Origin of the sequence: Pararhizobium sp. (assembly GCF_965279435.1) — a bacterium.
Lineage (GTDB): Bacteria > Pseudomonadota > Alphaproteobacteria > Rhizobiales > Rhizobiaceae > Pararhizobium.
This window is the reverse complement of record NZ_CBDIHY010000002.1, coordinates 366794-423683: the sequence shown is the minus strand read 5'-3', so window position 1 is coordinate 423683 and position 56890 is coordinate 366794. Positions and strand designations below refer to the sequence as shown.

Here is a 56890-nt window from a genome sequence, read left to right as displayed (position 1 = left end):
GCGGCAATGTCCGGTGTCTCGCGTTCGATGCTGTCAGAAATAGAACGTGGCAATGCCAATCCGACCTATGGAACGCTTTGGCACCTGACACGGGCGCTGAACATCGATCTCAACAGTCTGATTAGCGGCGCCAGCGAAGAGCGCGGCGGCGGGTCCATTATCGATCTGCAACCCGGAAACCTGACGCCGACCATTCGCAGTGCTGACGGGAGCTGCACACTGCAGATCCTGTCGCCCGCCAATATGGTTTCGCTGATCGAATGGTATCTCCTGAGCTTTGAAGCGGAAGGGGAACTCGCCAGCGATCCGCATGGGGCAGGCACCATCGAGCATCTGCACTGCACCACAGGCGAGATCGTCGTGCGCAGTGCCGGCAGCACAATGATTGTGCGGGCGGGCGAAACGGCGCGCTACGCCGCCGACGTGCCCCATTCCCTGAAGAGCGTCGGCCCTGTCGGGGCCGGAGCATTTCTTGTGGTTGCATCCGGCGACGTCGGGCTGGGGCCGCAGCGGACATCGATACGTCCAAAATGATGATCGGCTTTCAGCCGGTTCGATAGATTAAGCAGAAAAGGAAGTTGTCATGCGGGTAGGTATTGTTGGTGCGGGTTCGATCGCCTTTGGAACGGCTGTTCTTGTCGAGCAGCAGGGGCATAAAGTGACGCTGTGGTCACCATCGGGCGAACGCACCAAGGCCTTGGCCACGGGCGAGGCGCTGATTGCCAATGGGGCAATCCAAGGCACGTTCCACCCGGCCGTTGCGGTCAGTGCTGCCGAACTCGTTGCCGGTGCAGAAGCATTGGTCATCGCGCTTCCGGCCTACGGCCACAAGACTGTTCTCGACGCAATCGCGCCATATGTCACGTCAGAGCAGACTGTCATCTTCAGTTCGCATGCCTCGTTTGGCGCGCTTTATCTGTCACGCCTGCTCGCCGAACGCGGTGTTGTCGCGACGATTGTTGCCTGGGGGACTACGGCAGTGTCCGGACGGCAGCTGAGCCCGACATCGGTCAATGTGAACACGGTGCGCAAACAGGTGGATCTTGCAACCGTGCCCACCTCGCGCAGCGCTGCCGGTCTGGCTGTCTGCAAAGACCTGTTTGGCGATCGTTTCCTGGATCGTGGTAGCCTGATGGCGATCGCACTGTCCAACCTCAATCCGCAGAACCACATGGGCATCGCGCTCGGCAATATGACCCGCATGGAGCGGGGCGAAAGCTGGAGCCAGGGGCAGAACGTCACGCCGAACGTCGGGCGTCTTCTGGAAGATCTGGACCAGGAACGCATCGCCATCGCCACCAAGCTCGGCCTTGAGGTGCGTAACATCTTCCAGCATTTCCACCTCTCGTTCCACGTGCCGGTCAACTCGATCTCCCAGATGAACCAGGAGATGCACGACGCCGGCAATGGCGGCAGCGGTCCGACCACGGCTGACAGCCGTTACGTGACGGAAGATGTGCCGTTCGGTCTGGTGATGACGGCAAAGATCGGGCGTCTCGCTGGCTATCCTGCAGAGCTGCATGAAGCCGGTGTGCGGATCTTTTCGGCCATGTATGGCCGCGACTTTACCGCCGAGAACGATCTTCTCACCGCTCTGGAACTGGACGCAATGTCGTTGGAAAAGCTCAAGGGCCTCTGCCATAACGGATTTGCCGCCGCCGCTGCATAACCACGATCAACTATTCCCGGCCTTCGCTTCCTCCGGCAAACTGCCGCGGGTAAGCGCAAGGCCGGAAGAGGGGCAAGCGGGGGGCAACAGGCCCTCCTCATCGTTCCGCGACTGATTTTTCCCAAAGCTGTTGCGCAAAATGCGTCATCGGCTCAAACGAGGTTGCATTTGCTATGAGCAACGCATTTTTGTCCCACCTTTCCACCGAGCTTTCGGGTTTGAAATCCGCCGGGCTTTACAAGTCGGAGCGGGTGATTGTGTCGAAGCAGGCTGGCGAGATCGAGGTTGCGTCGGGTGCGAAGGTGTTGAACTTCTGCGCCAACAATTATCTCGGCCTTGCCGACAATGCCGAATTGATCGAGGCCGGCAAACGGGCGCTCGATCGTTATGGTTATGGCATGGCCTCGGTGCGTTTCATCTGCGGCACGCAAGAGGAGCACAAGCAGCTCGAGGCGCGGATTTCGTCGTTTCTCGGGCTGGAAGACACGATCCTCTATTCTTCCTGCTTCGATGCCAATGGCGGCCTGTTCGAGACGCTGTTGAACGAGGAAGACGCGATCATCTCCGATGCGCTCAACCACGCCTCGATCATCGACGGCGTACGCCTCTCCAAGGCCAAGCGCTTCCGTTATGCCAACAACGACATGGCGGCGCTGGAGGAGGAACTGAAGAAGGCTGAGGGTTCGCGCTTCAAGCTGATCGCCACCGACGGCGTCTTCTCGATGGACGGTATCATCGCCAATCTGCAAGGGGTCTGCGATCTCGCCGATAAATACGGTGCCATGGTGATGGTCGATGACAGCCATGCCGTCGGGTTCGTCGGTAAACATGGCCGCGGCTCGGCCGAGTATTGCGGCGTCGAGGGCCGGGTGGATATCATCACCGGCACGCTTGGCAAGGCGCTGGGCGGCGCGTCGGGCGGCTACACGTCGGCAAAACGAGAAGTGGTCGAGTGGCTGCGCCAGCGCTCGCGGCCCTATCTGTTCTCCAACACGCTGGCCCCGGTGATCGCGGCTGCGTCGCTAAAGGTGTTCGACCTGATCGACAATGGCGACGTGCTGCGTTCGCGGCTTGAGGCCAACGCGACGCTGTTTCGTACCGAAATGAGCAAGCTCGGCTTTACGCTGGCCGGTGAAGGTCATCCGATCATCCCGGTGATGCTCGGCGATGCCTCGCTGGCGCAGGCGTTTGCGGCAAGGATGCTGGAAAAAGGCGTCTATGTGGTCGGCTTTTCCTTCCCCGTGGTGCCCAAGGGCCAGGCCCGCATCCGCACCCAGATGTCGGCCGCCCACAGCGAGGCGGATGTCCGCCGGGCGATTGCGGTGTTTGAAGAGGTCGGCAAAGAGCTGGGTGTGATTTGAACGGCCGATAAGGACCCCTCACCAAGCGCGTCCAGCGATCGGCCTTGCCTCTCGCGGACTTGCTATCCTCTCCCGCAAGGGGAGAGGGAGGGTGCCACGATTACCGTCCCTTCCATGAGGCAAGGCGGTGCTGCAGGTTTACCTCTCCCCTTGCGGGAGAGGATACGAAGGCCGCGAGAGGCAAAGCCGATCGCTTGGCCGAAGTTGGTGAGGGGGAACCGCAGCTGCGGCAAACCAATGAGGACATAAGACATGACAAACATGATGAAGGCGCTCGTCAAATCCAAAGCTGAAATCGGCCTGTGGATGGAGCATGTGCCGGTGCCGGAGCCCGGCCCCAATGACGTGCTGATCAAGGTGAAGAAATCCGCCATCTGCGGCACCGACGTGCACATCTGGAACTGGGACCAGTGGGCGCAAAAGACCATTCCGGTGCCGATGGTGGTCGGCCACGAGTTTGTTGGCGTCATTGCGCAGGTCGGCTCGGCCGTCACCCGGTATCATGTCGGCGAACGGGTGTCGGGCGAGGGCCATATCGTTTGCGGAAAATGCCGCAACTGCCGGGCGGGCCGGGGGCATCTGTGCCGCAACACGCTCGGCGTCGGCGTGCATCGTCCGGGCTCGTTTGCCGAATATGTCTGCATTCCGGAATACAATGTTGTCTCTATCCCCGACGAGGTTCCGGACGAGGTCGCCGCCATCTTCGATCCGTTCGGCAATGCCGTGCACACAGCCCTCTCCTTCGATGTCGTCGGCGAGGATGTGCTGGTCACCGGCGCCGGCCCGATCGGCATCATGGGGGCGATGGTTGCCAAACGCTCCGGTGCCAGAAAAGTTGTCATCACCGATATCAATCCGGTGCGGTTGGCCTTGGCCGAGAAGATGGGCATCGATTATGTCGTCGATGCGTCGAAGGAAAACCTCGCCGATGTGATGAAGCGCATCGGCATGACCGAGGGGTTTGATGTCGGGCTGGAAATGTCGGGGGCTGCTCCTGCCTTCCGCGACATGATCGACAAGATGAACAATGGCGGCAAGATCGCCATTCTCGGCATCGCACCGACCGGCTTTGAGATCGACTGGAACAAGGTGGTCTTCAAGATGCTCAACCTCAAGGGCATCTATGGCCGCGAGATGTTCGAGACCTGGTACAAGATGATCGCCTTTGTGCAAGGCGGCCTCGACCTCTCCCCGATCATCACCCACCGCATCGGCATCGACGACTTCCGCGACGGCTTCGAGGCCATGCGCTCCGGCAATTCCGGAAAAGTCGTCTTGGACTGGTAGGACGGGTGAGGGCGTGCAGGCAGGGCTAACTTAAAACCAACGAGCGGCGGGGAGATCGGAATGTCAGTTCAATCTGGTGAGAAACCCTCCCCGTCGGGGCAGGTTGAATGATGAGTGCTGTACCGCCTGCAGAGTTAGGGGAAAACTGGAACCGCCGGATGGTGACCTTGGCGCTCCCGATCATTCTGGCCAATCTGGCCCAGCCGATCTTGTCTCTGGTCGATACGATGGTGGCGGGGCATCTCCCGGGCTCCTCCTATCTCGGCGGCGTCGCACTCGCCGGCGTGCTGTTCAATTTCCTGTTCTGGAGTTTCAGCTTCCTGCGGATGGCAACGACAGGTCTGGTCTCTCAGGCCTGGGGTGCCAACGATAGCGCGCTGATGCGCCTGCACCTGCTCAGAGCGCTGCTGATTGCCGCTGCCGGCGGGGCGATCATCATCATCCTGCAAAAGCCGATTATCGAACTTGGTTTGGGATTTCTCGGCGGTAGCGAAGCGGTCTATGAAAGTGCCTCGGCTTATGCGTTCGCCCGCATCTGGTCAGCGCCTGCTACTCTTGGAAATTTCGTCCTGCTCGGTTACCTCCTGGGCCGCCAGCGGGTGATGATTTCACTCGCCGTGCAGGTTGCCCTGAACGTCATCAATCTTGTTGCAACGCTGACCTTGGTCTTCGTTTTCGACTGGGGTGTCGCCGGCATCGGCGCTGGCACCGCGCTGGCGGAATGGATTGCCTTGATCGCCGGCCTTATTATCGTCAAGCCTTTTGGCGCACGTCCGGCACTGGCTATACGTGACCTGTTGGACAGGCTGGCGTTCCAGCGGTTGATCGCAGTCAACCGCGATATCTTTCTGCGCAGCCTGTTTCTGTTGATCTGCTTCGGCTGGTTTGCCCGCAGCGGGGCTGCAGAAGGCGACGCAATTCTGGCCGCCAACGCCATTCTGCTCAATCTCCATGGCATCACCTCCTACGGGCTCGACGGATTTGCCCATGCCACCGAAACCCTGGTCGGTTCCGTCATCGGCGCGCGTCGCAAAGAGGCGCTTGCCCGCGTGATCAAAGCCGCCTTCCTATGGTCTGGATTGGTCGCACTGCTGTTTTCGCTTTGTTATGCGTTTGCCGGTCCGTCGATCATCGCACTTCTGACCAACCAGGAAGATGTCCGTATCGTCGCGGTCGCGTTCCTTCCCTATCTGATCGTGCTGCCGCTCGTCTCGGTGACCAGCTACATGCTCGATGGGGTCTTCATCGGGGCGATGCGCACGCGCGAATTGCGCAACAGCATGTTCATCTCGACGGTCATCTTCCTCGTATCCGCCTATGTGTTGCAGCGGTTCTTTGGCAATCATGGACTGTGGATGGCGATGATGGTGCTGATGTTTGCCCGAGCTGCAACCTTGGGCCTCAGCCTGAAGCGTAAAGGCTTTATCGACGCTTAGCAGCAGCGAGAGAAGTCGCCTCCATATTGTATACTATTTTAATTCAGTATCGGGCTTAACACCTAGTTTTGGCTTTTCGCGCTACATAGCCTTGGGTTTTCTGAGGCGTAAGTGCGCCGAAGCGTGACGAAATATCGCGACAGAATGCCATCGCACCCGCTGCAATGCGGCGAGTTTACTGAAGTCTCGGTGAAATCCCTTTCCGGCGTACGGAAATCCCGGCATTTCTTGTATTCGATTTTGTTGCCAAATGATTTTCAATATTGTACACAATATTTGCGATCGGGAGGATCGCCGATTATGAAATTCTGCTGGAGGGCGGAAGTCTTCATTGATTGACAGCAGCAAGGAAACCATCAGGGAGGGGACTATGAAACAAGGATTTCTGACGATCTGCGCCGCGGCCACGGCACTTCTGGCGGCCAGCGTCGCGCAGGCGGGAACGCTCGATACCGTAAAGGCCCGTGGCAAGCTGGTATGCGGTGTATCGCTCGCCACACCAGGATTTGCCGCACCGGACGACAAGGGCCGGATGCAGGGCTTTGATGCCGACGTCTGCCGCTCGGTGGCTGCCGCGGTGTTTGGCGATGGCGACAAGATCGAGTTTGTTCCGACCAATATCAATACCCGCTTCCAGGCTCTGCAATCCGGCGAAATTGACATGCTGTCACGCCAGACGACGCAGACCTTTTCGCGCGAAGCTTCGCTCGGCCTCGATTTTGGTCCGACCGTGTTTTATGATGGCCAGGGCCTGATGGTCGCCAAGTCGCTTGGCGTTTCCAGCGCCAAGGAATTGACGGACGCTGCGGTCTGCACGTTGCCCGGCACGACCACTGCGCAGAACCTCAGCGACTTTTTCCGCACGATTGGCGGCAAGTTCGAACTGGTGGTGTTTGAAAGCCCCGATGAAAACCGGGCTGCTTTCTTCGCCGGCCGTTGCGAGGCGATTTCCTCCGACCGCTCTGACCTCGCGTCGATCCGCGCAGTCGCCAACAACCCGGACGACTACATCGTTCTGCCGGAAACGATCTCCAAGGAGCCGCTCGCACCGGCCGTTCGCCAGAACGATTCCAACTGGCGCGATGTCATGTCCTGGTCGGTCTGGATGCTGATGGCGGCCGAGGAAAAAGGCATTACCCAGGCCAATGTCGACGAGATGCTGAAAAGCCAGGATCCGGACATCCAGCGCATGCTCGGCGTCACCGACGAACTCGGCGCGATGCTCGGCCTTGACAACAAGTGGGGCTACAACGTCATCAAGGCTGTCGGCAATTATGGCGAGGTCTTCGAGCGCAATCTGGGTGAGAAAACCCGGCTTGGACTGACGCGCGGTCCGAACGCGCAGTGGAATGCCGGTGGCCTGGTCTACGCACCGCCGTTCCGTTGAGTACATCGCTCGCGCGCATGAAGCGCGCGAGCTTTCTCCCGTTCGGCAAAAAAGCGGCGAGTTTTCATGAGCTTCCTGAATGATATGCGTTTCCGCGCGTTCTGCTATCAGATCGGCGCGATCGGTCTGGTTGTCGCTGTTGCGTGGACGATGTTTGCGACAGCGAGCGACAATCTCGCAAAACAGAATATTGCCACCGGCTTCGGCTTTCTGGCCCGTCAGGCCGGTTTCGTCATCAGTGAAACGGCAATCACCTATCAGCCGACCGACAGCATTGCCCGGGCGATCCTTGTCGGCATCGTTAATACCGTCAAGGTTTCGCTGCTGGCGGCGGTCCTCGGAACGGTTCTGGGGCTCTTCGTCGGCGTGGCGCGCATGTCGCGCAATCCGCTGCTGGCGCGTTTGGCGCTTGCGTATGTCGAGGTGCTGCGAAACGTCCCGCTGCTGCTCTATCTCTTTCTCTGGTATTCGCTGATCATCATGGTGTTTCCGCCGGTCAAGCAGGCGCTCAACATCCTGCCGGGGGTCTACCTTTCCAATAGTGGGCTTGTTCTTCCGGCCGTGTTCGTGGAAAACGGCGCTGCGATCTACGCCCTGTTTATCTGCGCCGGTCTTGCCGCTGCGATCCTCATCCGGCGCATCAGCCAGCAATGGCGGCTGGCGACCGGAAAGTCCAACCACGGCACAGTCATTGCATGGCTGGCGCTGCTGCTGCCGCCGCTTCTTGTTTGGATGTTCGGCCTTGTGTCCTTCGGTTGGGATATTCCGCAGGCCGGCAGGTTCCGGTTGACCGGTGGCCTGCATGTACGTCCTGAATTTGTCGCCCTGCTGTTCGGACTTCTTCTCAGCGTGTCCGCCAGTGTGGCCGAAATCGTCCGTGCCGGCATCCAGGCCATAGGGCCGGGACAATGGGAGGCCGCCGCAGCGCTTGGGCTGCATCGTTCGCGGGTGATGCGGCTGGTCGTGCTGCCACAGGCCCTGCGCCTGATCATTCCACCTTTGACCAACACATACCTGACCGTCTTCAAGAACAGTTCCCTGGCGATCGCCATCGGTTATCCGGATCTGGTGATGGTGTCCAACACCGTTATGAACCAGACGGGGCAGGCGATCGAAACCATCGCCATTTTCATGGGCGTCTATTTGAGCCTGTCGATCGTCATTTCGCTGACGATGAACTGGTACAACGCGCGTGTCGCGCTGAAGGAGCGTTGATGGCCGAAATTCAAGCTCTGCCATTACCGGTCGGCGCTGCCAAGCCGCCCGTGCGGCGTTCCGGATGGGTCAAGACCTATTTCGGCACGCCGCTGAATTCCATGATCAGCCTTGTCTCGATGGTTGCGATCTTTTTCCTTGGCAAGCTGGCGTTTGGCTGGCTGGTGGTGAATGCCGTCTTTTCCGGCGATGGTTTAGCCTGCAAGGCAAGCGGTGGCGCCTGCTGGCCGTTTCTTGCCGAAAAACTCCGGTACATGATCTTCGGCTTCTATCCATTCGAGGAGCAATGGCGGCCGCTTCTGGCGCTGGTGCTTTTTCTGGCCAGTTGCCTGATCTCGATGATGCCGCGCTTCTGGAGCCGGATATTGCTCTATGCGTGGCTGCTTGTAGTCCTGCCGGTTCTTTATGTCCTGATGGCGGGCGGGGTCTTCGGACTGTCGCCGGTTGCGACATCGAGCTGGGGCGGGTTGCCGCTGTCGTTCATGCTGTCCTTCATCGGGCTCGTCTGCGCCCTGCCGCTCGGCATCGGGCTGGCACTTGCCCGCGCCTCAAGCCTGCCGGCCATCCGCGTTCTTGCCGTCGGCTTCATCGAAATCGTTCGTGGTGTTCCCTTGATCAGCATCCTGTTCATGGCGACGGTGATGCTGCCGCTGTTCATGCCGGAGGGCGTGACCATCGACAAGCTCCTGCGCGCGCAGGTCGCCATCATCATCTTTGCCGCTGCCTATATCGCCGAAATCGTTCGCGGCGGCCTGCAGGATGTTCCCGAAGGCCAGTTCGAAGCAGGCCAGTCTCTCGGACTGTCCTATTGGCAGGTGATGCGCAAGATCGTCCTGCCGCAGGCCCTGAAGAAAGTCATCCCGCCGATGGTCGGGCTTTTCATCGGCTTTTTCCAGGATACGACACTGGTTACCATCGTCGGCCTACTTGATTTTCTCGATACCGTGCGCTCGGCCCTGCGGGATCCCGAGTGGCAGGGCATTGCCGTTCTCGAAGGCTATGTCTTTGCCGCTGCCGTCTATTTCACCTTCAGCGCCCTGATGGGCCTGTACAGCCGCTTCCTCGAACAGCATTTCAGGGTCACCCATGGCTAACGATATTCATGTCATCCGCAACGCCAGTACGATCGTCGGCTACGACGAAAACCGCCAGGGGCATGCCTATCTTTCCGACGGAGACATCGCCTTTGACGCCAGCGGCTTCATCCATGTCGGCGGCCGGTATGACGGTGCATTCGTGCGTGAAATACCCGGCAAGGACAGGATGGTGCTGCCGGGTTTCGTCAACGTGCATTGCCATTCCGGAGAAGAGCCGATCTCAAAGGGCTTGTTCGAAGATGAAGGCACCGCAGCGCTCTGGGGCAATGCCCTCTATGAATATTCCAACCTGATCGAGATCAGCGACAGCGCTGTCGAGGCTTCGTTGACGGTGATGCTCGGCGATCTGATGCGTAGCGGCGTTACCACCCTTGTCGATATTGCCGGTCCGCATGACAGCTGGCTGCCAACTTTGGCAAGGAGCGGCGCACGCGCCTATGTCGCTCCCGGCTTCCGGGAAGCCGCATGGCATGTCGAAGACAGCCGACGCCTCGATCTCACCTGGGACAAGGGCAGGGGTTACGAGGCGTTCGCCCAGGCACTCGAGGTAGTCGATGCTGCACGCGCGCATCCGTCCGGCAGGCTGGGCGGTATCGTTTCTCCTTCGCAGGTCGAGACATGTTCCGCCGAACTCTTGCAGGCAGCGGCTGAGGCGGCACGCGGACGGAACGTGCCGATCACCGTGCATGCGGCGCAGACGATGGCCGAGCATGAGGAGCTGATGCGCCGGACGGGCCTGACGGCTGTCCGGTATCTCGAAGAGCTGGGCGTTCTAGGCGAAGACCTGATCATCGGGCATTGCATCTTTGTCGATGGTCATTCCTGGACGCGGCAACGGACCGATATCGATCTTGGCCTGCTCGCCGAGCGGCGGACTACGGTGGCGCATTGCCCCGTCACTTTCTCGCGCAGCGGCATGGTGCTGCAATCACTCGGACGCTATCGCCGCAACGGCGTCAATGTGGCGCTGGGAACCGACAGTTATCCGTTCAACATGCTGGAAGAAATGCGCCAGGCTATGATCTGCTCGCGCGTTGCCGGGGGCTCTGTCTTCGACGTCGGTACGGCCGACGTGTTTGAGGCAGCAACGCTTGCCGGAGCGCGCGCGCTTGGCCGGCGCGATATCGGCCGGATAGCACGGGGTGCCAAGGCAGATTTCCTGTTGGTCGATCTGAAACATGCGGGTATGCAGCCGGTCTATGACCCCTTGCGCAACCTGCTTCACTGCGCAGCAGAACGTGCCATTGCAGCGGTCTATGTGGATGGCCGGCCCGTGGTCGAAAGCGGCAAAGTGCTTCATCTTGATTATGACGGCGCCCTCGCAGAACTGCAGGAGGCGCAGGAGTTTGCGGTGAGGCGCCTTCAGGAAAATGATCCGGCTGGGCGGCCGAGCAGTCTGCTGGCAAGGCGATCGCTCCCGGCCATGTGATGTCGAGTGTATAACGATGACAGCCCAATAGGGCCAGCAGCCTCACTGGTCGAGCAGATTTTCGCGCCAGGACATCTCATCGAGCCTGTCCTGCTGCGTGGGGCTCATTTTCGAGTTGAACCGCCGTTGACTGAGAATACCGTAGGCTATTGCTATGCCACAGACTGTGATCGCTGCCACGAGTGCTATGATCCACGTTACGCTGGCCATTTGTCTCTCCTCCGAGTGGCAAAACGCGGCATGCGTGCTCAAAGTTCCAAAGAGCCGGAATACACCTCAACTATAGGGCTGTGTTTCACCGGTGGCCGTAGCAGGCGGCTCGATGGCACTGGTTGAAACAGGTCGATAGAACGCATTGTGTATGAGCAGCAGACCGGTCAGGAAGAACGCCGTGACCAAGAGCAGCAAAACATCTCGCGCGGTCATGGCTTGTCACCGTTATCGCCGATCGTTGCCGTCATGGATGAGATTGGGCCGCAGGTTCGAGGTACGCTCCGTGGGTAACAGGTTAGCGGCCCCAAAACACCGTTCTGCAGCCGTATCAGTCCAAAGGCCAAGCTACTGTCGTCCATCGCAGTTCTCCTCAGCGGCAGAACAGGTCGGATCGGCAAAAAGTTCCCTGGGGTTCACATCTGGGTCGATAATAGCGGCCAGCCGTCAAAAGCGGCCGATTATTTTGGTATAGAAGACGTGATTTCGCCGGACACGCCATCATTGATGGCCGGCGTGCCATAATGGGCCATCGCAACATTCAACGTGAACATTGCGACGATCGTGAATGCGATGACGGCGAGCGTAATTCCTTTGTCCGTTTTCATATGCCAATCCCTTCAAGAGCAACTGCAACGCTTTGAAAGCCGGGATGGGGCTATTGTGCGGCGCGGAAAGTGCTGTTCCACCAGTGACGCTCATCATGGTAAATGTGCGGTTAAAGAGACAGCGCTTAGAGCGAAAAAGAAAGAGATTTCGCTGCGATCCGGCAATCTCTTCGCTTTGCCGAGCCGTACCCGAGGTGTCTCGCCCGAGCCCGAGTGGGCGGGTCCGTCAACGCAGCCATTCACCTCGTGATCCTTGCTGCGACTAAGGCCGTCAATGCCGACGGCGGCAGTCTTGCTGTGTTTTCTAGAAATTGCCCCTTGTCCTTCGATGGAGCCTCGTGGTAACGTTCCCACGAAACCATGCTGAGGAGGGTGTGTTTGGATGCAGAGGCGGCGGCCGACCATTATTGATGTTGCGCAAAAGGCGGGTGTGTCGAAGAGCACGGCTGGTCGCGCATTGTCGGGTGCCTCCAATGTGACGGACGAGGCGCGCGAGCGCGTGCTGGATGCCGCAAGGGCCGTAGGCTACGAACGCAACGATCTTGCGGTCGGCATGCGGTCTGGACGGACCGGGCTGCTCGGTCTCGTCATTCCTGACATTACCAACCCGTTTTGGGCGGATGTTGCCCGTGGTGCGCAGGATCGCGCCGCAGAGAATGGCATGTCGCTCCTGGTGTTTTCCTCCGATTGGGATCACGGCCGCGAGGCCAGTCATCTGCGCGCGCTGCGGCAGGCGCGCGTCGATGGTGCGATCATCAATCCGGTCGCGGATAATTTTGACGATCTCGACCGGTTCGGGCTGCCTTTCGTGCTGATCGGCTCCAGCGCCGAGCGTTTTCCCGCCACCTCCAGCGTCGGCTCTGATATCGCCCAGGCGGTACGGATCGGCATGGATCACCTTGTTTCCAAGGGGCACCATGCGCCGGCACTCATCCTCGGACCCAAGTCGCGTATCGCGCGGGCGCGCTTCCTTCGGACGTTCCATGAGCATTGTGTCGAGCGGGATATCGACCCCGCAGCCCTGCCAATGGAAGATGGAGAATATACCGTCGAAGGCGGGCATGCGGCGATGAAGCGGCTGCTGGCGCGAGACCGCGCCGGGCATCTGGCGGTGTTTGCTGCCAACGACATGATGGCGCTCGGTGCCATGGTCGCCGTGCGCGAGGCAGGGCTGAGTTGCCCGGAGGATGTCTCGATCCTCGGGTTTGACGGTGTTCCGGCTGGTGCGTTTTCTTGGCCGGGACTGACCACCGTCGCCAAGCCCGGCCGCGAGATCGGGATGCGCGCGGTCGATTGCCTGTTTGACGAAATCGCCGGCCGTCCCGAACATGGCCGCGTTTTCATGCCGTGCCGGTTGATCGAGCGTGGCTCGCTGGCCGACCTGTCGTTACACCAGCCCAGGCGGACCGCCGCGGCGGGGAGGGGATAATTCATGACTGACCGCCGACACGCGTTGACTTCACCCAGAATTGGGAACGTTCCCATAAATACGATCCGCAGGAAGCCGGGACGGACGTCTGCATTCGCCGATGGCTGGCGCCGCTGGTGGCCGTATTACGTCATGATGGCACCGGGTATCCTGTTCTTTCTGGTGTTCCATTACCTGCCGATCTGGGAAACCCGCATCGCCTTCGAGCAGGTCCGTATCGTGCCGCCGAATGTCTGGGTCGGGCTCAAGCATTTCCAGGTGCTGTTCTCGTCTTCGGTGTTCTGGCAGGTGCTGGCCAACACGCTGATCATCTCGACCATGAAGATGGTATTCTTCCTGCCGGTCCCGATCGTCGTGGCGCTGTTGCTCAACGAGGTGCGCGGCGGCTCGCTGCGCAAGTTCATCCAGTCGGCGATCTACCTGCCGCATTTCCTCTCCTGGGTGGTCATCGCAGGCATCTTCATTGCCGCCTTGTCGCCGACGGATGGTGCGGTCAACAATCTGCTTGGCATGGCCGGCATTGCGCCGCGGTCCTTCATGACCGACACCGGCGCCATTCGCTGGGTGCTGGTATTCACGGAAATCTGGCGCTCGGCTGGATGGGACAGCCTGCTGTATCTGGCTGCGATCATTGCCATCGACCAGCAACTCTATGATGCGGCCGAGGTCGATGGTGCCAACCGCTGGCAGAAGATCTGGCACGTCACGCTGCCGGGCATCGTTCCGACGATTGCCACCCTGTTCATCCTCAATGCTGGGATGTTCCTCAATGCCGACCTCAATCAGGTCATCAACCTGTCCAACGACGTGGTGCGCAGCAAGATCGATATCGTCGATACCTATGTCTACCGGATCGGCCTGCAGACTGGCGAATACTCGTTGGCGACGGCGGCCGGCCTGTTCAAGGCGGTGCTCGGGACGATGATGATCGTCATCGCGCATTTCATCTCCAAACGCCTGACCGGAAAGGGAGTCTGGTAATGGCCCTGTCGCGCAAGACCCCGATCGAACGCATCGAATACGCGATCATCGTTTCAACACTGCTGCTGCTGGTCGTCGTGACCGTTCAGCCGATCCTCAACCTTCTGGCAGTCTCGCTGTCGGCGCCGGGCAAGGTACCGGGCATGAGCGGGCTGGCCATCCTGCCGGACGGTTTGTCGTTCGAGGTGTGGAGCGTCCTGCTGCAGCATCCCAATGTTCAGCGGGGCATCATCAACTCGATCTTCATTACCGGCGTCAGCACCCTGATCGGCGTTGTCGGCACGGCACTGATGGCCTGGGGGCTTTCGCGGCCGAACCTGCCGGGGCGCAAGGCATTGTTCATCCTGGTGCTCGTCACCATCGTCTTCGAGCCCGGCATCATTCCGGATTACTTCGTCAACAAGCGGCTTGGGCTGCTCGACAGCTACTGGTCGGTGATCCTCTTCAAGGCGGTCAACGCCTGGTATCTGATCATCCTCATCCGGTTTTTCGAAGAAATCCCGAAGGAGCTTCTGGAAGCGGCGGAGCTCGACGGTGCCAATCCCTTCCAGGTTTTCTGGCACCTGGTACTCCCGCTCGCCAAGCCGGCGCTGGCAACGATCTCGCTGTTCTATCTGGTCTTCCACTGGAACGAGTTCTTCCGGGCGATGATCTATCTCAACGACCAGGGGAAATGGCCGCTGCAGGTGGTGCTGCGCCAGTTCGTCATCGATGGCGACAAGGTCGCGATCGTTGGCGCAGACAGCGCCAACAACAATACCGGTGCGGGCCAGCTCAACCTGCGGGCGCTCAAGGCTGGCATGATCCTTTTGACCATCGCTCCGATCCTGGCGATCTACCCGCTGATCCTGAAATTCTTCACCAAAGGCACCATGAGCGGCGCGCTCAAGGGCTGATCGTGACGACGCAATAACCAAAAAAGCAAATCTAACGGAGGAGACGAAATGCTTAGAAAATTGGTCCTGACGACCTCGACCGCCCTGGCGCTGTGCCTTGGCATCACCGTGCCTGCCATGGCCGAACCGATCAAGATCCGGATCGTGTCCAAGGATTTCGGCCCGACCAATCCGGACGATGTCAAGCACATCAAGCGCATTGAGGAAGCGCTGAAGGCGCAGGGCACCGATCTGGACATCGAACTCGTCGACCTGCCGTCGTCTGGTTATGCCGACAAGCTTTCAGTCATGCTGTTGTCGGGCGATATCCCGGACCTGATCTATTTCCAGGGTGGCGATGCCAAGATGGTCGAGCAGGGCGTGCTTGAAGATCTGGGGCCGATGATCGCCGGGACGACCTATCTCAAGGATGCGTTTTGGCCGCACAATGTCGAGCGCCTGAAAAACTACCCATACCTTCTTTACGTCTATCCGGTTCGTGGCCCGCAGCCGGTGATCCGCAAGGATTGGCTGGAAAAGACCGGCCTCAAGGCGCCTGAAACCGTCGAAGACTACGTGACGCTGTTCAAGGCGATCAAGGACGGCGATCTCGACGGCAACGGCGTCGCCGATACCTACGGCGTGACCACGGCTGACAACACCAACGAGCTGGATTCGATTTTCAACCAGGCATTCGGGATCACCGGCACCTGGATGAAGAACGCGGCCGGGGAATGGGTCAGCGCCCGGATCACCAGCCAGGAGAAGGACAAGATAGCCTTCTATGCCTCGCTGCGCGAACAGGGGCTCTATGATCCGGAATACATCACCACCAAGTTCGATGTGAAGGAAGACAAGTTCTACACCGGCAAGGCCGGCGTGATCTTCGGTTCCTCCGGTGAAGTCATCGATATCTACGGCGGCAAGATGCGGCAGGTTCATCCGGGCACCGAACTCGTTCTGCTGGCACCGCCGAAGGGACCGGGCGGCCAGGGTCTGTCTGCCGTCGACGTCTCCAAGGAATCGCGTGGCTTTGCCATCTCGACGACCTCAGAACACAAGGCCGAAGTGATGAAGCTTCTGGACTTCATGGCAAGCCCAGAGGGTCAGATGTTCGACCGGCTGGGCTTTGAAGGCCAGGAATTCACCAAGGAGGGCGACACCTACAAGGTGACCGACAAGATCGCCACCTGGTATGCGCGCTTTATGGTAGCGGCAAACTGGACGCCGTCGGTGGTCTGGCAATCGGAGGCCGCCCAGCAGTCGCTGGCGACGATCCAGAAGGATTTTAAGCCGGACAACACATTCGTATGGCCTGCCGATTATGCCGCCGACCTCGATGCCACCGAAAACGTCTACCGCTCCTGGGTCTTCAAGTTCATCTCCGGCGCGGCGACAATGGATCAGTGGGATCAATATGTTGCCGAATGGGAAGCCGCCGGCGGCACACGTCTCAACGAGTATGCAAGGACTGTTCTCGATGCAAAAAAATAGTGCTTCCGGGCTCTCTCTCAAGGGGAGAGTCCGCGCGCTCATCCATGGCGTCGCGTTAGGCGACGCCATGGGGGCTCCGGTCGAAAAACTGCCGGTGGCCGATATCGCGGCGCGGTATGGGCGGGTTTCGTCGCTCGACACGCAATGGCACAAGATGTCGCTCGACGACACGGCGCGCAACGGCAGGGTGCGCGGCAACGGCATCGTCACCGACGATACGCTGATGACACTTTGCCTGATGGATATCTATGCCGAGGTCGGCAGGCATCTGGACGCCTGGGACATGGCCGATGGCATGGTGCGCCAGATCGCCTGGATCCCGCGCTACGTGCCGGAACTGCAGCGTGAGGCGATGCTGATCGAGCGGCTGTTCTATCCGGAAAAATGGATTTTCCAGCGTCACCAGCTGACCTCCTGCGATCCCCGGCAGGGCGGCATCGGCAATATGGTGAACTGCGGCGCAGCCATGTACGTGGCGCCGATCGGAGTGGTCAATGCCTGCGATCCGAAGGCAGCCTATGATGAGGCGATCGCCTTTGCCTCTGGTCACCAGGAAAGCTATGGCCTCGAAGCGGCAGGCGTGTTTGCGGCTGCAGTCGCGGCGGCCTTCGTTCCAGGTACGACGATCGAGGCGGTGGTCGAAACGGTGCTGGCGCTGGCAAAGGACGGCACCCGCAACGCTATCGCCGATATCGCGCAGAGTGCCCGTCAGCTCAAGGCACAGGGTGCGGACCATTCAACCGTTGTTGCCGAGTTCCACCGGATCATCGCGCCCTATTCCCCAATGGGCGACGACGTCAACCACACGCCCGCCAAGGCTGGCCGGTTGACCGGTGCCTATCAGCCAAACCGCCTGGGTTCGATCGAGGAGCTGCCGCTGGCGCTGGGCTTCTGCCTCGTCAATGACGGCGATTTCCGCCGATCGATCGAAGACGGGATCAATTCCGGCCGCGATACAGACTCGATCGGCGTGATGGCCGGCGCCATCCTCGGCGCCATGCATGGCGAAGAGGTTATCGGCAAGGCCGATTGCCAATTGCTCGACGCGGCAAACCGGCTCGACCTCATCGCATCGGCCGATGCGTTTACCGAAACCGTCAAAGCCATCCTCGCAGCCGACCAGGCTGCTGCCAACAGCCGCGCCGTAAGCCGCGCTGCTCTCCTGAATTAGAACTGCAAAGAAAGACGCATGATGTCAAAGCTGACCAAAGAGATGATTTACGAGAAGATCTATGCCGGGTTTATCGGCAAGGCGATTGGCGTTCGTCTCGGCGCGCCGGTCGAACCGACGATCTGGAGCTATGAACGCATCCAGAAGACCTACGGCGAAGTCACCCAATATCTGCGCGACTTCAAGAATTTCGCTGCCGATGATGATACCAACGGTCCGGTCTACTTCATCCGCGCCTTGCGCGACTACGGCCTGAAGGCCAGTGCTGCCGATGTCGGCCGTACCTGGGTAAACTATGCAGCCGAGGAACATGGCATGTACTGGTGGGGCGGCTTCGGCGTATCCACCGAACATACGGCCTATCGCAACCTGCGTGCCGGGATCCCCGCACCGCAGTCCGGCTCGATCGCCCAGAACGGCGCATCGGTCGCCGAGCAGATCGGCGGACAGATCTTCATCGACAGCTGGGGCTGGGTGCATCCGGGCGAGCCGCAGAAAGCTGCCGACGCCTCCGCTCGTGCCGCAAGCGTCGCCCATGACGGCGAGGGTTTGAATGGCGCTCGCTTCTGCGCTGCCGCGATTGCGGCGGCGTTTGAAGCAACGTCGATCGCTGATATCGTCGCCACTGCCATGGCGACGATATCAGCAAAATCCACCTATGCCCGCGTCGCCCAGGCGGTGATCGACTTCCACAAGGCCCATCCCGGCAACTGGCGCGCCTGCCGCGACATGCTGGCGGCCGAATGGGGCTATGACCGCTATCCCGGCGTCTGCCACATCATCCCGAATGCGGGCGTCACCGTGATGGCAATCCTGTACGGCGAGGGCGATCTGCCGCGCACCGCCGAGATCGCCACGATGGCCGGCTGGGATACCGACTGCAATGCCGGCAATGCCGGTGCCATCGTCGGCACGTTCCAGGGCGTGCAGCCGGGTTGGGATCGATACCGGACGCCGATCAACGATTTCGTCATCGCATCCGGCGTCGTCGGCTCGATCAACATCGTCGATATTCCGTCGTTTGCGCGCGAACTGACGGTGCTGGCGCTGCAGCTGCGCGGCGATGAGGTTCCGGCCCTCTGGCTTGAAGACTTCACCCGCCGTGGCGTCCGCTTCGACTTCGATCTGCCCGGCTCCACCCATGCCTTCCGCACCGCGGGCTTCAACCAGATCAGCGTCAAGGCGTCGACAGAAAGACATGTCGAAGGTTCGCGCGGCTCGCTGGAAATCCAGCTCGACCGGCTCGAGCGCGGGCATGGCGGCCGCATCTTCTGGAAACCGTTCTATCGCCGCGAGGATTTTGACGATGAGCGTTATCGTCCGATGTTCACGCCGCTGGTCGATGCGGGGCAGAACGTCTCGTTCAAGCTGCTGCTCGATCCATGGAACGGCGACGGCAACCTGCGCGTCGTTCCTTATGTTCGCCGCGCCATGTCCGGAACGATCGAGGAAATCGGCGGCTGGCATGTGCCGGATCATCAGGGCTGGCAGGACTATGCGTTCACCGTCCCGGACGGTCTGGAAGCCATCGATGAAATCGGCATCCAGGTGGAATATTTCGGCCGTCTGAAATTCCTTGGACGCCTGTTCCTTGCCGATTTCAAGGTCGAGGGTGCCGGGCACACGGTGATCGACCCGAAAACCGAAGTGCAGGAATGGGGGGCGATTTCGCGCTTCACCTGGAACCGTGGCCACTGGACCCTGCAGAATGGCCGCATCCACGCCCATACGGCCAGCGATGCCGACATCTGGACGGGGCACTATTATGCCCGCGCCATTACCATTCTGGCCGATATCCAGCCGCTGGCAGGGACATCACATCTGGTCACCGCCCGCGTTCAGGGCACCAGCCAGTTCTATGCCGCCGGGTTCGATGGCGATGATGTGGTGATCCTGAAGGAAGATTTCGGCACCACGGTTCTGGCTCGGGCGCCATTCAAGCGTGAATTCGGCCGCAACTATGCGTTCGCGTTCTCGGTCCAAGGCGATGCCTTGTCGTTCACGGTAGATGGCAAGACGCTGATCGAGGCAAAAGACGATCGGTACATCTATGGCATGGCTGGCCTTCGTCTTGGTGCGCTGGGGCGCATGAGCGTGGGCACGGTCGAGATCGTCGAAGCCGTCTGAGTAAGCCGTGCCCGCCCTTCTCAACACTGAGAAGAGCGGGCGATGGCAACCTTGGCGGATCAACTGGGAGGAACATGCATGTCTGAGATCGAACTCAGGAACGTCGGCAAGAGTTACGGCAGCCTGTCTGTGCTGAACGATATCTCGCTGGACATGAGCAGCGGCGAGTTCGTGGTGCTGGTTGGCCCGTCGGGCTGCGGCAAGTCCACGCTGTTACGGATGATTGCCGGGCTGGAGGATATCAGCGCCGGCGAGATCACCATCGGCGGCAAGATCGTCAACGACATGCCGGCAAAGGAACGCGACCTTGCAATGGTGTTCCAGAGTTATGCGCTCTACCCGCATATGAAGGTCGCCGACAATATGAGTTTTGCGCTCAAACTTGCTGGCGTCTCCAAGGCGGAGATCAGCCGGCGCGTCAACGACGCTGCCGAAATCCTCGGCCTTGAGCATCTTCTTAGCCGTCTGCCGCGCGAGCTTTCCGGTGGACAGCGCCAGCGCGTTGCCATGGGGCGTGCCATCGTGCGTGATCCGCGCGCCTTTCTATTCGACGAGCCGCTGTCCAATCTCGACGCCAAGCTGCGCGTCAAGATGCGTGGCGAGATCAAGAAGCTGCACCAGCGTCTCGGCAAGACGACGATCTACGTCACCCACGACCAGACCGAAGCCATGACCATGGCTGACACGATCGTCGTGCTGAACGGCGGCAAGATTGAGCAGATGGGGCCGCCGCTGGAGCTCTATAAAAATCCGTGCAACCTTTTCGTTGCCGGGTTCATCGGTTCGCCGGAAATCAACCTTCTGAAAGGCGAGATCGACGGCGCGATGCTGCGGCTTGCCGATGGCACCGCGCTGCCGCTGCCGCCCGGCCTTAATCTGGCTCAGGGGCGTAGAGTTACCTACGGCATCCGCCCGCAGCATATCCGCCTCAGCGACGACGGCATCGGCGCCGAGATCGCACTGGTCGAGCCAACCGGCGATACGCAGGAAGTCACGCTCCGGCTGGCTGCGGCCGACATCACCATGGTGCTGGGCGACGACCCGCCGCTGTTGCCGGGTGCGCAAGTCAAGATCGGCATCGACCCCGGCAATGTACTCCTGTTCGATGAAGCGTCCGGCGAACGCATCCAATGACCGGTTATTCGCGCAAGCATTGGGATCCAACTGCTGAAGGCCCGCTGGAAGGTATCAAGGTGCTCGATCTTTCGAGGCTTGTGGCCGGGAACATGCTGTCGCTGCAACTCGCCGATTTCGGTGCCGATGTCGTCAAGATCGAGCCTCCGGTCGGCGATCCCCTGCGCGAGTGGAAGGAAGAGGGCCTGTCACTGTTCTGGAAGACCTATGGCCGCAACAAGCGCTCCGTGGTGCTCAACCTGCGCGAAACGGCGGATCGCGAGGCGTTCTGGACGCTGATCGACGGTGCCGATGTGCTGATCGAAAACTATCGGCCTGGGACGCTGGAACAGATGGGCTTTGGTCCGGACGCACTGCTCGCGCGCAATCCCGATCTCGTCGTCGTTCGCATCTCAGGCTTCGGCCAGACAGGTCCTTATGCCGAATTTCCGGGCTTCGGCACCATCGTCGAAGGCATGAGCGGCTATGCGTATCGCACCGGCTTTCCAGACCGCGAACCGGTTCTGCCACCGCTGGCGCTTGCGGATATGATCGCCGGCATCTACGGCATGTCGGCTACCGTCACGGCACTGTTCGCCCGGCAGCAGGGCAAAGCACGCGGCCAGGTAATCGATCTGTCGCTGCTGGAACCGATCTTTTCCGTGCTCGGCCCCGAGGCGGGCATTTACGCATTGACCGGCAAGGTCAAGGAACGCACCGGCAGCGCCTCCAACACCGCATGCCCGCGCAATGTTTATCGCTGCGCCGATGGTCAATATGTGGCGCTTTCCGGCTCGACGCCGGCTGTTGCCCGGCGCATTTTCGAGATTATCGGCCGCGCGGACATGAATGAAGATCCACGCTTCTCCACCAATAGCGAACGGCTGAAACATCGGGATCTGGTCGACGAAGCCATCGGCGCCTGGTTTTCAGTTCGGTCGCACGACGAAGCACTGGCGATCATGCGCGACAGCGGCGCGACTGTCGGCCCGATCTACAGTATCGCCGATGCAGCCGTCGATACGCATTTTACCGAGCGTGAGGTGATCGTTTCGCTGGACGACGAGGACCACGGCGTGCTGCCGATGCACAACATCGTCCCGCGCATGTCGGCGACCCCCGGAGGTTTCCGGCGCCCGGCTCCGGCACTTGGCGAACACACGACGGAAGTGCTGGCGGAAGCAGGCGTTTCCCCTGAAGCCATAGCTGCAATCCTTGCTGGAACTGCCCAATGACATTGCGCTCGCTGCTTTACGTCCCGGCCCATCTCGACCGGTTTATCGATAAAGCGCATCAGCGCGGCGCCGATGCGATCATCCTCGACCTCGAAGATTCTGTCCCTGCGGCAAGCAAGCCCAGCGCCCGCGAAGCGCTGGCCGAATCCGTCCGCAAAGCTGGGCAATCGGGCGCAGCGATTTTCGTGCGGATCAATTCCGAACCCGATCTGCAGTTCGATGATGCGGCGGCAGCTTGCAGGGCCGGAGCCTACGGGCTTGTTGTTCCAAAAGTGAAAACCGTTGAGGGCCTTGCCCGGATCGCTGCCCATCTTGCACCGCTGGAACATGAAGCGGGCCGCGAGCCGATGCCATTTATCGGCCTCATCGAAGATCCGGGTGCGGTGTTTGACGCGCGGACGGTGGCAGCGCATCCCCGTGTGCTTGGGCTGGCACTTGGCAGTGAGGATTTTGCCATGCTGATGGGCGCCGAGCCGAGCCCGGATGTTCTGCGGCTGCCCAAACTCCTGGTCCATATGGCGGCCAAGGCGCATGGCAAACTCTCCTTCGGCCTTCTCCGCAGCATCGCAGATTACACCGATAGCGGCGCCATGAAGACGGCAATCACTGAAGCCAAGTCCTTCGGATTCGACGGCGCAACCTGCATCCACCCGTCCGCCATTATGTTTCTGAACGCGGGCTTTTCGCCCACCGAGGCGGAATGCGATTGGGCAAGGCGCGTGCTGGCCGAAGCGAATAATGCAGCGGCAGAAAACCGTGGTGCCTTTGCCTTCGAAGGCAAAATGGTCGATGCACCGGTTCTGTCGCGCGCCCGTGCGATTTTGGCTAAGGCTGGGCGAGACGGCGATCACGGCTGAAAAAGATGCCTTGATACTCTCATCCCCACTTTTCGAATAATGCCGCTCGATTCCCCCCTTCGACTCAGGTTAGCGATCAGCGCCGAACTTGCCTGATTGAGGCCGACGACACCCACGGGGATGCCATGCAGCTTGAACCGCTAGGACCACCCTACCGAGTGCTGCGACTGCGGTGATGCCCCACAAGTAGGCTTCCGTCACATCGATCAGAACCGTTACGCCGAGTGCTATTGAAACCGAACACGGCCACGAAAGCAGCCGCCGCCATGACGGCACGCGACATCTTGGAATCAAACACGGCCGGGCACAGGGACGGCCAGCCAAGCGTATCGATCGACACGCGGAAGCGGAGACCGGATAAAGCAATCTCGGCGCTATCGAAGCGGGATGCACTCAGTTGCGATAGCATCGACCTTGCACCAGTATCCCGGCGTTCGAATCAAGGCGAGTCCAATTGGGTCGCCTCGTGGCAGATGAAAGTTAGGTAGGCATGGTCAACGGCAAGCAACTCCAAGCGGAATTGGATATGGTTCCTGTTCAGTTTCAGGGGCCGGGTGGGGTGGTCGGTGTCGTCAGCGAAGGCCGTATCATCGCCTGCCGTATCTGGGGATTTTCCAACCTCGATACGCAGCGTCAGATGACCGCTGGGACACGGCTGCCTATTTGCTCGATCTCGAAGCAGTTTACCTGCGCCGCCATGTTGGCGGCTTGCGGGCCGCCGGAGCGTCTGGATGCACGGCTTGCGGCACATCTGCCGAATTTCGAAGGGCCGTTGCCGCGCGTGCGCGACCTTTGCAACAACCAGTCCGGCCTGCGCGACTATTGGGCGTTGACCGTGTTGCACGGTGCAAAGGCTGAGCAAACATTCTCCCGGGCGGATGCGGTGTCGGTCCTCGCGCCCACCCGCACCGGCCATTTCGCGCCGGGCACCCGTTATTCCTACAGCAACGGGAATTTCCGGCTGATCGCCGATCTGACAGAAGAGGTTTCGGGGGAGACCCTCGAAACGCTTTATGCACGGCATGTCTGGCAACCGGCGGGGATGGCGGGGGTTACGCTGACAGCCGATACCCGCCAGCCGGAAGATGGTGTGATCGGCTATGAGGGAAATGATGACACAGGCTATCTGCCGGCGGAAAACGGCATCTATTGGCGGGGAGACGCCGGTATTTCCGCCTCCCTGGACGACATGCTAGCCTATGAATGCTGGATCGATGCCACGCGCGGGGACCCCGGAAGCCTCTATCAACAGATCGCCGAGCCTCAAAGCTTCCGAGATGGCACAGCTGCCGCCTACGGTTTTGGCCTGAAGCATTCGCAGGTCGGTGATTTTGCTTTTACCGGCCACGGCGGCGCCTTGCGCGGTTTCCGGGCCTACCGGATTTGCTCGACGCAAGCGCGGCTTTCTGTCGTGGTCATGTTCAACCACCACGGCGATGCGCATGCAGCGGCCCACCGGGTGCTGCGTGCCGCGCTCGGCCTGCCGCATCCTTTATCGCAGCCGCTTCGCAAACGCTATGCAGGACAATGGATCAGTCGCGAGACCGGCCTGCTTGCGCGACTTGAACCGGGATACGACACAGTGAACCTCCGCTTCGGTACGTCGGTCGAGGCCCTGTCGGAAACGCCGGAAGGAAACCTTGCCTCCATGGACGTTACTGTTGACCTAGAGGGTACGGATCTCCTGATGCAGCGCCCGCAGGAGAACTTTGCCGAGAGGCTGATGCCGGTACCCGTCGTGACATCGGTTCTGGATACGGCGATTGCAGCGCGCTATCGCTCGACGGAACTCGAGGCCGATGTCGTTATCGAATGCCGGGACGGCGCCGCTTATCTGACGCCAGAAGGCTTTTTGGGTATCGGACGGCCTGAAATCATCAAGCTTGTGGGGCCAGATCTCTGGATCATTGTGACGCGCCGCTCCATGGACGCGCCCGCGCCAGGAGATTGGACGTTGCAAGTCATCCGCGATGACGAGGGCCATATCGCCGGGCTGACGCTTGGCTGCTGGCTGGCACGGGCGATCAGCTACGCCCGCTGTGCTTGATGGCGCCAACCTGTTGAAACATAAAGCCCTAGGCCAATTTTGCATGAGATGCTGCCCAAATTGAATTGGTCAGCCACCGCAAATCGCTTCTATATTCTGCACCAAGATTACTGACGCAGCAAGAGGAACAGATGGGCAGGATCGTCTATGTGCACGGTCAATTCGTACCGGAGGAAGAGGCCCGCATCGGGCTTTTCGATCGCGGCTTCCTGTTCGGCGATGCCGTTTACGAGGTGACGGCGGTGATCGGCGGGCGGATGATCGATAACGATCTGCATCTCGACCGTCTGGAACGTTCGCTGAAGGAGCTCGCTATTCCGCTGGCTTTCTCCCGTGCGGAAATTGCCAATGTCCAGGCGGAACTGATTGCGCGCAACGTCTTGCAGGATGGCACTGTCTATCTGCAGGTCTCGCGCGGTGAGGCGGATCGCGATTTTTTCTATTCCGATGCGCTGGCGCCGTGCCTTGTCGGCTTTACGCAGGCGAAAACGTTGACCGGGACGAAGGCGCAGCAACACGGCATTGCCGTCGATCTGGTCGCTGATCCGCGCTGGCAACGGCGGGACATCAAGACGACGATGCTGCTTGGTCAGGTCATGGCGAAGCAGGCGGCGCGTGGCCGCAGTTTCGACGATGTCTGGATGGTGGAGGATGGATTTGTGACGGAAGGGGCCTCATCAACGGCTCATGTTATCACCGCCGACGGGCGCATTCTGACCCGCGCCGCGTCGCAGGCGACATTGCCAGGCTGTACACAGCGTGCCCTTGCACGGCTCTGTGCCACAGAGGGACTGCAGATCGAGGAGCGCACCTTCACGCCCGAAGAGGCGCAAGGTTCTGCGGAAGCCTTCCAGACTTCTGCCTCAAGCCTGGTCATGCCGGTCGTGCGCATTGGCGACCGGGTGATTGGCAACGGCGAACCCGGTCCGATGACCCGAAAACTCCAGGCTCTTTATCTGGAAGCAACCGCCGTTCCGGTCTAGAAGCGGCGTGGATGGCAGGAGGGTTGACATGAAGACGGCACGCGAACTGGGACTGATCCCGCAGGGGAGATTGGAGCCGGGGCCGGGCAATGCCATTACCGACGTCGCCGGCGTTTCGGTTGGTCATCGCTCCTTGCGCGGCGAGGGGATTTTCACGGGCGTGACAGCCATCCTGCCCCACACGGGCGACATTTTCCGCGTCAAGCCACGCGCGGCGGTCGAGGTCATCAACGGTTTTGGCAAATCGGCCGGCCTGATGCAGGTTGCCGAACTCGGCACGATCGAGACACCAATCCTGCTCACCAACACGTTCGGCGTCGCCGCCTGCACAGAAGCGCTGATCCGCCGCGCCATCGCCGCCAATCCGGCCATCGGACGGAAAACCTCGACGGTCAACGCGCTGGTCTGCGAATGCAATGACGGCAGCATCAATGATATCCAGGCGATGGCGGTAACATCCGCCGATGCAGACGCGGCGATCGAGGCTGCCAGCACGGGGGCAGTGGAACAGGGCGCCGCCGGTGCTGGTTCGGGCATGACCGCCTTCGGGTTCAAGGCCGGTATCGGTACGGCCTCGCGGCTGATGCGGATCGGCAAGCGCGATTTCACGCTCGGCACGCTGGTGCTCGCCAATTTCGGCGCAGCGGGTGATCTCGTCCTGCCAGACGGCCGCCGTCCCGATCCGCGTGCGCCGGCCAATCCAGAGCGTGGCTCGGTCATCATCGTGATGGCAACAGACCTGCCGCTTTCCGATCGACAGTTGCAACGGGTCGCGCGGCGCGGCGGTGCAGGTCTTGCGCGGCTCGGCGCCTTCTGGGGGCATGGCAGCGGTGATGTCGTCCTCTGCTTCACCACCGCCGATCCGGTCGAGCATGCCCCCTCAACACCGTTCGCCACGCAGGAGCGGCTTGCCGATGATCATATCGACATCGCGTTCCGCGCCGCCGCCGAGACAACGCAGGAGGCCGTATTGAACGCGCTCTGCATGGCTCCCGCCATTCCGGCCCGCAACGGCCGGGTTTATCCCGCTCTTGCCGACTGGTTGAAGGAGAACCCCACACCATGAAAGTCTTTATTTCCGCCGATATCGAAGGAACTGCCGGCATTGCCCATTGGGACGAGGCGGAACGCACGCATCCGGACTGGGCCGAATTCCGGACCTTGATGACCGCGGAAGTGGTTGCGGCCTGCGAAGGCGCGCGTGCTGCCGGTGCGACGGAAGTTGTCATCAAGGACGCCCATGACAGCGGCCGCAATCTCATCCTAGACCGGTTGCCTGATTATGCACGGATCGTGCGCGGCTGGTCCGGCCATCCGGACTCCATGATGTTCGGGCTCGACGAGAGCTTTGCTGCAGCCGTCTATACCGGCTACCACTCCGAGGCAGGCAGCGAGGCCAATCCGCTCGCCCATACGTCCAACATGCGTATTTCGCGGCTGCTGCTCAATGGCGAGGTGGCGTCCGAGTTCACTGTGAATACGCTGTGCGCGGCCGGCTACGGCGTGCCTTCCGTCTTTCTTGCTGGCGATGAAGGCATCTGTGCGGAGGCACGCGCCATGGTGCCGGGGCTTGCGGCCGTGGGCACGCTGGACGGGCGGGGGCGCGCCTCGACGTCCATCTCGCCAGCCTGGTCGCGGCGCATGATCCGCGAAGGTGTGGCCTTGGCGCTCTCCGGTGATTTTGCCCAGGCGTTACCCGTAAAGGCAGAGCATTACGAGGTGGTGATCGAATTCAACAATCCGACCGACGCCTATCGGGCCGCCTGGTATCCCGGCGCTCGCGCACACGGACCTCGTGCCGTCGCCTTCGAACACAAGGATTTTGCCGAAATCCTGCGGGCGCTGCTCTTCATCAAGGTCTGATCAGGCCGGGGCGTGCTCCAAAAGTTGCCCCGCCGTGTGCCAGAGTTCTTCGACCTTCCTGTTGCGGCTCGCGGCATGGCGGTAGAGCCGGATTTCGAGGTCGAGGTTCCAGCCATCGTCCACTGATGCGGGCACCAGGCGGCCCGCTTCCATTTCGTCGCGCGCCAGGCTTTCCGGCAGCCAGCACACGCCCGCGCCCGTTACGGCCATATTCATTTGTCCTGCACTGATTGTGTTTTCGTGTGTCGTGCGGCGCCGGAAGGGCGGGCGGCGTAGCCATAGGCGCGACAGGGCAACACCGAAGAAGGAATTGAAACCATAGCTGAGACACGGGATGGCCAGCCGCGGCTGCGCGACAGCGCGGTCGATGAGGTTGCGGCCCGGCTGTGGATTGCCTGACAGCACGATCTCGGGCGACACCAGCGGGATCAGTCGATCATGGGCAACGGTAAGCGAAGCAAACTGACCGCGGTCGAGGTGAAACGGCACTTCCGGATGGGCATAGGTCAGGAAGAAATCCGCCTCGTCGTTGACGAGCGCGTCGAGGTTGGCCTCGATGCCGCCGCGGTCAGGAATGAGCGAGGTGCTGAACGCACTGCCCGCGTCTTCCAGCGCCTTCACCCAGCCCGGAAAGAAGGTGACAGTCAGCGTATGCAGCGCGGCAAAGCGGATGAGGCCTGGTTCGTGTGACGGGCGCAACGTCTCACGCGCCGCATAGAAGGTGCGGATTGCTTCCTGTGCGACCGGAAGGAAATTACGGCCTGCTGGCGTGAGTTCGGCCGGCATGGTGGCGCGGCTGATCAGCGTTGCGCCCAGCCAGCTTTCCAGCTGCTTGATCCTCCGGCTAAAGGCCGGCTGCGTGACATTGCGAAACTCCGCAGCCCGCGAAAAGCTGGACGTATCGGCAAGCGTCACGAAATCCTCCAGCCACTTGATCTCCATACCCTGCTCCCCCGATCCTGTTTGCCCGAGAAAACGATCATAAGTCATTCAATCAAAATGGGTATGCCAATTTCGCATGGGGTGGTGCCAAAAGCGAATTGGCCAAGCCAGCCACAACCTTTCACCTTACGTCTGGAGGAAATAGGCACCGGTTCGCCCGGTGCCCACAGGGGGAGCTGTGAATGGCATTCGCAATTGAAGCCGATCTTATCTTGCACAATGGCCGCATCTGGTGTGGCCGGGAGGAGGGCATCAGCCAAGCTGTTGCCGTGTGGCAGGGCAAGGTTCTTGCAACGGGCAGCAATGCCGACATGCTGAGCCTGAAGGGTGCGGCGACCGAGGTCATCGATCTGAAAGGCCGCTTTGCCAGCCCCGGGCTCATCGACAACCACCTGCACCTGATTGCAACCGGCATCGCCATGGGCTTTGTCGATGCCACACCGGCCGCCGCGCCGACGCTTGGTTCCCTGATGCAAGCCATCTCCGACCGCGCCGCGACTATGCCAAAGGGTAGCTGGGTCCGGGCCCGCGGTTATGACCAGGTCAAGCTCGACACGGGCCAGCATCCGACTCGCGAAGATCTCGATCACGCAGCGCCCGATCACCCGGTCATGTTGACGCGGGCCTGCGGCCATGTCTCGATCGCCAATTCCCGTGCACTGGCGCTGGCCGGTATCAGCGAAGAAACGCCGGTGCCGGATGGTGGCGTGATTGGTCTCACTGATGGCAAGCTGAACGGCTTTCTCGCGGAAAATTCACAGAACCTGGTCAAGGCTGCAATGCCCGAGACGACGACGGAAGAGCTGATCGACGGCATCGAACGGGCAGGCCAGCATTTGCTCGCCTTCGGTATTACCAGCTGCATGGATGCAGCGGTTGGACATGTTGCCGGCTTTCCGGAAATCCAGGCCTATGAGATGGCCAAGCTTACCGGCCGGTTACCGGTGCGCGTCTGGCTGACGCTGCTTGGCGATCCCGGCGTTTCCATCGTTGAGGATTGCTGGCGCGCGGGGCTTATCGGCGGGGCCGGCGATGACATGCTGCGCGTCGGTGGCGTCAAGATTTTCCTTGATGGTTCCGCCGGCGGTCGAACGGCCTGGATGACCCAGCCCTATCAGGGCGAACCCGACAATATCGGCGTGCAGATGCTGCCGGATGCAGTGGTCGAGGGGGTCGTCAAGGACTGCCATGACCGGGGCTATCAGATGGTCTGCCACGCCATTGGCGATGGGGCGATCGAACAGCTGATTACGGCGTACGAGAAGGCACTCGCCGCCAATCCCGATCCCGACCGCCGCCACCGCATCGAGCATTGCGGCTTTTCCTCGCCGGAGCAGAATGCGCGCATGAAAGCGGCTGGCATCCTGCCTGCACCGCAGATGGCCTTCATCCACGATTTCGGCGACAGCTATATCTCCGTGCTCGGGCAAGAGCGCGGCATGGCATCCTATCCGATCGGCACCTGGATGCGCATGGGCCTAAAACCCTCGACCGGCTCGGACTCACCGGTCTGCTCGCCCGATCCGTTCCCGAACCTGCATGCAATGATCACGCGCCAGACCGGCAAGGGTACGGTAATGGATGCGACAGAGAAGCTTGGCCGCGAGGAAGCCTTGCAGGCCTACACGGAATACGGCGCCTGGTCGCAGAAGGCCGAGGCGGTCAAGGGCCGGCTCGTGCCTGGCCAGTGGGCGGATATCGCTGTCTTCGACAATGATCTTCTGGAAGCCCCGGCCAGCACCATTCTGTCCGGCACCCGCTGCTTGTTGACCTTGCTTGCCGGTCGCGTCGTGCACGACGCGCGCTGAACGCCTACGGGACTGAAACGAAACGATGCCGAAAACGGCACGAGAGGGAGAACGAAATGCTGAAAAAACTGACACTCGCCGCCATGCTCAGCCTTGGCGTCGCGACCGGAGCACTTGCCGCAGGCGAGCGTTCCGGCGGAACGCTTGTCTTCACCGCGCCGTACGGCTCAAGCTTTGCAACGCTCGACGTGCAGGCAAGCCCGAACACGCAGGAAGAATTCATCACCCAGGCCATTCATCGCGGGCTCTACAGCTGGGATTCCGTCCAGAACAAGCCGGTGCTGGAACTGGCAACGTCAGAGGATATTTCTGCGGATGGCACGGTCCGGACCTATCATCTGCGCAAAAATGCTGTTTTCCATAATGGTAAACCACTGACGGCCGATGACATCATCTACAGCTACAAGCGCATCGCCAACCCGAAGAACGCCTTTTCAGGCGCCAGCTTCATCGCGGTCATCAAAGGCGCGGACGACTATATCGCCGGCAAGGCGGAGGAAATTTCGGGCCTCAAGAAGATCGACGACCACACGCTGGAAATCACCTACACCGGCCCGATCAATCCCGGTTTTCCGCTGATGCAGAACACGACGGTGATCTATCCATCGAATGTCGAGGATGAAACGAGCTTCGCCAAGTCCCCCGTCGGCCTTGGTGCCTTCGTCTTCAAGGAGCACGTGCCCGGCTCGCAGGTCGTAGTCGAAAAATTCGACAAGTACTATGAGGAGGGCAAACCCTATCTGGACCGCATCAACATCGTGCTGATGGGCGAGGATGCGGCGCGCGATGTCGCCTTCCGCAACAAGGAAATCGATGTCTCGATCCTCGGCCCGACCCAGTATCAGGCCTATCAGGGCGAAGATGGGCTGAAAGACCACCTGCTTGAAGTTGCCGAGGTCTATACCCGCAACATCGGCTTCAATCAGGCTTTCGAGCCCTTCAAAGACAAGCGGGTGCGCCAAGCGATCAACCATGCGATCAATGCGCCGCTGATCATCGAACGCCTCGTCAAGAACAAGGCTTACCCCGCTTCTGGCTGGCTGCCGATTTCTTCGCCCGCCTTCGACAAGGAAAAGCCAGCTTATGCCTTTGATCCGGAGAAGGCCAAGGCCTTGCTTGCCGAAGCCGGCTATGCAGATGGCTTTGAATTCGAAGTGACGGCGAGCCCGAACGAAAGCTGGGGCGTGCCGATCGTCGAAGCCATCCTGCCGATGCTGAAAAAGGTCGGCATCACCGTGAAGCCGAAGCCGGTCGAAAGCTCCGCACTTGGCGATGCGGTAACCTCGAACACCTTCCAGGCCTTCATCTGGTCGAACCTTTCCGGCCCCGATCCGCTGAACGCATTGCGCTGCTTCCATTCGAAGACACTGCAATCGGCCTGCAACTATACGAGTTATGCGAGCCCGGATTTCGACAAGCTCTACGAGGCCGCCCAGCAGGAGCGCGACCCGGCCAAGCAGAGCGATCTTCTGCGCCAGGCGAACAATATCTTGCAGGACGACGCGCCGGTCTGGTTCTTCAACTACAACAAGGCGGTCATGGCCTACCAGCCGTGGATCCATGGGCTTGTTCCGAACGCAATGGAACTGGCGATCCAGCCCTATGACGACATCTGGATCGACGAGACCGCACCAGCACGCCAGTAAGCCTTGAGAGGTTCGGGGTGGCCGTGAAAACATCACGGCCACCCCCGCATCGATTGCCGTTCCGTAAGGGCGGCCAAACCGGGACCGCTCATGCTTCGTTTTACCCTGCGCCGTATTCTGCAGATCGTACCCACCGTCGTCGTGGTGGCGCTGCTTATCTTCGTTATTTTCTCGGTGGTGCCTGGCACCTTCGCCGCCAGTCTGTTTGCCGACGGCAAACGCGCCGCCGATCCGCAGATGATCGCCCGTCTCAACGAGGAATTCGGGCTGAACAAGCCGTTGATGGAACGCTTCGCGACCTATGTCACAGATCTCGCACAGTTCGATCTCGGAACCAGCTTCCGCACCCGCCAACCGGTGATCGATCTCATCCACGACCGGATGTGGGCCTCGCTGAAACTGGCGATCGCCGCCATGGCCTTTGCCCTGGTCATCGGCGTGCCACTCGGCTTCCTCGCCGCCATGAGACCAGGCTCGGTACTCGATACGGTGACGATGATCGGTGCGGTTTCGGGCCTTTCCATGCCACAGTTCTGGCTGGGCCTGTTGATGATGTATCTGTTTGCCCTGCAGTTGAACTGGCTGCCGAGTTTCGGATATGGCAACGGGTCGTTCCAGAACCTCATCCTTCCTGCCATCACGCTCGGCGTTACACCACTTGCGCTCCTTGCACGCACCACGAGGGCAGGCGTGCTCGATGTGCTCAACGCCGATTTTATCCGTACCGCCCATTCCAAGGGCATGAGCGAGATCAAGGTGGTCAGCTGGCATGTGGCGCGCAATGCGCTGGTTTTGATCGTTACAACGGTCGGCCTGCAATTCGGTTCGCTGATCGGCCAGGCTGTCGTCATCGAAAAGCTTTTTGCCTGGCCCGGCATCGGTTCGCTGTTGGTCGATAGCGTTGCGATCCGCGACATTCCCGTGGTGCAAGGCACAATCCTCGTCATCGTGCTCTGGTTCCTCGTCATCAATACCGCCGTCGATCTGATCTACGCCGCGATCGACCCGCGCATCAAGCAGGAGTGACGCCAATGCGTTTCGGCTTCAACTTCTGGCTTGGCGCGGGCCTGACAGCGCTGGTGATTTTCGCAGGCGTGCTCGCCCCGTGGATCGCGCCCTTCGACCCCGTGCTCGACGCCGATCTGATGAGCTCGGAACTGCCACCGGATGCGACCTTCTGGTTTGGCACGGATGCTCAGGGGCGCGACGTCTACACCCGTATCCTCTATGGCGCGCAGATCTCGCTGACGGTCGGCATCGTCTCGCAGGTGATCAATTCGATCATCGGCGTCACGCTCGGCATGACCGCCGGTTACTGGGGCGGTTGGTGGGATGATCTGGTGAACGGCCTCACCAATGTGATGCTTGCCATTCCCTCGCTGATCTTCGCGCTCGCCGTGATGGCGGTGCTGGGGCCGGGGCTGCCGTCTCTTCTTGTCGCGCTTGGCCTCACCAACTGGAGCTGGACCTGCCGCATCGCCCGTTCCTCGACGCTGTCGCTGAAATCGCAGGGATATGTGCAGGCGGCCCAAACGCTCGGCTATGGTGACCTGCGCATCATGTTCACCCAGATCCTGCCCAACATGATGGGGCCGATCCTCGTCATGGCAACGCTCGGCATGGGTTCGGCGGTACTGTCGGAGGCAGCCCTTTCCTTCCTTGGCCTCGGCATCCAGCCGCCGTTTCCGAGCTGGGGCTCGATGCTGACCGATGCGCGCCAGCTCATCCAGCTGGCGCCGTGGGTCGCTATCTTTCCCGGCCTCGCCATCTTCCTGTCGGTGCTCGGGTTCAACCTTCTCGGCGACGGCCTACGTGACAGCCTTGATCCGCACATGAGGACGCGCAAGCCATGACCGCGCCGCTTCTCGACATCAGGAGCCTGCACATGGGCGTGGCGCTTGGCCGTACCGCCCACCATCCCCTGCTCAAGGGGGTATCCTTTCAAATCATGCCGGGTGAGGCCTATGGTCTCGTCGGAGAGTCCGGTTCCGGAAAATCGGTGACGTCGCTTGCGGTCATGGGGCTGCTGAAAAAGCCTCTGGCCGTCTCCAGCGGCGAAATCCTGTTCAAGGGGCAAAACCTTTTGGCCCTGCCGAAGCGGGAGATGCGGCGCCTGCGTGGCAATCGCATCGCCATGATCTTTCAGGAACCGATGACGGCGCTGAACCCGTTGTCCACCGTCGGCCGGCAGATCGCCGAAATGTTCGTGCTGCATCAGGACAAGAGCTGGGGCGAAGCGCAGAAGCTTGCGGTCAAGGCGCTTGCCAGCGTGCGCGTGCCCAACCCGGACCGGCGCGCGAAAAACTATCCGCACCAGATGTCGGGTGGCCTGCGTCAGCGTGTGATGATTGCCATGGCGCTCGCCTGCAATCCCGACCTGCTGATCGCCGACGAACCGACGACGGCGCTCGACGTCACCGTGCAGGCTGAGGTGCTGCGCCTGATCAAGGAACTTTGCGCCGAACGCGGTACGGCCGTGCTCTTCATCAGCCACGATCTCGGCGTCATCGCCAGCATCTGCCAGCGGGTCGGCGTCATGTATGCTGGATGTCTGGTGGAGGAGAACGAGACGCGAGCGCTCTTCGACACACCGCAGCACGACTATACACGAGGCCTCCTCGGCGCCCTACCGCGCCTTGGCAGTCGTAGCCAGCACGGCCGCCAGCGGCTCGTCGATATCGACAGTATCATCGCCGACCGCTCGACGCTGACAGAAACCCGTTTCATCGCGCCGCGCGATGCGGAAGGGAGCCAGCCATGACCACCCCGCTGCTGCAGGTGGACAACCTGCATGTCCGGTTTCCGATTTCCGGCGGCGGTCTGCTTGGCAGAGGTCGGCGCATGTTGCATGCCGTCAACGGCATCAGTTTTTCGCTTGCCAAAGGCGAATGCCTCTCGATTGTCGGCGAGTCCGGCTGCGGCAAATCCACGACGGCGCTCTCGATCCTCGGTCTTCAAGAGCCGACTGAGGGTATGATCCGCTATCGCGGCCAGCCACTCGCCGGTCCGGGCGCGCCGGGACGGATGCAGCGTGCCAAGGCGGTACAGATGGTGTTTCAGGACCCCTATGCCTCGCTCAATCCGCGTCAGTCGGTGCGCACCTCGCTTGCCGCCCCGCTGAAGTTGCACGGCATCACCGCAGCGTCGGAAATCGAGGGCCGCATTGAGGCCATGCTGAAGAATGTCGGCCTGACACCTGAGCACGCAAACCGCTATCCACACGAATTTTCCGGTGGCCAGCGCCAGCGCATCGGCATTGCCCGCGCGCTGATCCTTGAGCCGGAGATCGTTGTGCTCGACGAGCCGGTATCGGCGCTAGATGTGTCGATCCGCGCGCAGATCATCAACCTCTTGCTGGATCTGCAGGAAAAACTCGGCCTATCCTACCTGATGATCAGCCACGACCTGAGCGTGGTCGAGCACATGAGCGACCGGGTACTGGTGATGTATTTCGGCCAGGTCGTGGAAGAAGGTGGGTGGCGGGAAATCTTCGAAAAACCGACCCATCCCTATACGCGCCGCCTGATCGCCGCTATTCCTGATCCGGAGAGGGCACTCAGCTCTCCCGCTTCAGCGAATAACGTCACTCATCCTTACTCGTTGAACGGGCGTAGCTTCATTTCTGATAGAAGCGCCGCACTGGATGTCTTTTCTTCGCCACCCCCGTCCGAACTCATCGATGTCGCACCACAGCACAAGGTGAGAGTGGCATTACCAGTGGCCGCCGAAATACAGTGACGTACTCGATCAACGCGAGAGCCTTATGGTGCGTCTGCACGCTCGGTTGATCATACAGCGTGATAGAGGATCGTTGTGATAACGATCGCAAGCCTGCCTGCAAACATGGAGTGTAGAGGAACTGCCATCCGGCGCCGGAACGCAGCACGATAATCGCATCACAAATTTACGCGCATAGAATTTAAAGTTGACGCGCGGAAACTTTAGTGGCAGATATTCGCTGGCTGGTATGGGAGGCCGCCAGCTGTAACGGCCATAGCCGTCCGGCCTCGTCGCTATTCTAGGGAGGAAATCATGTCCATTTCTCGTATCGCCAAGTCACTGCTCGTATCCGCCGCCTTCACGCTGGCTGCCTTTTCGGCCCAGGCAGAAGGCATTGGCGCGTCGCTCCTGACCCAGCAGCATCCGTTCTACATCGAGCTCGGCCAGGCGATTGCAGCCGAAGCCAAGGCGAAGAACGTTCCGGTCGAAATTGCCATCGCCAATCAGGACCTCAACAAGCAGCTCGCCGATATTGAAGACTTCATCGTCAAGGGCGTCAGCGTCATCATCATGTCGCCTGTCGACAGCAAGGGTGCCCTTGCTGCGGTGATGCGCGCTCAGGCCGCCGGTATCAAGGTCATCACGGTCGATGTCCCGGTAGAAGGCACCGAAGTCGCCTCCTATATCGGCACCGACAATTATGCCGGTGGCGTCAAGGCTGGTGAGCTGATGGCAGAGCAACTGGGCGGCAAGGGTAATGTCGCGATCATTGACTACCCCTTGGTTCAATCGGTGGTCAATCGCGTCAACGGCTTCAAGGAAGCGATCGCCAAGCACCCGGAGATGAAGATCGTCTCGATTCAGACCGGTATCACCCGCGCCGAAGCGCTTGCGGTTGCCCAAAACATGTTGCAGTCAAACCCGGATATCGCCGGCATCTTCGGTTTTGGCGATGATGCGGCTCTTGCTGCCGCCGTTGCCGTGAAGTCCGCGGGCCTGACCGGCAAGGTCAAGGTCATCGGCTTCGACGGCATGCCGGAGGCGATCGCCGCAGTTGACTCGGATCCGGATATGGTTGGCGTCATCCAGCAGTTCCCGGACCAGATGGGCAAGCTTGCTGTCGATACCGCAATCAAGATCGTCGCTGGCGAAGAGGTGCCTGCATCGCAGCCGATCGTCCCGGGCGTTTACACCAAGAAGTAATCCGGCCCTCCTATACCCCTCCCAGGGCGAATTGCCTTCCGGCAATGACCGCTCCCTTCCGACGGCTTCGCTTGAAAAAGCGTGGCCGTCGGGAACGAAGATGCAAAGGTTGATGCGATGGATACGTCCGGCAATGCCGCAATCCTCGAAATCAAGGATGTCACAAAATACTTTGGCACTGTGGCTGCGTTGAAGAGCATGCAGCTCAGCGTCATGCCGGGCCGCGTGCACACCATTCTCGGCGAAAACGGTGCCGGGAAATCGACGCTGATGAAAATCCTTGCCGGCGTCTACCAGCCGACATCGGGAAGCATCCTGATGGACGGCAAGCCCTATGCACCAGCCAATCCCCAGGATGCGGCCAGGGCGGGTCTGACCATCGTCTTCCAGGAACTGAGCCTCTGCAACAACATGACCGTGGCCGAAAACATTCTGGCAACGCGCGAACCCTCGACGATCGGCTTCATCAACGACAAGGCGCTGACGCGCAAGGCCGCATCCATTGTCGCAGATCTCAAGCTTCCGGTTGCGGTGACAGAAAAGGTCGGTGATCTTTCGATCGCGCAGCGCCAGCTGGTCGAGATCGCCAAGGGGCTCAGCGTCGACGCAAAAGTCGTCATTCTCGACGAACCGACATCCTCGCTCAGTGACAACGAAGCCGAGATCCTGTTCGAGATCATTTCCCAGCTGAAAGCGCGCGGCGTCGCCGTCATCTACATTTCGCACCGCATGGAAGAGATCATGCGGTTGAGCGATGACATTACGGTGGTTCGCGACGGCAGCTACATCACAACGCGCGACAAGAACGAGACCACCATCGACGAGCTGATTGCGCTCATGGTCGGCCGCGACATGGACGCGATCTATCCCGCCCGGGATGTACCGGCGCCGGCCATGAGCGCAAAGCCGATCCTCGGTGTCGACGGCCTGTCGCGCGATGGTGAATTCGAGAATATCACCTTCGACGTCCGTCCCGGCGAGATACTCGGTTTCTTCGGCCTGATCGGCTCGGGTCGCTCGGAAGTCATGAATGCCCTGTTCGGCATGAAGCGCACTTCAGGCTCCATAAGTATCGACGGCAAGCAGGTGACCATTTCCTCGCCAGTCGATGCGATCGATCGCGGCATTGGTTTCGTTACCGAAAATCGCAAGGAAGAAGGGCTCGTCCTCAGCCACAATGTCGAGGCGAACATTTCCATGGTCGCGCTCAAGGACTATTCCGGCACCTTCGGCTTCCTCAAACGCCGCCGGGAGCGTCTCGCCGCAGACGCCGAGGTCAAGCGCCTGGCCATCAAGACCGGGTCACTCCAGACGATCGTCGGGTCGCTGTCGGGCGGCAACCAGCAAAAGATTGTTTTGGCCAAGTGGCTTTTGACCCGGCCAAAAATCCTGATCCTCGACGAGCCGACACGCGGCGTCGATGTCGGCGCCAAATTTGAAATCTACAAGATCATCCGCCAGCTGGCAGCGGAAGGCACGGCAATCCTGCTCGTGTCCTCCGAGCTACCGGAGATCATCAGCATGAGTGACCGTGTCGTCGTCATGAGCGAGGGCCGGGTGACGGCAACCGCGTCGGGCGAACAGATGAAACCGGAAAAGATCATGAGCTTTGCGACGGGATTTGTATCATGAGTGAAACAACGGCGGCCAATGCCGCCTTTATACGGGTCTTCAAGCAGTATGGCGGCATCTTTCTGTCGCTTGTCGCCCTCTGCGTCATCTTCTCCTTCATGAACGGGCGTTTCATGTCGGTGGCGAATTTCCTCAATGTGCTTCAGCAGGTTGCCGTCATCGCCATCGCCGCCTTCGGCATGACATGGGTGATTTTGCTCGGCGAGATTGACTTGTCGATCGGCTCGATTATCGCCGTTGCCGGCATGGTCGCGGCCCAGTGTTTTGCCGCTGGCCTCGGGTTTGCGCCGACATTTGTCATTACCCTGCTGTCCGGCGCGATGCTCGGACTTGCCAATGGCGTGCTGACGGCAAAATTCCGGTTGCCATCCTTCATCGTCACCGTCGCGACCATGGGGATCTTTCGCGGGCTCGTCAGCCTGCCCACGAACGGCGCGCCGGCGATGATCACCGAACCGACATGGACGGCCATCGGCACGCAGAGTTTCATCGGCGTTCCGATCGTCATTTGGTTCGTTGCCGTGCTCTTCCTGTTCAATCACATCCTGCTCAGCAAGACGCGCTTCGGCCGCCGCGCCTATCTCACCGGCGGCAACCGCGAAGCAGCGCTTTATTCCGGCATCAAGGTCGATCGTTTGAAGATCGCCATTTTCATGATTTCGGGTGTGATGGCCGCAATCAGCGGCGTACTCCTCTCTTCCCGGCTGTTTTCAGCGCAAACCAATGCCGGCATGAGCTACGAACTCGACGCCATCGCCGCAGCGGTCCTCGGAGGCACGAGCCTTGCTGGCGGCGTCGGAACGATGATCGGCACCATGATCGGCGCCCTGATCATCGGTGTCCTGAACAACGGCATGAACATGATGTCGGTGCCCTATTTCTACCAGCTGATCGTCAAGGGCGTCGTCATCCTTGTCGCCGTCTGGCTCGACGTCCGCTCCAAGCAGGCCAAGCAATAATCCGTAATAGAGCAGTGATCCCATGTCGAAAATTCTGACTATCGGCGAAATCCTGGTGGAGATCGTCGCCACCAACCGCGGCAACGGCTTCCGTGAGGCTGTGCCGCTGATTGGTCCCTTTCCCTCCGGCGCTCCGGCAATCTTTATCGACCAGGTCGGCAAGCTGGGGCAGGATTGCGCCATCATCTCGCGCGTCGGCGAGGATGATTTCGGCTGGGTCAACATCGACCGGCTGACAGCCGATGGTGTCGATGTGTCCGGTATCGAAATGGTGCCGCAGGGAACGACCGGCAGCGCCTTCGTGCGGTATCGCGAAGACGGCAGCCGCGCCTTTGTCTTCAACATCAGACACAGCGCCTGCGGCACGATCGAACTGTCCGATGAACATCTGGCGTTGATCGACAGCTGCACGCATATGCATGTCATGGGAACCGCCCTTTATGCACCGAGCGTGGTGGAGAGCATCCTGACGGCCGTCGACCGGATCAAGGCCGCTGGCGGTACCGTGTCCTTCGATCCCAATCTCCGGCCCGAAATTCTCGACAGTCCCGGTATGCGCGAGGCGCTGCAGACGGTTCTGTCGAAGACCGATCTGTTCATGCCGAGTGGCGAAGAGCTCTTCCTGTTTGCGAAGGCCAAGGGAGAGAGCGAGGCCGTCGCGGAGCTCCTTGCCCGGGGCATCAAGGCGATCGTTGTGAAGCGCGGCGCCAAGGGTGCCAGTTATTTCGACGCCGAGACGGCACTCGATCTCGAAGGCTTTCCTGTCGAGGAAGTCGATCCGACCGGTGCGGGCGACTGCTTCGGGGCGACCTTCGTCACGTTCTGGCTGCAAGGCGCAAGCCCAGCCGAAGCTCTTTTATACGCCAATGCATCCGGCGCACGCGCTGTCACTAAGGCCGGCCCGATGGAAGGCGCCTCCACCCGCAGCGAGCTCGATCTTCTTATCAAAACGCGAGGCAAGGCCTGACATGACACAGAGCTATCTCTCCGACATCGCCTCCTGGGGTATGCGTACCGGCCCCAAGGGCATCCCTTCGATCTGCTCCGCGCATCCGATCGTGATCGAGGCTTCGATGCTGCATGCGCTTCGCAGCGATACCCATCTTCTCGTCGAAGCCACCTGCAATCAGGTCAATCAGGACGGTGGCTATACCGGCATGACGCCCGCCGACTTTCGTACATTTGTCGAGATGATTGCGGCGAGAACCGGTTTTCCTCTCGAAAAGCTGATCCTTGGCGGCGACCATCTCGGTCCCAATCCCTGGAAGAACCTGCCCGCCGACGAGGCGATGGACAAGGCCAGGGTCATGATCAAAGCCTACGCCGAAGCCGGTTTCACCAAGCTTCATCTGGATACCAGCATGGGCTGTGCCGGCGAGCCTGTTGCGCTGCCGGATGCGATCACGGCAGAGCGGGCAGCAAGTCTTGCGGCTGCCGCTGAGGCAGCACTTGCCGGCTCCACCGGCATCAAGCCGGTCTATATCATCGGCACGGAGGTTCCCATTCCGGGCGGCGCCATGGAAGAACTCGACAGTCTCGAGGTCACCAAGCCCGATGCTGCGCGTGAAACCATCGCCGTGCACCGCAAGGCTTTCGCCGCAGCCGGTGTCGAAAACGCTTTTTCGCGCGTAGTCGGCGCCGTCGTGCAGCCGGGCGTGGAGTTCGGTAATCACAACGTGATCGCCTACGAAACCGGCAAGGCCCAAACGCTGAGTGCTACATTGGCCGATATGCCGGGCATGGTGTTCGAGGCACATTCCACCGATTACCAGACGCAGGAAGCCCTTCGCCAACTGGTGCTGGATGGCTTTGCCATCCTCAAGGTCGGCCCCGGGCTCACCTTTGCCCTGAGGGAAGCCTTCTACGGGCTCGACCGGATCGCCGATTTCCTGTTTCCGGCCAAGCGCCCGGAAACCCTGCTCGCAACCGTTGAGCGGGTCCTGACGTCAGAGCCGAAGAACTGGGAAAAATACTATCACGGCTCGCCGGATGAGCAGCGGCTGCAGCGTCACTTCAGCTATAGTGACCGCATCCGCTATTACTGGCCGCATCCGGAAATCGATGCCGCCGTCAAACAGCTTTTTGCCGTTCTCGACGGTGTCCAGATCCCCGAAACGCTGATTAGCCAGTATCTGCAGGCGAGTTACACGGCGGTTCGCGACGGCCGGGCAAAGCCTCAAGCGACGGCTCTGGCCATCGCAGCGGTGGACCATGTTCTGGAGAGTTACTTTACAGCCTGCCGCCCTTGAAGAAGAGCGGCTTGCATCCCGGTGGAAGTTTTGCTTGAAACGTGAAGCTGATATTTAAATCGATTGAGAGCTTGAGTGGACGCCAATTTGCAAGACAAACCGATCAGGACGATGGAGGATTTCTCCGAGTTTGTCGGATTGTCGCGTCCGACCGTCTCGAAATATTTCAACGATCCCAGTTCCGTCCGCCGCAAGACCCGCGACCTGATCGAAGCCGCGCTCAAGCAGAGCGGCTTCCGGCCGAACATGTTTGCCGTCAACCTCAACCGCCGGCGCAGCAACATCATCGGCATCATCATCCCGAACTCGACCGATCCGTTCTACATGGCGCTGACGCGGCGTGTGGAACTGATCGCCAATGCGTCGGGTTTCCTGGCCTTTGTGCTGTCCTCGGATGGCAATGCGGCGATGGAGGCGCGGGCGATCGAGACGCTGAAGTCGATGAACGTTGCCGGCGCCATCATTGCGCCGCTCGGCGTGCAGTCGCAGCAGGAAACACTGCTGGCGATGGCGGCGTCCATCCCGCTGATTTTCGTCGATTCGCCGCTTGATGATGTTTCGCCGTTCGTCGGCACCAACAACCGGCAGAGCTTCCAGCTGATCGTCGATTATCTGTGCCGATCCGGCGAGCCACCCTGTTATCTCGGCATGCCACCCGTCAACACCAATGCCGGCACCAGGGAAGCCGCCTACACCGAGGCGATGGTGCAGCTGCGCATGGAGCCGATCATATTACCGATCGCGCAGCCTGCCAGCTGGGATTTCGAAAAATTCGGCTATGAGGAAACCTTGCGGATTCTCGAAGCCGGTGGTTTCCCGACGGCGACGGTGCTGTGTGCCAACGACCGCGTCGCTTTCGGTGCGATCGCAGCCGCTTACCAATCCGGCATCAAGGTCGGTCACGGCGCAGGCTGCACCCTGCGGATCGCCGGCCACGACGACCACCCGCTGTCGCGCTACGCTTGCCCGCCGATTACCACGGTCGCGCAGAGCTACAACGACATCGGCCGCATCGCCATGGAATTGCTGCTCCGCAAACTTGGCGAAGACGGCAGTGGCACAGGGCTCGGGGGTGATGAACAGGTCCTGCTAAACGGCGAGATCATCTTACGCGAGTCAGCCTGAGGCAAAGCCTCTTACATCGTTGGTATTGAACGGCGGCGCTCAGTACATCGCCTGATCCGGACCATTAGAGCCAGGCTTCAGATCACCGCGAATTAAACTCGGAACACTCTTAGCAGGCCACTGTAGATAGATCACCCAATATCTGCGGGCCGAGCCTTCCCTCAATGCCTTGCCGGATGGTTCACTACATTCCTCAAGCTATGGGATGTGCGGATCATTTTGCGGCAGGCGGGGATGACGCGATTTTAACGGACGCGCATTGGCTGGTTATCGTGATGCAGCTAGATTGGCAGAAACGGTGAGGGGCGTTCTTGAAAATTCTTCTGGTGGAAGACGATGCCGAGTTGGCGCAATGGCTGATCAAGGCTTTGAAGCAGCGCTACTCGTTCATGATCGAATGGGCAGAGGATGGTGCCGTCGCCGATAGCCGTTTGCAAGCGGAAGAGTTTGATGCCGTTGTCCTTGACCTCGGTCTTCCTGCCATGGACGGACGATCGGTATTGTCAGCCATGCGGGCCAGACATGACACCACGCCTGCACTGATACTGACCGCCCGTGACACGCTGGCCGAGCGGATCGACAGTCTGCACGAAGGTGCGGACGACTTCCTGGCGAAGCCCTTCGCCATAGAAGAACTGGAAGCCAGGCTCGTGGCGTTGATCCGCAGGTCGCATGGGCGAAACGCCGGCACGTTTTCTTGCGGAGAGCTGTCCTATTCGTCTGCCGAACAGAAATTCAGCCTGCAGGATGCACCAATCGAACTGACACCGCGGGAACATTCGATGTTGCGCGTCCTCATCCAGCATGCCGGCGAACCCATGTCCAAACAGAAAATCATGGATCGCATGTTTTCATACGATGCCGACATGCACCTGGAGGCGATCGAGGTTATCGCACACCGGTTGCGCAAGAAGCTGTCCGGCACCGTTCAGATCAGAACGCTGAGGGGATTGGGTTATGTTCTCGAAGCGGGACAATCATGATCAACCCCGAGCGCCATGGGCGGAGTCTGGCTGTCACTCTCGGATTCTGGATCCTGCCGGCGATCATTGCTGCGATGGCCTCCACACTCTGGTTCAGTACGACAACGATCCAGGAAATGGCCGACAGCGCCTACGACCGGTCGCTGGCGGGCGCGGTCCGGGCGGTAGACGCGAACATATCGACCGAGAGCGGCGGGGTGGGTGTCGAACTCCCTTACAACCTCTTTGAATTCTTTCAGCTGACGGCGCAGGGAGCGGTTTATTTCAACGTTTCAACGAGCGACGGGCTCGTCCAGATTGGCGATGTGCTGCTGCCGAAGACGCACAATCTTGAGAATGGACAACTCCGCTTCCACGACGGCGTCTATGTTGGCCAGGATATACGCATCGGTGCACTTCAACGTCCGCTCGATGCCCACGATCCCGATGGGGTTCAGATCACCATCCAGGTTGCGGAAACCAAGACTTCACGGTCGGCCTTTCAAAACGAGCTTATCGGACGGGCGATCCTTCGTGATCTGCTGGTCGTGCTGATCTTGGCGGTGTTGATCGCATTGGGTGTCGTCAAGGCGCTGAAACCGCTGCACAGTCTGCGGGTAGCGATCGATAATCGAGAGCCGGAGGATCTGAAGCCCGTGGCCGTCGCGTCGTTGCCGAGCGAGGTACGTCCGCTGGTCGAGGCGATGAATGGCCTGATGCAGAAAACGGTGGAGGAGGCGACACAGCAGCGGCGTTTCCTCGACGACGCCTCGCATCAGCTTCGAACTCCGATGACCATCCTGCGCACCCAGATCGACTATGCGCTGCACCAGCAGGATAGCGAAGGGGTTCGCGCCACGCTGCATGCCTCCAAAGACGTGCTGGAACGGTCTATCCGGACAACCAATCAGCTCCTCGCTCTTGCAAAGGCACGGACATCGCAGGGGACCGATATCTACCCGCAGGAAGTCCTTGGCCTCTCCGAAATGATTGCAGATACGGTCAGAATGCTCTGGCCCCGCATCCGAAGCAGGAAGATGGATTGCATATTCGAGGCACCCGATACCAAGGTGGCGGTTCGCGTTAATGGGGCCTTGTTATGCGAGGCGCTCGCCAATCTCATTGATAATGCGGCAACGTATGCACCGGAGAACTCGCTGATATCGGTCTTCCTAAAAACCGATAGCGATACGGCGATCATCGAAGTGATGGATGAGGGCCTTGGGATGAGCAAAGACGAGATCGCACATGCGGGCACGCGTTTTCGTAGCGGCAAGCATCTCGCCAGCGGCAGCGGGCTTGGCCTTGCAATCGCCCTGACGGTCGCAAGGGCCAACGGCGGAACAATGACTGTCCTAAACCGGCAGGACCGCAGCGGGCTGATCGTAAGGATTTCTCTACCGATCGTTGATTGAAAGGCGAATGAAAGCTTCACTCGGATATTTGCCTTACCTGCAGATGTGGAGATCTGCACACAGTCTTGGAGGAGATATCAATGCCGTTCGTTTCCCGCGCCGTCTCTGCGGCCGCTATTTCATTGACCGCATTTGCGGCGGTGCCATCGACAGGCGCCGCCGAACCCCGAAATCCTGAATGTATTGCACCCGCTCAGCCTGGCGGTGGTTTCGACATCACCTGCAAGCTAGCCCAGGCAACCCTGAAGCAGTCGGGCGCGGTAAAGTCGCAGGTCCGTTTATCCTATATGCCTGGCGGTATCGGTGCCGTTGCCTACAATGCTGTTGTCGGCCAGCGCCGCGCTGAGCCCGGTACGATCATTGCTTTTTCGGCTGGCTCCCTGCTCAATCTCGCGCAGGGCAAATTCGGCGCCTACACCGAGAAGGATGTCCGGTGGGTCGCCAGCATCGGCGCCGACTATGGTGCGGTCGTCGTTCGCAATGAAAGCGAGTTCAAGTCACTTGATGGCCTGATGTCTGCCATCAAGAAGGACGTCACCTCCGTCATTATCGGCGCGGGCGGTACGATCGGTAGCCAGGACTGGATGAAGGCCGCCATGGCGGCACGCGCCGCAGGGATCGATTACAAGGCCATGCGGTTTGTTGCATTTGAAGGCGGCGGAGACTGCGCGACGGCTCTCCAGGGTGGACACGTCGATGTCTGCATGAACGACGTCGGTGACAGCCAGGCGGCGATCGACGGCGGTGCACCGCTCAAGCTTCTGGCCATCTTTTCTGAAGACAGACTTCCGGGCAAGCTCGCCGGTGTGCCTACCGCCAAGGAGCAGGGCTTCGATATCCAGTGGCCGATCGTGCGCGGCTTCTACGTCGGTCCGGATGTCAGTGATGCCGATTACGCGTGGTGGGCGGACGCCTTTACCGCAACGATGAAGTCTCCGGACTATGCTGCCGAACTGCAGAAGCGGAACCTTTTCCCGCTGCCGATGACCGGTGAGCAGACCACGGCGTTCGTTGAGGAACGGGTAACAGCCTACAAGAAACTCGCCGCCGATTTCGGGCTCGCCGTCAAGTAAGGTTTAAACCATGCACACCGACCGCACTCTGGGTGCAGCCGCAATTGCGGTTGCAGCGCTCATGCTTGCCTTTGGCTATGGCTTGGAGGCACCCTTTGCCTATGAGCCGACAGGCCCCCGCGCTTTTCCTTTGATTGCGGCGGCAATGATCGCCGTGTGCGGCGTGATACTCGTGTTGAAGCCGAGTGAGGCAGACCCGTCGGTACTTCCGATGCCCGGCAGAGCCGTCGTCGCTCTGTCGGGATCGCTGCTCGCATACGCACTCCTCTTCCAGCCGCTGGGTTTTGTCGTCGCCACGACCGCATTCATGATCCCGATCGCCATGATCTTCGGTGCGAAATGGTGGCAGGGGGTTTTGGTGGGCGCAGTCCTCGCAGTCTCGTCATTTCTACTTTTTGACCGGGTCCTTGACGTGGTCCTGCCAACCGGTCCTTTGGGAGGGATCATCTGATGGAAATGATCGGCTATCTCATGCACGGGTTCGGCGTCGCGCTGGCGCCAACCAACCTGTTGCTGGCAACACTCGGAGCCATCGTCGGCACCATGGTCGGGGTCCTGCCAGGACTGGGACCGATCAACGCGGTCGCGATGCTGGTCCCGGTCGTCTTCGCGCTGGATCTGCCTCCCGAAAGCTCATTGATCCTGATGGCGGCCATCTATATCGGCTCTGAATACGGTGGCCGCATCAGTGCCATTCTTCTCAATGTGCCGGGAGAGGCCTCCGCGGTCATGACGGCACTGGAAGGATATCCGCTCGCCCGTCAAGGCAAGGCCGGCATCGCTCTTTCCCTTTCGGCCTGGACATCCTTCGTCGGGTCTGCGATCGCGACCACCGGCATAGTGCTGGCAGCGCCGGTACTCGCTAGCTGGGCGCTGGCATTTGGCCCCGTCGAGTATGTTGCGCTGATGATTTTCGCGTTTGCATGCCTGACCGGGCTGCTGACAGACCAGCCGGTGAAGGCGCTGCTTGCGATCATGCTGGGGCTCGGCATCTCGACAATCGGTATCGATGCTAACTCGGGAGTTTACCGGTATACTTTCGGATCACCAAACCTCGTCGACGGCGTTCAATTCGCGACAGTCGTCATCGGCCTTTTCGCGATCAGCGAACTGCTGATCATGCTGGAGACGATGCATGGAGGCACTTCGGTCCGCATCCAGCAGCTTGGGCGATCGCTGTTCAACCTGAGTGAGATGCGGTTCACCAATGCAGCCACGCTGCGTGGATCGATTATCGGGTTCTTTGTTGGGATCCTGCCGGGGGCAGGGGGGACGGTCGCTTCAGCGCTTGCCTATACGACGGAAAAGCGCGTCGTGGATAGAACCGATCCGGAGGGCAGCCGTTTCGGGAACGGCGATATGCGCGGTCTTGCTTCCGTAGAAGCCGCCAACAACAGCGCCTCGAACAGCAACTTCATTCCCATGCTGACACTTGGCATTCCGAGTTCGGGCACGACTGCGATCATGCTCGGCGTCCTCACACTCTACAACATAACCCCAGGGCCCGCACTTTTCCGGTCGCAACCCGATCTCGTGTGGGGGCTGATCGCATCTTTGTTCATCGGGAACTTCATCCTGCTCGCAATCAACATCCCGCTCGTCGGCGTTTTCGCGCGCATGCTTTCGGTGCCGGCTTGGGTCCTTGTGCCCTTCATCGTCGTCGTCAGCACCATTGGCGTCTATTCCGGCAAGTCCACGACCTTCGATCTCGTGCTCATGGTGGGGCTTGGTATCGGGGCCTACTTCCTGCGCCGGGCAAGCGTTCCGATGGCGCCCCTGATCCTCGGCCTGGTGCTTGGCAAAATCCTCGAACAGAGCCTGCGCCGCGCGTTGTCGCTATCAGCAGGCGATATCTCCATCCTCTGGTCCAGCCCGATTTCCATCACCCTCTGGATCATGGCAGCTGCCGTTCTTCTTATTCCGCTGCTGATGCCGAAGTTCCGGCGTTGGCGGCATGAAACGGTGACAGAAACGGATTGAGGTTCAAACGATGTCGTATCTTGTTCCTGTCGTAGACGAGGCCGTGCCCGCCGGTACCCGCCTTCGCACCCTTCTCTCCAGGCCCGGGATCGTGCGGATGCCGGGCGCGCACAATGGTCTTGCAGCCCTTCAGGCAAAGGGCGCAGGTTTCTCGGCGCTATACCTGTCAGGTGCGGCGATGAGCGCGTCCATGGGACTGCCGGATCTTGGAATCCTGACACTCGAGGATGTTCTCTTTTTCACACGGCAGATTGTCCGGGCGTCAGGCTTGCCATTGCTTGTCGACGCCGACACGGGCTTCGGCGAGGCGCTAAATGTCATGCACACCGTTCGGAGGCTTGAAGAGGTAGGCGCTGCGGCCATCCAGATAGAGGATCAGGTCCTGCCGAAGAAATGCGGCCACCTGAACGACAAGAAGCTGGCAAGCCCCTCAGATATGGCTGCCAAGGTCGCCGCCGCCGCGCGTGCCCGGCGTTCGCTTCTCATCCTGGCGCGAACGGATGCCGCAGCCGATGAAGGGCTCGACAAGGCAATCGACCGCGCAAGGCTCTATGTCGAAGCGGGTGCGGATGCGATTTTCCCGGAGGCGCTGACGACCAGGGAGATGTTTACGGAGTTCGCTAAAGCGATGAAAGGAGTTGCGCTGCTGGCGAACATGACCGAATTCGGCAAATCGCCGCCGCCGACCGCAGGCGAGTTGCAGGAGATCGGATACCGCATGGTGATCTGGCCCGTCTCCTCGCTTCGCATGGCGAACAAGGCACAGCATGATCTCTATGGGCATCTTGCCGCCGAGGGTTCCACCACCGGTGTCGTTGAAAGGATGCAGACACGTGCGCAATTGTACGATCTCATCGACCTGAAAGGGTACGAGGCCCTGGACGCAAGCATCATCAGCAGCTGGTTGCCGGTGCAGTAATAACAGCGGGAGTACAGCGGAACCGCAGGGGGTGGACAGCCCCCTGCAACCGATCAATCCCATTGCCGCAGCAAGCAATCACGCAACCTGGCGCCATCTTGCCCCAAGTTTCATACCCACCATCACCATGCGTGCTGCATCTTCTGCCGCCCGGGACAGCAGTTTTGGAGCGCTGAAGATGGCGTCTTCTAGCGAGCAGGGCCTGCTGAGGATCGAGGCAAAGGCATCAATACCATGCTCGAAATTCAGGCGCACGCCTTTGCCGATGGTGCCGGCAAGCGCGATGACGGGCACACCGGCAATTTTTGCCCGTGCGGCCACTTCGGCAGGCACCTTTCCGAATGGGGTTTGCCCGTCGAGGCTGCCCTCTGCGGTGATGACCAGATCAGCCTGCGCGATGAAACGGTCGAGCTCCAGATATTGCATGACGATATCGTAGCGCGGGTGCAGCTTGCCGCCGAGGAGGCCGAACACCGCAGCACCGAGACCGCCGGACGCACCGGATCCGGGTGCCATCCCGACTGCGATGCCCGTCGTGCCCTGGATCGCTGCAGCGTATGTCTCCATCGCCGCAACGAGCAGTTCCACCTGTTCCGGCGTTGCGCCCTTCTGTGGCCCGAAAATGCGCGCCACACCGCGCTCGCCAAGGAGCACATTGTGCCAGTTGACGGCGGCATCGATGCGAACGCCGTCAAGGCGCGGATCGCGGCCGCTCATGTCAATCGTCTCGAGGCGGGCAAGCGCCGCCCCACCGCGGGGCAAGGGATCGCCCGCCCCGTCCAGAAACCGGATACCGAGCACTTCGGCCATACCGGCGCCGCCATCGTTGATACCGCTGTCGCCACAACCGAGAAGGATGCGGCGCGCACCCCGGTCAAGTGCTGCACGCACCAGTTCGCCGACGCCGTAGCTCGTTGTCAGACAGGGATTACGCCGGTCGCGCGGTACAAGGCTGAGCCCGGCGGCCGCGGCCATCTCGATCACAGCGGTCGGCTCACCGCTACCGCCGAGGAACCCAAAATGTGCTTCGACCGGGTCGTTGACTGGGCCGGTCACGGTCAGATTGTAAAGCGTACCGTTGGTCGCCTTGACGAGCGCTTTGGCGAAACCCTCGCCGCCATCGACCATTGGCGCCTTGATGATGGTAACGCCGGGAAAGGCGCGCAGAACGCCACTTTCGATGCAATCCGCTGCCTGGTCTGCCGACAGGCTTTCCTTGAAACCGGAGGGGGCGACGAGAACCGTGAAAGACATGGGGTGTTCCTTTTTGACTGTGACAACGATGTGACAGGGGAGGAACGGGGCGGTTCTCAATCTATTCCGGCAAACTGAAAATAAATTAGCCGACTAAATAAAAAAGGCCGCACGCGGCGGCCTTTTCCTGTGTCTGTCGGCATCGTTCAGTGCAGCGGCAGACCCTGCAGCGGCCAAACGAGTGTGGCAAAGACAACGAGCAGTAGCACGAAGGGCACGATCAGAAAGCCGGCGAGCCGCAACAGGTCGGACTGCCCGAAGGGCGGCGGATCCATTGCGCCGAACAGCGCCACCGGTTTGGCGGATACCATCAGCGTCTGGCAAAAGCCGCTCGCCAGCGTGACGACCATGACGAGATTGAGCGGGTCAACGCCGAGGGCTGCGACCGGCAGCGCAAGCGCAGGTATGAGGACGGTCGCTCGTGCCGTGCGCGACGTGATGACGAGGTGGGAGAGCGTAGCGGCAATAGCGGCGAACGCGACAATAAGTGCGGGCCAGGCCGCGATACCGCTGCTGGCAAGACCGACCATCCGGTCGGCCAGCACCTTTGCTGTGCCGGTCTCCAGCAGCGCCTCGCCGATGACGAGCGTGCCGGCGAGGAATAGCAGCAGGTTCCATTCGACGCTCTTGAGCGCTGTCTTCAATGGCAGGCCGGAGACCTTTTGGTTGGCCAAAAGCAGCGCGGCGGCGATGCCGATCAGCGGCATGCCGACGCCGTGCATGGGTTGGGCTGCAAAGAGCAGGATCATCGCGCCGGTGACCGCAAGCACAGTCCATTGCTGGCGCGTCAGTGGGGTCGGGGCCTCGTCGGCGTTGCGTTCTGCGATCGCCATTACCCGCTCTTCGCGTGTCAGGAAGAAGCGCAGCAGCACGGCGCAAGCGAGCAGCGAGCATAGAAGCGAGAAGGGGCCGGCAAGCGTGATCCAGCCCAGGAAATCGGGGCTTTGGCCGCTCAAACGCTGCATCATCCCCGCCGCGACGAGATGGGCGCCGGCACCAATCAGCGAAGCACCGGCCGAAAGCAGGATGACGGAGGGGAAGAGCAACGCGAGCGCCCGATTAACCCGTGCATTGCCGATCGCGACGGCGATGCCGAGATAGACCGGCGCCAGCATGGCGGCACGCGCCGAGGTCGAGGGGATGATGAAGGCAGTGGCGAAAATCAACAGCGTCAGCGCCCAGAACAGACCTTGCACGGTGGCGAGCCGGGCGAGCAGGCGGCGAATGATCTGTTCGATGACGCCGACCTGACGCAGCACGCCGGCAACGACGAAAGCCGCCAGCATCAGCCAGACAATGTCATTGCCGAGCGAGCGGTAAAGCACGTCCTCGTCAATTGCACCGACAACGGCCAGGGTAGCCGCGCCCGCAAGCGCCACCGGCGTGTCCGGCAAGTCGAGAATGGTCCAGGCGGTGATGGTTGCGACAAAGACGGCGAGCGTCAGCCGCATGTTCACGCTGAGACCGTCGATCGCCAGGAAGATCAGCATGGCACTGAAGACGAGTACGATCACCGCGACGATCTGCTTGACACGGGTAAGCGGTACGGCCGGCTCTGTGGCAGGAGACGGTTCCCCACGCCGATCGGCGTGGGGTTCGGGAGGAACGATTGCATAAAGGGCCATGATCGCCCTCCTTTCGGTCTGGTCGGCTGTGTCTTAATCGTCGTCAGAAGAGGAATTCGACGACGAATTGGACGATGAATTCGAGCTCGAGTTGCTCGAGGAATTGGACGAACTGTTTGAGCTTGAATTGCTTGAGGAATTGGAGCTGCTGTTGGAGTTCGAATTCGAGCTGGAATTGCGGGAGGAATTCGACGAGCTGTTGGAATTGCGGTTCGAACTCCAGCCGCCGCCCCGATTGTCATCGCGCTCGCGATTATAGTGGGCGTGGCTCGCCTTGTTGCTCCGCGTTACCTTCTGCAGAAAGCGCGTGACCGGATCGTCGGCGCTGGCTGGCGCGGGTGCTGCTGCACCGACGACCAGGAATGCGCTCAGGATTGCGATGAACTTCTTCATGCCGTTTCTCCTTGGAGTGACAGCCTCGTTGGCTGCAGAGGAGAAACGGCGGTGGGCTTTTCCTATTCCCGAGAAAATGAAAATATTTTCAGAGGCATGATCCGCATCTGACACCACGCGTTTTGCCGCCGCTGGGTGGGCAGCGGCGGCAAAACGCTAAATGGGCAGGGAAATTACCGCGGCGCGCGGGCAAACCTGCGATACCAGCCATCCGATGCGAGCGTCTTGCGCAGGATCGTCTGGCGAACGTTACCCTCCGCCTGGCTTTCAGTGCGGATGTCCGCGTCGAGGTCCGACGTCTCCCGGCGGAACGGAATAACCTGGACGATCGGCGTGCCACGTTCCAGCAGATGCAGGCCGTCCTCGCCGGTGGCGAAGAACGGGAAGTGGATTTCCGACTGATAGGTGTCCGTATCCACGACCCCGGCGACGATTTCGAACACACCGTTCGGGCGATTGAGCGGCGGCACGAACAGGCAGCTCCAGCCGGGTGGCGTGCGGATGGTCCAGTAATTGTGAAACTTGCAGGGCGGCAGCGGCCCGCGCGGATTACCGGCAACCTGATGGCTCGCATGATTGCTGACGAGCGTGCGGTCGAAATCCCAGCCGCAATCCACCGTCTTTCCGCCGTCGGAGATTTCCATGCGCACAGTCGCCGCAAGCCCGATTATCCAGCCCGCCGCCATGGCATCGAGAAAGGGCATGCAGCGTTTCACCGTCAGCCCGCTATTGGTGGGCGAGAGATGCGCCTCGTCGATCGGCGGCAGCTTGCGGAACCAGTCGGGCAGCGCCGTCTTGGCGCGAACGGGGGCGGGGATTACGCCATCGTCCTCCTTGCGGCAGAGAAAGGTCAGCCGGGGCTGTGGCGTCTTCAGAAAGGCAAATGCCATGGCTGTTCTCCTCATGAACTGATGCGAGAAGAACGGCGCCGGGAAAGACTTATTCCCGGCGCACACAATATTTCATTCAGGGCGCCAGGATGCCCCGTTCCTCTTCGGGCGACAGCGGTGCGCCGGCCTCGATCGACGAGAGATAGGCATCGATCATGTCCTGCGACGACGCAGGCACGTAACCCTCAACTTTCGCAGATGTCAGGGCAAGCTGCGTCACCCACGTCCGGTCCTGCCGGCAGGCGATCGAGACCGTGCTGCTCGACGGCTGTTTCAGCTCGTACTCGCGGCAGAGTGCGCCGCTCTTGTCGCGAAAGGTGGCGATCACATGAAGCGTCTGACCGGGTGCGCTGAGCGCAATATCCCGCCCGGATGCCTCGCGGTCCAGCACTGCCGCGATTTCGGCGCTGGAATCCACTGCGGACGGGTTCAGATTTCGGCCCACCGTGAAACCGGCAACGCCGGTAATCACCGCCACGATACTTGCCGCCAGGGGCATGAGCCAACGGCGTGTCTCCTGTAGCGGCTTTGCGCGGAAGGGCACAACGTTGCCCGCCTGAGCTTCCCGGCTTCGCGCTTCTTCCGCCATGCGGCGAACGGATTCCAGCAGCGCTTCCGGTACAGGCTCTTCTGCCAGCGGCTTCAAGGCGTCAGCGACCAGCAGGCGGGTTTCGAAAAACACAGCCAGGCGCTCGGCCAGCGCTTCGTCGCCGGCAAGGGCTGCTTCCAGCTGCACGCTTGTCGCCTCGTCCAGTTCGCCGTCGGCGAAAGCCATCAATGTTTCGTCGTCAAAATCCTGCCGGGTCATGCAAGGCTCCCTTTCGTATCGGACGAACGTTTTTCCCCGAAACTTATTCCTGTCAGTTCCGCAAGATTTTTCCGTGCCCGGGCCAGCCGGCTCATCACTGTCCCGATTGGGATCGACAGAACCTCGGCCGTGTCGCGATAGCTCAGTTCCTCGACGCAGACCAGTACGAGCACTTCGCGCTGCTCGTCCGGCAGTTTTTGCAGGGCAGCGGTGACGTCACGCAGATCCATGCGCGCAAGCGATGCAGCTTCGCCGGACGGAACCGATACATCGCGCGCCTCCTCCAGATCGGTCTGCGGGCCTGCCGTTTTCTGGCGGCGCAGGTGATCGATCCACAGATTGCGCAGAATGCGGAATATCCAGGCGTCGAAGCGGCTGCCGGGTATAAAACTGTCGGCGGCGAGGATGGCGCGCTCGCAGGCTGTCTGCACAAGATCGTCCGCCAGCTCCCGGGAACGGCAAAGCGAGATCGCAAAACGCCTAAGGTTCGGCAGGAAGGCAACCAGCCGTTCCGGTACTGTCTGCATGTCGTTGGTCATTCCGCTTTTTTGCACGCCAGGGAATAAGCTGTCGAGTCAAACGTATTTTCAGGATAGTTTGATCGAAAGCGGCTTCCTGGTTTGACAATCTGGATTAAGAAGCGGCCACAGGAGACTGAGCGTGCTGTTCATTGCTAATATAAAACCATTGCGCCGCCTGACTGCGGCAATCGCCGTGGGAGCATTGGTGGTTCTGCCTCTGCCGCTGAACGACGCGGCCTTCACCATCCCCGTTGCGCTTGCCGATGACGACGATGGAGACGACGATAACGGCGGTGGTGGCGGTAGAAGCGGCGGCGGTGGTAACAATCGCAGTGGAGACGGTGGCAACCCCGGATATCACCGTGGCGGAGACACTTTGCGCGATCTGCGTTCGCTCTTTCGCTGGCCAACGCGCGAGCGCCGTGCACCGGTGCGCCGTCCAGCCGCCGTGCCGGAGCGCGCGGCAAACGAACTCGTCGCGGTCGGTCTTGAAGAAGAGGCGATCGCCGGATTGATCCAGCAGGGCTTTACCGTTGATGAGCGCACACAGATTTCGCTGATCGGCAGCGAAATGGTGCGTCTCGTGGTGCCGCGCGGCATGACGCTCGCAACGGCGCGTGCTGCCGTTGTTGCCCGCAGCCCGACGGCGGCGGTCGATTTCAACCATTTCTACCAGCCGCAAGCGGAGAGCAATACAGGATGTGCGGGGCAGGATTGCGCGCTCGTCCGGGACATCGTTGGATGGCCGGCCGGCGAAAACGCAGGGTGTGGCAAGCCGCCCCGTCTCGGACTTATCGACACGGCAATCAATGTCGATCATGTGACCCTGACGAATACCCGGCTGGAGGTCATTCGCCTCGGTGAGGGGGAAGAGGAAAGATCGGGCGAACAGCATGGCACTGCCGTCGCCGCCCTTTTGATCGGCGCATCGGACAGCCGCGTCCCGGGCCTCCTGCCAGGGGCCGAACTCATCGCCGTCGATGCCTTTAAGCGATTCGGAAAATCGAAGGATATCGCCGACACCTACGACCTCGTACGGGCGCTCGATCTGCTCGTTCAACGTGACATCAAGGTCGTCAATCTGAGCTTGACCGGCCCGGCGAACGCGGTGCTCGAGAGGTCCGTGAAAGCGGCGGCCGATCGCGGCATGATCCTTGTGGCCGCCGCTGGCAATGATGGCCCGAATGCCAAGCCTGTCTATCCTGCGGCCTATGAAGACGTGATTGCCGTAACGGCGGTCGATAAGGCGCGCAACCCTTACCGCCGGGCCGTGCGCGGCGATCATGTTGATATTGCCGCTCCCGGTGTCGGGGTCTGGACTGCGGCGTCCGTCTCTGGCGCCCGGCAAAAAACCGGCACATCCTTCGCCGCCCCCTTCGTAACGGCGGCGGTCTCGGCGCTGATTGCCGGCGAGCCGGATATGCCAACGGAAAGTCTGGAGGCAAGGCTGAGAGAATTTACCGATGATATCGGAAAGCCGGGGAAAGACCCGGTGTTCGGATGGGGGCTTTTAAACGCACGCAAGCTGTGTGGGGGCGGCAGCGAAATCAAGCCATCTGCGCTGTGATCCCGGGGGTCGATAGTGCCCTATGAGTAAGGAACATGAAATTTAGAAACCTGACGGCCGTCAGTTCCTAACGGGCTTCCAGCGACGCAACATCATCTCCACTCAGCCGGATATCGAGAGCGGAAAGGCTGTCTTCCAGTTCGGCCACCGTTCTTGGCCCGATGAGCGGCACGACCGGGAAGGGTTGGGCCAGAACGTAGGCGAGCGCGATGTGGATGGGCTTTCGGTTCAGGCGTTGCGCCAGTTCGATGGCACGATCGCGGCGGATGAAGTTGCGCTCGCTATACCAGCAACGAACCAGTTCCTCGTCGTCGCGCCTGTCGCG

Annotated in this window: 52 protein-coding genes (2 of these 52 cut by a window edge); 41 read left to right on the top strand and 11 right to left on the bottom strand. The window is 60.5% G+C overall.

The features are described from left to right. The 9 genes from ACQY8Q_RS03510 to ACQY8Q_RS03470 form a co-directional block, all read left to right on the top strand. On the top strand, positions 1-534 hold the 3' portion of the coding sequence (locus ACQY8Q_RS03510) for a helix-turn-helix domain-containing protein (protein ID WP_428424691.1). 81 nt of this gene lie to the left of the window's left edge; the window shows 534 of its 615 coding nt (coding positions 82-615); its start codon lies beyond the left edge, outside the window; the stop codon is at positions 532-534. Positions 535-583: 49 nt separating this feature from the next. Continuing rightward, positions 584-1669 (top strand): NAD/NADP octopine/nopaline dehydrogenase family protein, encoded by a 1086-nt coding sequence (locus ACQY8Q_RS03505; RefSeq protein WP_428424689.1) that lies wholly within the window; start codon positions 584-586, stop codon positions 1667-1669. A gap of 173 nt (positions 1670-1842) precedes the next feature. Then, entirely contained in the window at positions 1843-3030 is a 1188-nt protein-coding gene (locus ACQY8Q_RS03500) for a glycine C-acetyltransferase (RefSeq protein ID WP_428424687.1), read from the top strand. A gap of 252 nt (positions 3031-3282) precedes the next feature. Next, positions 3283-4317, top strand: coding sequence for an L-threonine 3-dehydrogenase (gene tdh, locus ACQY8Q_RS03495; protein WP_428424685.1), 1035 nt, complete (start codon positions 3283-3285; stop codon positions 4315-4317). Between the two features lie 158 nt (positions 4318-4475). Next, positions 4476-5753 (top strand): MATE family efflux transporter, encoded by a 1278-nt coding sequence (locus ACQY8Q_RS03490; protein ID WP_428424683.1) that lies wholly within the window; start codon positions 4476-4478, stop codon positions 5751-5753. Positions 5754-6123: 370 nt separating this feature from the next. Beyond that, complete coding sequence (locus tag ACQY8Q_RS03485) at positions 6124-7140, top strand: amino acid ABC transporter substrate-binding protein (RefSeq protein WP_428424681.1); 1017 nt, start codon at positions 6124-6126, stop codon at positions 7138-7140. Positions 7141-7206: 66 nt separating this feature from the next. Continuing rightward, entirely contained in the window at positions 7207-8355 is a 1149-nt protein-coding gene (locus ACQY8Q_RS03480) for an amino acid ABC transporter permease (RefSeq protein ID WP_428424679.1), read from the top strand. Further along, positions 8355-9449 (top strand): amino acid ABC transporter permease, encoded by a 1095-nt coding sequence (locus ACQY8Q_RS03475; RefSeq protein ID WP_428424677.1) that lies wholly within the window; start codon positions 8355-8357, stop codon positions 9447-9449. The genes ACQY8Q_RS03480 and ACQY8Q_RS03475 overlap by 1 nt, the downstream gene beginning before the upstream one ends. Next, positions 9442-10881, top strand: a complete 1440-nt coding sequence (locus ACQY8Q_RS03470; RefSeq protein WP_428424675.1) for an amidohydrolase family protein — start codon at positions 9442-9444, stop codon at positions 10879-10881. The genes ACQY8Q_RS03475 and ACQY8Q_RS03470 overlap by 8 nt, the downstream gene beginning before the upstream one ends. Positions 10882-10923: 42 nt before the next feature. Here ACQY8Q_RS03470 and ACQY8Q_RS03465 read toward each other — a convergent pair whose 3' ends face one another. From ACQY8Q_RS03465 to ACQY8Q_RS03455, 3 genes are all read right to left on the bottom strand, one after another. Then, the gene (locus ACQY8Q_RS03465; RefSeq protein ID WP_428424673.1) at positions 10924-11091 is read right to left on the bottom strand and encodes a hypothetical protein; all 168 of its coding nucleotides are present in this window, start codon (positions 11089-11091) and stop codon (positions 10924-10926) included. Between the two features lie 66 nt (positions 11092-11157). Beyond that, a complete protein-coding gene (locus ACQY8Q_RS03460) occupies positions 11158-11307 on the bottom strand; it encodes a hypothetical protein (RefSeq protein WP_428424671.1) in 150 nt (49 codons plus the stop codon). Between the two features lie 245 nt (positions 11308-11552). Next, positions 11553-11699 carry a hypothetical protein gene (locus ACQY8Q_RS03455; protein WP_428424669.1) on the bottom strand — a complete coding sequence of 49 codons (147 nt, stop codon included), beginning with the start codon at positions 11697-11699 and terminating at the stop codon, positions 11553-11555. Between the two features lie 382 nt (positions 11700-12081). Between ACQY8Q_RS03455 and ACQY8Q_RS03450 the strand changes: the two genes are divergently transcribed. The 13 genes from ACQY8Q_RS03450 to ACQY8Q_RS03390 all read left to right on the top strand — a co-directional run bounded on the left by ACQY8Q_RS03450 (position 12082) and on the right by ACQY8Q_RS03390 (position 27874). Further along, the gene (locus ACQY8Q_RS03450; protein WP_428424667.1) at positions 12082-13128 is read left to right on the top strand and encodes a LacI family DNA-binding transcriptional regulator; all 1047 of its coding nucleotides are present in this window, start codon (positions 12082-12084) and stop codon (positions 13126-13128) included. A 3-nt stretch (positions 13129-13131) separates the two neighbouring features. Beyond that, positions 13132-14109, top strand: coding sequence for an ABC transporter permease (locus tag ACQY8Q_RS03445; RefSeq protein ID WP_428424665.1), 978 nt, complete (start codon positions 13132-13134; stop codon positions 14107-14109). Beyond that, a complete protein-coding gene (locus ACQY8Q_RS03440) occupies positions 14109-15005 on the top strand; it encodes a carbohydrate ABC transporter permease (protein WP_428424663.1) in 897 nt (298 codons plus the stop codon). Before ACQY8Q_RS03445 ends, ACQY8Q_RS03440 begins: the two co-directional genes overlap by 1 nt. Before the next feature lie 48 nt (positions 15006-15053). Further along, positions 15054-16478: an extracellular solute-binding protein gene (locus ACQY8Q_RS03435; RefSeq protein ID WP_428424661.1), complete on the top strand. Its 1425-nt coding sequence runs from the start codon at positions 15054-15056 to the stop codon at positions 16476-16478. Then, entirely contained in the window at positions 16465-17649 is a 1185-nt protein-coding gene (locus ACQY8Q_RS03430) for an ADP-ribosylglycohydrolase family protein (protein WP_428424659.1), read from the top strand. Before ACQY8Q_RS03435 ends, ACQY8Q_RS03430 begins: the two co-directional genes overlap by 14 nt. Positions 17650-17667: 18 nt before the next feature. After that, entirely contained in the window at positions 17668-19776 is a 2109-nt protein-coding gene (locus ACQY8Q_RS03425; protein WP_428424657.1) for an ADP-ribosylglycohydrolase family protein, read from the top strand. A 78-nt stretch (positions 19777-19854) separates the two neighbouring features. Further along, positions 19855-20910 carry an ABC transporter ATP-binding protein gene (locus ACQY8Q_RS03420; protein WP_428424655.1) on the top strand — a complete coding sequence of 352 codons (1056 nt, stop codon included), beginning with the start codon at positions 19855-19857 and terminating at the stop codon, positions 20908-20910. Continuing rightward, positions 20907-22124, top strand: a complete 1218-nt coding sequence (locus ACQY8Q_RS03415; protein ID WP_428424653.1) for a CaiB/BaiF CoA transferase family protein — start codon at positions 20907-20909, stop codon at positions 22122-22124. The genes ACQY8Q_RS03420 and ACQY8Q_RS03415 overlap by 4 nt, the downstream gene beginning before the upstream one ends. Continuing rightward, positions 22121-22981, top strand: a complete 861-nt coding sequence (locus ACQY8Q_RS03410) for an HpcH/HpaI aldolase/citrate lyase family protein (RefSeq protein ID WP_428424651.1) — start codon at positions 22121-22123, stop codon at positions 22979-22981. The genes ACQY8Q_RS03415 and ACQY8Q_RS03410 overlap by 4 nt, the downstream gene beginning before the upstream one ends. A gap of 490 nt (positions 22982-23471) precedes the next feature. Beyond that, entirely contained in the window at positions 23472-25028 is a 1557-nt protein-coding gene (locus ACQY8Q_RS03405; RefSeq protein ID WP_428424649.1) for a D-aminopeptidase, read from the top strand. 131 nt (positions 25029-25159) lie between these two features. Beyond that, the gene (locus ACQY8Q_RS03400) at positions 25160-26011 is read left to right on the top strand and encodes a D-amino-acid transaminase (RefSeq protein WP_428424647.1); all 852 of its coding nucleotides are present in this window, start codon (positions 25160-25162) and stop codon (positions 26009-26011) included. A gap of 28 nt (positions 26012-26039) precedes the next feature. Continuing rightward, the gene (locus ACQY8Q_RS03395; protein WP_428424645.1) at positions 26040-27077 is read left to right on the top strand and encodes a P1 family peptidase; all 1038 of its coding nucleotides are present in this window, start codon (positions 26040-26042) and stop codon (positions 27075-27077) included. After that, positions 27074-27874: a M55 family metallopeptidase gene (locus ACQY8Q_RS03390; protein WP_428424643.1), complete on the top strand. Its 801-nt coding sequence runs from the start codon at positions 27074-27076 to the stop codon at positions 27872-27874. The genes ACQY8Q_RS03395 and ACQY8Q_RS03390 overlap by 4 nt, the downstream gene beginning before the upstream one ends. Here ACQY8Q_RS03390 and ACQY8Q_RS03385 read toward each other — a convergent pair whose 3' ends face one another. Further along, positions 27875-28816, bottom strand: coding sequence for a LysR family transcriptional regulator (locus ACQY8Q_RS03385; protein WP_428424641.1), 942 nt, complete (start codon positions 28814-28816; stop codon positions 27875-27877). A 182-nt stretch (positions 28817-28998) separates the two neighbouring features. On the opposite strand from ACQY8Q_RS03385, the gene ACQY8Q_RS03380 reads away from it, so the two are divergent. The 18 genes from ACQY8Q_RS03380 (at position 28999) to prpB (ending at position 49507) form a co-directional block, all read left to right on the top strand. After that, positions 28999-30624 carry an amidohydrolase gene (locus tag ACQY8Q_RS03380; RefSeq protein ID WP_428424639.1) on the top strand — a complete coding sequence of 542 codons (1626 nt, stop codon included), beginning with the start codon at positions 28999-29001 and terminating at the stop codon, positions 30622-30624. Between the two features lie 56 nt (positions 30625-30680). Next, positions 30681-32270, top strand: coding sequence for an ABC transporter substrate-binding protein (locus tag ACQY8Q_RS03375; RefSeq protein ID WP_428424637.1), 1590 nt, complete (start codon positions 30681-30683; stop codon positions 32268-32270). A 90-nt stretch (positions 32271-32360) separates the two neighbouring features. After that, positions 32361-33296: an ABC transporter permease gene (locus tag ACQY8Q_RS03370; RefSeq protein WP_428424635.1), complete on the top strand. Its 936-nt coding sequence runs from the start codon at positions 32361-32363 to the stop codon at positions 33294-33296. Between the two features lie 5 nt (positions 33297-33301). Beyond that, entirely contained in the window at positions 33302-34123 is an 822-nt protein-coding gene (locus ACQY8Q_RS03365; RefSeq protein WP_428424633.1) for an ABC transporter permease, read from the top strand. After that, positions 34120-35031, top strand: a complete 912-nt coding sequence (locus tag ACQY8Q_RS03360) for an ABC transporter ATP-binding protein (protein WP_428424631.1) — start codon at positions 34120-34122, stop codon at positions 35029-35031. Before ACQY8Q_RS03365 ends, ACQY8Q_RS03360 begins: the two co-directional genes overlap by 4 nt. Further along, positions 35028-36008: an ABC transporter ATP-binding protein gene (locus ACQY8Q_RS03355; protein ID WP_428424629.1), complete on the top strand. Its 981-nt coding sequence runs from the start codon at positions 35028-35030 to the stop codon at positions 36006-36008. The genes ACQY8Q_RS03360 and ACQY8Q_RS03355 overlap by 4 nt, the downstream gene beginning before the upstream one ends. A 294-nt stretch (positions 36009-36302) precedes the next feature. Continuing rightward, positions 36303-37193 carry a substrate-binding domain-containing protein gene (locus ACQY8Q_RS03350; protein WP_428424627.1) on the top strand — a complete coding sequence of 297 codons (891 nt, stop codon included), beginning with the start codon at positions 36303-36305 and terminating at the stop codon, positions 37191-37193. 117 nt (positions 37194-37310) lie between these two features. After that, positions 37311-38825 carry a sugar ABC transporter ATP-binding protein gene (locus ACQY8Q_RS03345; protein ID WP_428425542.1) on the top strand — a complete coding sequence of 505 codons (1515 nt, stop codon included), beginning with the start codon at positions 37311-37313 and terminating at the stop codon, positions 38823-38825. Then, positions 38822-39784 (top strand): ABC transporter permease, encoded by a 963-nt coding sequence (locus ACQY8Q_RS03340; RefSeq protein WP_428424625.1) that lies wholly within the window; start codon positions 38822-38824, stop codon positions 39782-39784. Before ACQY8Q_RS03345 ends, ACQY8Q_RS03340 begins: the two co-directional genes overlap by 4 nt. Before the next feature lie 22 nt (positions 39785-39806). Then, positions 39807-40751, top strand: coding sequence for a tagatose kinase (locus ACQY8Q_RS03335; protein ID WP_428424623.1), 945 nt, complete (start codon positions 39807-39809; stop codon positions 40749-40751). 1 nt (position 40752) lies between these two features. Beyond that, the gene (locus tag ACQY8Q_RS03330; protein WP_428424621.1) at positions 40753-42033 is read left to right on the top strand and encodes a D-tagatose-bisphosphate aldolase, class II, non-catalytic subunit; all 1281 of its coding nucleotides are present in this window, start codon (positions 40753-40755) and stop codon (positions 42031-42033) included. Positions 42034-42144: 111 nt separating this feature from the next. After that, complete coding sequence (locus tag ACQY8Q_RS03325) at positions 42145-43158, top strand: LacI family DNA-binding transcriptional regulator (protein ID WP_428425540.1); 1014 nt, start codon at positions 42145-42147, stop codon at positions 43156-43158. Positions 43159-43469: 311 nt separating this feature from the next. Then, positions 43470-44141 (top strand): response regulator, encoded by a 672-nt coding sequence (locus ACQY8Q_RS03320; RefSeq protein WP_428424619.1) that lies wholly within the window; start codon positions 43470-43472, stop codon positions 44139-44141. Next, on the top strand, positions 44138-45535 hold the full coding sequence (locus ACQY8Q_RS03315) for a sensor histidine kinase (RefSeq protein WP_428424617.1): 1398 nt from the start codon (positions 44138-44140) through the stop codon (positions 45533-45535). Before ACQY8Q_RS03320 ends, ACQY8Q_RS03315 begins: the two co-directional genes overlap by 4 nt. An 80-nt stretch (positions 45536-45615) precedes the next feature. Further along, entirely contained in the window at positions 45616-46608 is a 993-nt protein-coding gene (locus tag ACQY8Q_RS03310; RefSeq protein WP_428424615.1) for a Bug family tripartite tricarboxylate transporter substrate binding protein, read from the top strand. A 10-nt stretch (positions 46609-46618) separates the two neighbouring features. Beyond that, entirely contained in the window at positions 46619-47059 is a 441-nt protein-coding gene (locus ACQY8Q_RS03305) for a tripartite tricarboxylate transporter TctB family protein (RefSeq protein WP_428424613.1), read from the top strand. Then, positions 47059-48588: a tripartite tricarboxylate transporter permease gene (locus tag ACQY8Q_RS03300; RefSeq protein WP_428424611.1), complete on the top strand. Its 1530-nt coding sequence runs from the start codon at positions 47059-47061 to the stop codon at positions 48586-48588. The genes ACQY8Q_RS03305 and ACQY8Q_RS03300 overlap by 1 nt, the downstream gene beginning before the upstream one ends. A 10-nt stretch (positions 48589-48598) precedes the next feature. Beyond that, a complete protein-coding gene (prpB, locus tag ACQY8Q_RS03295; RefSeq protein WP_428424609.1) occupies positions 48599-49507 on the top strand; it encodes a methylisocitrate lyase in 909 nt (302 codons plus the stop codon). A gap of 78 nt (positions 49508-49585) precedes the next feature. On the opposite strand, the gene ACQY8Q_RS03290 is transcribed toward prpB, so the two are convergent. From ACQY8Q_RS03290 to ACQY8Q_RS03265, 6 genes are all read right to left on the bottom strand, one after another. Further along, positions 49586-50761 carry a glycerate kinase family protein gene (locus ACQY8Q_RS03290; RefSeq protein ID WP_428424607.1) on the bottom strand — a complete coding sequence of 392 codons (1176 nt, stop codon included), beginning with the start codon at positions 50759-50761 and terminating at the stop codon, positions 49586-49588. A 146-nt stretch (positions 50762-50907) separates the two neighbouring features. Continuing rightward, complete coding sequence (locus ACQY8Q_RS03285; RefSeq protein WP_428424605.1) at positions 50908-52386, bottom strand: SLC13 family permease; 1479 nt, start codon at positions 52384-52386, stop codon at positions 50908-50910. Between the two features lie 33 nt (positions 52387-52419). Continuing rightward, positions 52420-52779 (bottom strand): hypothetical protein, encoded by a 360-nt coding sequence (locus ACQY8Q_RS03280; protein ID WP_428424603.1) that lies wholly within the window; start codon positions 52777-52779, stop codon positions 52420-52422. A gap of 173 nt (positions 52780-52952) precedes the next feature. Continuing rightward, the gene (locus ACQY8Q_RS03275) at positions 52953-53669 is read right to left on the bottom strand and encodes a DUF6065 family protein (RefSeq protein WP_428424601.1); all 717 of its coding nucleotides are present in this window, start codon (positions 53667-53669) and stop codon (positions 52953-52955) included. 76 nt (positions 53670-53745) lie between these two features. Beyond that, positions 53746-54477, bottom strand: a complete 732-nt coding sequence (locus tag ACQY8Q_RS03270) for an anti-sigma factor family protein (protein ID WP_428424599.1) — start codon at positions 54475-54477, stop codon at positions 53746-53748. Then, on the bottom strand, positions 54474-55016 hold the full coding sequence (locus ACQY8Q_RS03265) for an RNA polymerase sigma factor (RefSeq protein WP_428424597.1): 543 nt from the start codon (positions 55014-55016) through the stop codon (positions 54474-54476). Before ACQY8Q_RS03265 ends, ACQY8Q_RS03270 begins: the two co-directional genes overlap by 4 nt. A gap of 121 nt (positions 55017-55137) precedes the next feature. On the opposite strand from ACQY8Q_RS03265, the gene ACQY8Q_RS03260 reads away from it, so the two are divergent. Continuing rightward, positions 55138-56565 (top strand): S8 family serine peptidase, encoded by a 1428-nt coding sequence (locus ACQY8Q_RS03260; RefSeq protein WP_428424595.1) that lies wholly within the window; start codon positions 55138-55140, stop codon positions 56563-56565. Between the two features lie 67 nt (positions 56566-56632). Here ACQY8Q_RS03260 and ACQY8Q_RS03255 read toward each other — a convergent pair whose 3' ends face one another. Next, a protein-coding gene (locus tag ACQY8Q_RS03255) for an aldo/keto reductase (RefSeq protein WP_428424593.1) crosses the window boundary here: on the bottom strand, positions 56633-56890 show its 3' end. Its footprint extends 1752 nt past the window's final position; the window shows 258 of its 2010 coding nt (coding positions 1753-2010); the start codon falls outside the window, past its right edge; it ends in the stop codon at positions 56633-56635.

Bases quoted from the DNA above. Each gene is read 5' to 3' on its own strand.
- ACQY8Q_RS03505 (WP_428424689.1), top strand. From the start codon at position 584: ATGCGGGTAGGTATTGTTGGTGCGGGTTCGATCGCCTTTGGAACGGCT.
- ACQY8Q_RS03500 (WP_428424687.1), top strand. From the start codon at position 1,843: ATGAGCAACGCATTTTTGTCCCACCTTTCCACCGAGCTTTCGGGTTTG.
- tdh (WP_428424685.1), top strand. From the start codon at position 3,283: ATGACAAACATGATGAAGGCGCTCGTCAAATCCAAAGCTGAAATCGGC.
- ACQY8Q_RS03490 (WP_428424683.1), top strand. From the start codon at position 4,476: ATGGTGACCTTGGCGCTCCCGATCATTCTGGCCAATCTGGCCCAGCCG.
- ACQY8Q_RS03485 (WP_428424681.1), top strand. From the start codon at position 6,124: ATGAAACAAGGATTTCTGACGATCTGCGCCGCGGCCACGGCACTTCTG.
- ACQY8Q_RS03480 (WP_428424679.1), top strand. From the start codon at position 7,207: ATGAGCTTCCTGAATGATATGCGTTTCCGCGCGTTCTGCTATCAGATC.
- ACQY8Q_RS03475 (WP_428424677.1), top strand. From the start codon at position 8,355: ATGGCCGAAATTCAAGCTCTGCCATTACCGGTCGGCGCTGCCAAGCCG.
- ACQY8Q_RS03470 (WP_428424675.1), top strand. From the start codon at position 9,442: ATGGCTAACGATATTCATGTCATCCGCAACGCCAGTACGATCGTCGGC.
- ACQY8Q_RS03465 (WP_428424673.1), bottom strand. From the start codon at position 11,091: ATGGCCAGCGTAACGTGGATCATAGCACTCGTGGCAGCGATCACAGTC.
- ACQY8Q_RS03460 (WP_428424671.1), bottom strand. From the start codon at position 11,307: ATGACCGCGCGAGATGTTTTGCTGCTCTTGGTCACGGCGTTCTTCCTG.
- ACQY8Q_RS03455 (WP_428424669.1), bottom strand. From the start codon at position 11,699: ATGAAAACGGACAAAGGAATTACGCTCGCCGTCATCGCATTCACGATC.
- ACQY8Q_RS03450 (WP_428424667.1), top strand. From the start codon at position 12,082: ATGCAGAGGCGGCGGCCGACCATTATTGATGTTGCGCAAAAGGCGGGT.
- ACQY8Q_RS03445 (WP_428424665.1), top strand. From the start codon at position 13,132: ATGACTGACCGCCGACACGCGTTGACTTCACCCAGAATTGGGAACGTT.
- ACQY8Q_RS03440 (WP_428424663.1), top strand. From the start codon at position 14,109: ATGGCCCTGTCGCGCAAGACCCCGATCGAACGCATCGAATACGCGATC.
- ACQY8Q_RS03435 (WP_428424661.1), top strand. From the start codon at position 15,054: ATGCTTAGAAAATTGGTCCTGACGACCTCGACCGCCCTGGCGCTGTGC.
- ACQY8Q_RS03430 (WP_428424659.1), top strand. From the start codon at position 16,465: ATGCAAAAAAATAGTGCTTCCGGGCTCTCTCTCAAGGGGAGAGTCCGC.
- ACQY8Q_RS03425 (WP_428424657.1), top strand. From the start codon at position 17,668: ATGATGTCAAAGCTGACCAAAGAGATGATTTACGAGAAGATCTATGCC.
- ACQY8Q_RS03420 (WP_428424655.1), top strand. From the start codon at position 19,855: ATGTCTGAGATCGAACTCAGGAACGTCGGCAAGAGTTACGGCAGCCTG.
- ACQY8Q_RS03415 (WP_428424653.1), top strand. From the start codon at position 20,907: ATGACCGGTTATTCGCGCAAGCATTGGGATCCAACTGCTGAAGGCCCG.
- ACQY8Q_RS03410 (WP_428424651.1), top strand. From the start codon at position 22,121: ATGACATTGCGCTCGCTGCTTTACGTCCCGGCCCATCTCGACCGGTTT.
- ACQY8Q_RS03405 (WP_428424649.1), top strand. From the start codon at position 23,472: ATGGTCAACGGCAAGCAACTCCAAGCGGAATTGGATATGGTTCCTGTT.
- ACQY8Q_RS03400 (WP_428424647.1), top strand. From the start codon at position 25,160: ATGGGCAGGATCGTCTATGTGCACGGTCAATTCGTACCGGAGGAAGAG.
- ACQY8Q_RS03395 (WP_428424645.1), top strand. From the start codon at position 26,040: ATGAAGACGGCACGCGAACTGGGACTGATCCCGCAGGGGAGATTGGAG.
- ACQY8Q_RS03390 (WP_428424643.1), top strand. From the start codon at position 27,074: ATGAAAGTCTTTATTTCCGCCGATATCGAAGGAACTGCCGGCATTGCC.
- ACQY8Q_RS03385 (WP_428424641.1), bottom strand. From the start codon at position 28,816: ATGGAGATCAAGTGGCTGGAGGATTTCGTGACGCTTGCCGATACGTCC.
- ACQY8Q_RS03380 (WP_428424639.1), top strand. From the start codon at position 28,999: ATGGCATTCGCAATTGAAGCCGATCTTATCTTGCACAATGGCCGCATC.
- ACQY8Q_RS03375 (WP_428424637.1), top strand. From the start codon at position 30,681: ATGCTGAAAAAACTGACACTCGCCGCCATGCTCAGCCTTGGCGTCGCG.
- ACQY8Q_RS03370 (WP_428424635.1), top strand. From the start codon at position 32,361: ATGCTTCGTTTTACCCTGCGCCGTATTCTGCAGATCGTACCCACCGTC.
- ACQY8Q_RS03365 (WP_428424633.1), top strand. From the start codon at position 33,302: ATGCGTTTCGGCTTCAACTTCTGGCTTGGCGCGGGCCTGACAGCGCTG.
- ACQY8Q_RS03360 (WP_428424631.1), top strand. From the start codon at position 34,120: ATGACCGCGCCGCTTCTCGACATCAGGAGCCTGCACATGGGCGTGGCG.
- ACQY8Q_RS03355 (WP_428424629.1), top strand. From the start codon at position 35,028: ATGACCACCCCGCTGCTGCAGGTGGACAACCTGCATGTCCGGTTTCCG.
- ACQY8Q_RS03350 (WP_428424627.1), top strand. From the start codon at position 36,303: ATGTCCATTTCTCGTATCGCCAAGTCACTGCTCGTATCCGCCGCCTTC.
- ACQY8Q_RS03345 (WP_428425542.1), top strand. From the start codon at position 37,311: ATGGATACGTCCGGCAATGCCGCAATCCTCGAAATCAAGGATGTCACA.
- ACQY8Q_RS03340 (WP_428424625.1), top strand. From the start codon at position 38,822: ATGAGTGAAACAACGGCGGCCAATGCCGCCTTTATACGGGTCTTCAAG.
- ACQY8Q_RS03335 (WP_428424623.1), top strand. From the start codon at position 39,807: ATGTCGAAAATTCTGACTATCGGCGAAATCCTGGTGGAGATCGTCGCC.
- ACQY8Q_RS03330 (WP_428424621.1), top strand. From the start codon at position 40,753: ATGACACAGAGCTATCTCTCCGACATCGCCTCCTGGGGTATGCGTACC.
- ACQY8Q_RS03325 (WP_428425540.1), top strand. From the start codon at position 42,145: ATGGAGGATTTCTCCGAGTTTGTCGGATTGTCGCGTCCGACCGTCTCG.
- ACQY8Q_RS03315 (WP_428424617.1), top strand. From the start codon at position 44,138: ATGATCAACCCCGAGCGCCATGGGCGGAGTCTGGCTGTCACTCTCGGA.
- ACQY8Q_RS03310 (WP_428424615.1), top strand. From the start codon at position 45,616: ATGCCGTTCGTTTCCCGCGCCGTCTCTGCGGCCGCTATTTCATTGACC.
- ACQY8Q_RS03305 (WP_428424613.1), top strand. From the start codon at position 46,619: ATGCACACCGACCGCACTCTGGGTGCAGCCGCAATTGCGGTTGCAGCG.
- ACQY8Q_RS03300 (WP_428424611.1), top strand. From the start codon at position 47,059: ATGGAAATGATCGGCTATCTCATGCACGGGTTCGGCGTCGCGCTGGCG.
- prpB (WP_428424609.1), top strand. From the start codon at position 48,599: ATGTCGTATCTTGTTCCTGTCGTAGACGAGGCCGTGCCCGCCGGTACC.
- ACQY8Q_RS03290 (WP_428424607.1), bottom strand. From the start codon at position 50,761: ATGTCTTTCACGGTTCTCGTCGCCCCCTCCGGTTTCAAGGAAAGCCTG.
- ACQY8Q_RS03285 (WP_428424605.1), bottom strand. From the start codon at position 52,386: ATGGCCCTTTATGCAATCGTTCCTCCCGAACCCCACGCCGATCGGCGT.
- ACQY8Q_RS03280 (WP_428424603.1), bottom strand. From the start codon at position 52,779: ATGAAGAAGTTCATCGCAATCCTGAGCGCATTCCTGGTCGTCGGTGCA.
- ACQY8Q_RS03275 (WP_428424601.1), bottom strand. From the start codon at position 53,669: ATGGCATTTGCCTTTCTGAAGACGCCACAGCCCCGGCTGACCTTTCTC.
- ACQY8Q_RS03270 (WP_428424599.1), bottom strand. From the start codon at position 54,477: ATGACCCGGCAGGATTTTGACGACGAAACATTGATGGCTTTCGCCGAC.
- ACQY8Q_RS03265 (WP_428424597.1), bottom strand. From the start codon at position 55,016: ATGACCAACGACATGCAGACAGTACCGGAACGGCTGGTTGCCTTCCTG.